Genomic DNA, 57,671 nt, shown 5'->3' on the forward strand with positions numbered 1-57,671 from the left:
CAGCTGATGCAGGAACGGTTTGGGCTGGGTGTGGACGATCCGAAACATGGCTTTACGCTGGCGGAACTGACGGCGGTAATGGCAGGGTTTGACACGCATCCGCAGGCGGGGAAATAGAGAATAGCGGGCCGTGCGGGCTGATGCCCTCACCCCGGCCCTCTCCCACAGGGAGAGGGAGCAAGCATAAAAACGGCAACGCAGGTTGCCGTTCTACTTTTACCTCGCCACCCGACAAAATCAACGGCGCGATCTCACCACCTGATACCGACGGGTAAAATACTCAAACGGCGCGCTCCAGACGTGCACCAGCCGCGTGAACGGGAAGATCAGGAAGATGGTCATCCCCAACACCAGATGTACGCGGAAGATTGGTGCGACGCCGCTCAACATTTCAGATGAACCGCCCTTGAACGTCACGATACCCTGCGCCCAACCGACCAGCTTCATCATCTCGCTTCCGTCGGGGTACTGTGCTGAGAAGGGGATCGTTGAAAGCCCCAGGATGCACTGGATCAGCAGGATACTCATAATAATGATATCCGGCGTGGTGGAGGTGGCGCGTACCCGCTGGTTAAACAGGCGACGGATCAGCAGCATGGAGCCACCGATCAGCGTCAGCACACCGCAAATCCCGCCCGCAATCATCGCCAGCTGCTGTTTGACGGCAACGGGCAAAAACCAGGCGTACATCCAGTGCGGGGTTAACATGCCGAACAGATGGCCGAAGAAGATCCCCAGAATGCCGATATGAAATAGGTTTGAAGCCCAGTTCATCCCGCGTTTGCTGAGCAACTGGCTGGATGAGGCGCGCCAGGTGTATTGCCCATAGTCATAGCGCAACCAGCTCCCGAGGAAAAAAACGGTCGCGCAGATATACGGGTAGATGTCATAGAAAAACACGTTGAGGTAGTGGATCATTTTGTGCCTCCCGCGCCGACGTCAACGTACTGCGGTGCGACGTCCTGGCTAAAGCGTCGTTGATATTGCTGCATCGGCGAGCTGTCGCACGATGTGGCGTTGTCTTCGATAAACTTCACCTGTTCCTCTTCCCACACGGCGTCCAGCGCCTGACGGGTGTCATCCCGTTTTTCGCCAGACACCTGAGTTGCAACACTGTCGCTGGAAAGGCGGGTGCCCGCGAGCGTCAGCAGCGCATCGAATAGCTGGAAATGCGCCACGCCGCGCTGTTTTAACCGCCCACCAATCAGCGCCAGGATCGGCGCAACGTTTTGCAAACCGTCCCGCGCCTCATCATCGGTAACGATGCTGAGATACTCCAGATAGAGCGGCAGGTAGTCCGGCAGCTCGCGGCAGTCCAGCTGCAGCCCGGCTTTCTCGTACTGGCTCATCAAGTCGACCATTGCCTGACCGCGATCGCGGGACTCGGCATGAACGTGCTCGAACAGCAGTAGCGACGTCGCGCGGCCCCGTTCAAACACTTCACACCATTCGGCCTGCTTATCCAGCAGCGGAGCGCTCAGGTGCTGCCGGGCAAACGGCAGCAGCATGGGCGCGTCCTGTTCAATCAGGGAGAGGGCTTCATCGCGGTTTTCCCACAGCATTTCATCGGGGTACTCAATCAGCAGCGCGATGATTTTGAGGATCTGCATTATTCTCCCTCCCCGTGTTCGCGCACCTCGGTGATGTTAATGGCGTCGATGCGGCTGCTGTTGAAGAGGTTGAATTTGGTGTCGGAGCCGTGGCAGCCGTCGCCGAAGGTGAAGCCGCAACCGTTTTTCTCCGGGAAGGCGTCGCGGGCCATCTCGCGGTGGCTGGTCGGGATCACGAAGCGGTCTTCGTAGTTGGCGATCGCCAGATAGCGGTACATCTCCTCAACCTGTGCTTCCGTCAGGCCTACTTCTTCAATAGCGCGGGTGTCGGTTACGCCTTCTACGGTCTGGGAACGTTTGTAGTGACGCATCGCCATCATACGTTTCAGGGCGCGCAGCACCGGGCCGGTATCGCCCGCGCTGAGCATGTTTGCCAGGTATTGCACCGGGATGCGCAGGCTCTCCACCGCAGGCAGCACGCCGTCGCTCTGCGGCAGGCCACCCGCGTCCGCGTAGGACTGGATCGGTGACAGCGGTGGCACGTACCAGACCATCGGCAGGGTGCGGTATTCCGGGTGCAGCGGCAGGGCGAGCTTCCAGTCCATCGCCATTTTATAGACCGGCGAACGCTGGGCGGCGTCAATCACGTTCTGTGGAATCCCTTGTTTCACCGCTTCTTCAATCACAGCCGGATCGTGCGGGTCCAGGAACACGTCGCACTGGCGTTCATAGAGATCGGTTTCATGTTCGGTGCTGGCGGCCTCTTCGATGCGGTCAGCGTCGTAGAGCAGCACGCCGAGATAGCGGATGCGCCCGACGCAGGTTTCGGAGCAGACGGTTGGCTGGCCGGACTCAATGCGTGGGTAGCAGAAGATGCATTTTTCCGACTTGCCGCTTTTCCAGTTGAAGTAGATTTTTTTGTACGGACAACCGCTGATGCACAGACGCCAGCCGCGGCATTTGTCCTGGTCGATGAGGACAATGCCATCCTCTTCACGTTTGTAGATTGCGCCGCTCGGGCAGGTTGCCACACAACTTGGGTTGAGGCAGTGCTCGCACAGGCGCGGGAGGTACATCATGAAGGTGTTTTCAAACTGACCGTACATCTCTTTCTGGATCTTCTGGAAGTTACGGTCGCGGGCGCGTTTTTCGAACTCGCCGCCCAGCAGTTCTTCCCAGTTCGGTCCCCAGACGATTTTATCCATGCGTTTGCCGTCGATCAGTGAGCGAGGGCGTGCGGTAGGGAGATGATCGCCCTCTGGCGCGCGGTGCAGATCCTGATAATCGAAGGTGAACGGCTCATAATAATCGTCAATCTGCGGCATGACGGGGTTGGAGAATATTTTCGACAATACGCCCATTTTACCGCCGAGACGCGGCGTGAGTTTACCGTGAATACCTCTGATCCAGCCGCCTTGCCACTCGTCCTGGTCTTCCCAGTTTTTCGGGTAACCAATGCCCGGTTTGGTCTCAACGTTGTTGAACCACGCATATTCCATGCCTTCACGCCCGGTCCAGACGTTCTTACAGGTGACCGAGCAGGTGTGGCAGCCTATGCATTTATCGAGATTCAGTACCATGCCAACCTGTGAGCGTATTTTCATTTTTTCGCCTCCTGTACCTGATCCCGACCTTCGCCGTCCAGCCAGTTAATGTTTTTCATTTTGCGGATCATGATGAACTCGTCGCGGTTAGAGCCGACGGTACCGTAATAGTTGAAGCTGTAGGCCAGTTGCGCGTAGCCGCCGATCATGTGCGTCGGTTTCGGGCAGACGCGGGTGACGGAGTTGTGAATACCACCGCGTCGTCCGGTCACTTCGGAACCCGGAATATTCAGAATGCGCTCCTGGGCGTGATACATCATGGTCATGCCCGGTGGCACACGCTGGCTGACCACCGCGCGGGCGGTAAGCGCACCGTTGGCGTTAAAGGCTTCGATCCAGTCGTTATCCTCAATGCCCAGCTCACGCGCATCGGTTTCGCTGATCCAGACAATCGGCCCACCGCGCGACAGCGTCTGCATCAGCAGGTTTTCGCTGTAGGTGGAGTGAATGCCCCATTTCTGGTGCGGCGTCAGGAAGTTGAGCGCTTTTTCCGGGAAGCCGTTCGGCGGGATCTCGCGCATGTGGGTCACACTGCGGGTATCAATCGGCGGACGATAGGCCACCAGGCTCTCCCCGAAGGCACGCATCCACGGGTGATCCTGATATAACTGCTGGCGACCAGAAATCGTGCGCCACGGGATCAGCTCGTGAACGTTGGTGTATCCGGCGTTATACGAGACGTGCTCGCTCTCAAGACCGGACCACGTCGGGCTGGAGATGATTTTGCGCGGCTGCGCCTGGATATCGCGGAAGCGGATCTTCTCATCTTCTTTGTTCAGTGCCAGATGGGTGTGATCGCGTCCGGTCAGTTCACCGAGCGCTTCCCAGGCTTTTACCGCCACCTGTCCGTTGGTTTCGGGGGCCAGCGCGAGGATCACCTCGGAGGCGTCAATCGCCGTTTCAATGCGCGGGCGACCTTTCGCCGGGCCGTCGAGCTTGACGTAGTTCAGCTTGCCGAGAAAATCGACTTCATTCTGCGTGTTCCAGGAAATGCCTTTTCCGCCGTTGCCGAGCTTGTCCAGCAGCGGGCCGAGGGAGGTAAAACGCTCATAGGTTTCCGGATAATTACGTTCGACCACCGCAATGTTGGGTGCCGTTTTGCCGGGGATCAGATCGCATTCACCTTTGCGCCAGTCCTGAATATCAAACGGCTGCGACAGTTCGCCGGGAGAGTCATGCTGGAGCGGTTGCAGCACCACGTCGGTTTCGGTCCCCAGATGGCCGACGCACACCTCGGAGAAGACTTTGGCAATACCTTTGTAGATCTCCCAGTCGCTGCGGGATTCCCACGCCGGGTCGACGGCGGCGGAGAGCGGGTGAATAAACGGATGCATATCAGAGGTGTTCATGTCGTCTTTTTCATACCAGGTGGCGGTTGGCAGCACGATATCGGAGAACAGACAGGTGCTGGACATACGGAAATCGAGCGTTACCAGCAGGTCGAGCTTGCCTTCAATAGCTTTGGTCTGCCACTCCACCTCTTCAGGCTTCACGTCATCGGTCGAGCCTAAGTCCTCACCCTGAATGCCGCTCTCGGTACCGAGCAGGTATTTCAGCATGTACTCATGGCCTTTGCCGGACGAGCCGAGCAGATTAGAGCGCCAGACGAACAGGTTGCGCGGGTGATTCTTGCCGTTGTCCGGCTGTTCACAGGCGAAGCGAACGTCGCCCGATTTCAGCCCCTGAACGGTATACTCCTGCGGCGTCATGCCTGCGGCTTCCGCGCGGGCTTTAATGTGCAGCGGATTGAGGTTGAGCTGTGGGGCAGAGGGCAGCCAGCCCATGCGTTCGGCACGCACGTTGAAGTCGATCAGGTGTCCGGTGAATTTCGAGGCATCCGCCAGCGGAGAGAGAAGTTCCTGTGCGGTCAGCTTCTCATAGCGCCACTGGCTGGCGTGGTTGTAGAAGTACGAGGTGCTGTTCATCTGGCGCGGAGGGCGGTTCCAGTCCAGCGCGAAGGCCAGCGGCAGCCAGCCGGTTTGCGGGCGCAGCTTCTCCTGGCCGACATAGTGCGACCAGCCGCCGCCGCTCTGTCCGACGCAGCCGCAGAAGACCAGCATGTTGATCATCCCACGGTAATTCATGTCCATGTGATACCAGTGGTTCACACCAGCACCGAGGATGATCATCGACCGGCCATGCGTTTTGTGCGCCGTGTCGGCAAACTCACGGGCAATTTTTTCAATCAGGTACGCGGGTACGCCGGTGATCTGCTCACCCCAGGCGGGAGTGTAGGCTTTGATTTCGGCGTAACTGTGTGCCGCGTTGCTGTCTTCCAGACCGCGATCGAGGCCGTAGTTTGCCAGCACCAGATCGTACACGCTGACCACGCGTTTCTGGCTGCCATCGGCCAGCGTCAGGGTTTTGCCCGGCACGCGGCGCGTTAGCACCGGCTCCTGTTTCACGCTGCGGAAGTGGGGGTTTTCGTTGCCGCCGAAGTAAGGGAAGGCGACCTCCGCCACGCTGTCGTGGATGTTCAGCAGAGAAAGCGTCAGCTCGGTTTCCTGGCCTGCGGCAAGCGATTCCAGGTTCCATTTGCCTTTTTCGCCCCAGCGGAAGCCAATGGAGCCGTTCGGCACCACCAGATTACCGGCCACGTCGAAGGCGATGGTTTTCCACTCCGGATTATTGGCTTCACCGAGACCATCGGCGAGATCGGACGCGCGCAGCATCCGTCCTGGCACTACGCGACCGTCAGCCTGTTCATCCAGCAGCACCAGCATCGGCATGTCGGTGTAACGGCGACAGTAGTTGAGGAAGTAGTCGCTTGGGTTATCCAGGTGGAACTCTTTCAGGATCACATGGCCCATCGCCATGGCCAGCGCGCTGTCCGTCCCTTGTTTAGGTGCCAGCCACTGGTCGCTCAGCTTGGCGACTTCCGAGAAATCCGGCGTGATGGCGACGGTTTTGGTGCCCTTATAACGGACTTCAGTAAAGAAGTGGGCATCTGGCGTGCGCGTCTGCGGGACGTTCGAGCCCCAGGCGATAATATAACTGGAGTTGTACCAGTCGGCAGATTCCGGCACGTCGGTCTGCTCGCCCCAGGTCATCGGTGACGCAGGCGGTAAATCACAATACCAGTCGTAAAAACTCAGGCAGGTGCCGCCGAGCAGGGAGAGATAACGCGTACCGGCGGCGTAAGAGACCATCGACATTGCCGGAATCGGCGAAAAACCGGCCACGCGATCCGGGCCAAAGTTTTTAATCGTCCAGACGTTCGCGGCGGCAATTAACTGGTTCAGCTCTTTCCAGTTCGAGCGGATGAACCCGCCGCGTCCGCGCGCCTGTTTGTAGCTTTGTGCTTTTTGCGGATCGTTCTGGATGGCATCCCAGGCCAGCACCGGATCGGTGTGCTGCGCCAGGGCGTCGCGCCAGAGTTCTATCAGCTTGCGGCGCACCAGCGGATACTTCAGGCGGTTAGCGCTGTAGAGATACCAGGAATAGCTGGCACCACGCGGGCAACCGCGCGGTTCGTGGTTGGGCAGGTCGGGGCGGGTGCGCGGATAGTCGGTTTGCTGAGTTTCCCAGGTGACCAGACCGTTTTTAACGTAAATTTTCCAGCTACAGGAGCCGGTACAGTTTACGCCGTGGGTGGAGCGCACAATTTTGTCGAACTGCCAGCGCTGACGGTAGCTGTCCTCCCAGTCACGGTTGGTGGCATACACCTGCCCGTGCCCATTGGCGAAGCTGTCGCCTTTTGTTTTGAAGTAACGGAAGCGGTCCAACAGTTTGCTCATGACATTTCTCCTGCTTCGGACGTTTAGTTATTATTTTTTTGCGGATTTGCGGCCATATACCAGCCAAGTAACGAACACACAGACGATGTAAAACACGAGGAACACTTTCATGGCACCCACCGGAGAACCGGTCATTGCCAGCGAGGTGCCAAAGGCTTTCGGAATGAAGAACCCGCCGACGGCTCCAATGGCGGAGATAAAGCCCAGCGCGGCGGCAGTTTCGGTTACCGCTTCATGCTGCGCCTGCTCGTCAGTGCCTCCCTGCTGCTTTACGCGGGCGAGGGTGATCTGGCGAAAGATGATCGCAATCATCTGGAAAGTGGAGCCGCTGCCGAGCCCTGCGGTGAGGAACAGGCCCATAAAGACAAGATAGAAGGCGATAAAGCTGCCTGAGCCAGAGCCGGGCAGCGTCAGGAAGATCAGGGCGCTGAACACGGCCATAAAGATAAAGTTGATCAGCGTGACGCGCACACCGCCAAGCCTGTCTGAGATCATCCCGCCCGCCGAGCGCGCCAGCGCACCTATCAGGGGGCCAAAAAAGGCAAGATGGAGAATATTGACGTCAGGAAACTGGGTTTTCGACAGCATGGCGAAACCGGCCGAGAAACCAATAAACGAGCCGAATGTCGCCAGGTAGAGCAGGCTCAGCAGCCAGAGATGAAAGCGCTTCAGAACGGGAAGCTGGCTGGCAATCGAGGCCTTAGAGCTGGCGATATCATTCATCCCAAAGAACGCCGCGATGGTAGCCAGCAGCAGAAGGGGAGCCCATATCCAGGCGGCATTCGCCAGCCATAACGTTGAGCCGTCATCCTGCGGCACACCGTGCACGCCGAGGAAGGTGAACATCGGCAGGAAAATGACCAGCGGTGCAACGAGCTGCATCACGCTGACGCCCAGGTTCCCCAGCCCGCCGTTAATGCCCAGCGCACTGCCTTGTCTGGATTTTGGAAAGAAAAAGCTGATGTTGCCCATGCTGGAGGCAAAGTTGGCACCTGCAAACCCACACAGCAGCGCAATGATGATAAACACCCAGTATGGCGTGGCCGTGTTCTGAATGGCGATCCCCAGCCAGACGCAGGGAATAATCAGGATCACCGTACTTAATACAGTCCAGTAACGACCGCCAAATATTGGCACCATAAAAGAGTAGGGGACACGTAATATTGCGCCGGAAAGAGAAGGGAGTGCCGTTAACATGAAAAGCTGGTCGGTAGTAAAATTAAATCCAACTTTATTGAGATTGACCGCAATGGCACTAAATAACATCCAGACGCAAAACGCAAGCAGCAGACAAGCAACCGAAATCAAAAGATTTCTTCGTGCAATATGTTTCCCTTTATTTTCCCAAAACTGTTCGTTTTCTGGTTTCCAGTTACTCAACAGATAATGATTATTCTTCTCACTTTGATGTGACATATCGCCCTCTTGCTTATCCAGTTTAAGGAAAAAAAGAAGTTAAAACAGACAGATGCCTGTAAGCGTGTCGCGTAATTTATTGGATGTTTTAGGATGCTTCTGAAAGGATAGATAAAAAAGCGAACCCCTGAGTTTAGAAAGGGAATGAGGGCTCGCTTTATGTGTTACTAATTGTAACTTTTGACGGATTTAATTACTCACAAGGGAGTATTAATACAATTCCAGAGAGATTAATTTGTCGAGATGTTTATTAAACGCAGCGTCATCCATCTCTGGCATATTTAATATGTAAATACCATCGAGCCCGCATACCAGGCCAATCAGCCGCCAGGCAATATTTTCTGCCCGATCGCTGAGGGTAAATGCACCGGCTGCTGTACCGGCGTTAATAATCGCCACCGTCTCCTGATGCCACATTTCCATCGTCAGCACATAGGCCCCCTTAATTTCAGGGTCACGGCTCGCCAGGATTTGCGCTTCCCGCCAGAGGCGGATGTAGGGCTCGAATCCACCGTCATCGCTGCCGAGCATGGCGTGCAGACGTTCACGCCAGCTGGCGTTTTCGCCAGCGACTTCGGCATCAAGCAGCTCGCGGATCAGCCGAACAAAGGCCAATGACTTTAGCTCACCGCCTGAAGCAAAGTGGTGATGAACCTGCCCGGCCGCCACACCGGCTTCCGCGGCAATACGGCGCACTGTCATCGCCGCCAGACCTTCCGCCAGCGCCACGCGCATGGCTGCCTGTAAGATCGCTTCCCGACGCTCGTCCTTGCTCAAATAAGGCATTTTTGCTCACTCTTAATGGTCATGAAACGAGTGTAACAAAGCGCTGGACAAGTGTTCAACTTTACGTAGGATCGCATTCTGGACATGTGTCCAGTTTTAGAATGAAAAGGATATTTATGTTTCGTCAGTGGTTAGCGTTAGTGATTATCGTGCTGGTCTATATTCCGGTGGCGATTGACGCGACGGTGCTGCACGTGGCAGCGCCGACATTGAGCATGACGCTGGGAGCCAGCGGCAATGAATTGCTGTGGATTATAGATATTTACTCGCTGGTGATGGCGGGAATGGTGCTGCCGATGGGCGCACTGGGGGATCGTATTGGCTTTAAACGGCTGCTGATGATCGGCAGTGCTTTATTTGGTCTGTCGTCGCTGGCGGCTGCCCTTGCGCCCTCTGCAGGCTGGCTGATTGCCGCGCGCGCGTCGCTGGCGATTGGGGCGGCGATGATCATTCCTGCCACGCTTGCGGGAATTCGCACGCTGTTTGTTGACGTGCGGGATCGGAATATTGCGCTGGGTGTCTGGGCCGCAGTGGGCTCGGGTGGCGCGGCGTTTGGCCCGCTGATTGGCGGTATGCTACTTGAACATTTCTACTGGGGATCGGTATTTTTGATCAACGTGCCGATCGTGGTGATGGTGGTCTCGCTCGCCGCGCGTTTCGTGCCAGCTCAGCAGGGACGCCCTGAACAGCCGCTCAATATCAGCCATGCGATGATGTTAATTGTCGCGATTTTACTGCTGGTCTACAGCGCGAAAACGGCGCTGAAAGGCGTACTTTCTCCGTGGCTGGTGGCCTCTGCGTTGCTCGCGGGTGCGGTATTGCTGTTTATCTTTGTGCGTATACAGTTGCGCGCGCGCGTGCCGATGATCGATATGCGTCTTTTCTGTCACCGCATTATCTTAAGCGGCGTCGTGATGGCGATGACCGCCATGATTGCGCTGGTCGGTTTTGAACTGCTGATGGCGCAGGAGCTGCAGTTTGTTCACGGCTTCACACCGTTTGACGCGGGAATGTTTATGCTGCCGCTGATGGTGGCGAGCGGGTTCAGTGGCCCGATTGCGGGCGTACTGGTCGGAAAACTGGGGTTGCGCATTGTCGCAGCCGGAGGCATGAGCCTGAGCGCGGTCAGTTTTCTCGGCCTGTCGATGCTCGATTTCAGCACTCAACAGTGGCAGGCGTGGTGCCTGATGGTGCTGCTTGGCTTCAGTGCCGCCAGCGCGCTGCTGGCCTCGACCTCCGCCATTATGGCCGCCGCGCCGAAAGAGAAAGCTGCCGCCGCAGGGGCGATTGAAACCATGTCCTATGAACTGGGTGCCGGACTGGGGATCGCGATTTTCGGCCTGCTGCTAACCCGCAGTTTTTCGGCATCGATCGTGCTGCCGCAGGGGTTAAACGCTTCATTGGTTGATAAAGCCTCGTCGTCCATTGGTGAAGCGGTGAAGGTGGCGCAGGATCTGACGCCGACACTGTCGGAGTCGGTGATCGTGGCGGCGAAAAACGCGTTTATTACCTCGCACAGCGTGGCGCTGGCAAGCGCGGGGGGAATGTTGTTGATTCTTGCGGTCGGGATTTGGTTTAGCCAGGCGAAGGTGCCGAAGCAGTAAAGCCAGCCAATAATGCTGGCTTATGCAGGCCTATTTTCGGGTGGCGTACCAGCAGAGTAGCGATCCGGCACACACCATCAATGCTCCTTGCCAGAAGGAGAATGAGAGCGGGGAGCTAAGAAGGGCAGCTGCCAGTGCTGCAGATAATACCGGCGTGAAATAGGACACGGCGGCAAGTACGGTGACGTTACCGTGAAGGATACCGATATTCCACGAAGCATAGCCAAAGCCAAGCGCCACGCCGCACATGAAGAGTTTCACCACGACAGGAATGCTGAACACCATGTCTGGCTGGTCGCTTACGGCGTATTTCACCCACAGGCTGAGCGCAGTGAGTAAAACAAAAAGGGTAATGCCATTCTGCCCTTTGGCAAATTTGCTGGTCACGGTGCAGTAAGCCGCCCAGATAAAAGCACCGGCTAAAGCCAGCGCATAGCTGAGCGGGCTTGAAACCACATTGCGGATTATTTCATCAACGTGCAATCCATTTTCACCGCCTAATACCCAGCACACGCCTAACAGTGAAATGGCTAATCCGGGGATCACCCACAGGTTTGATTTTTGTCCATTGAACAGAATCGCAAAGACAATCGTCAGGCTAGGCCAAAGGTAATTAACCATCCCGACCTCAATAGCCTGAGCGCGCGTTGCGGCATAGCCCAGCGACAGCGCCAGGCATATTTCATAGCTGACAAACAGCACGCTTCCCGCAATAAGATAGCGGGGGGAGAAGCGTCGAACATCAGGAAAGCCAACCGTCACCAGACACAATAATCCGCTGACGGTGTAGATCATGGCCGCACCGCCAACCGGACCCAGCCCCTCACTCACGCTGCGAATAAGTCCAACCATCGTGCTCCACAAAAGAATTGCCGCCAGTCCAGTGAGCGTTGCTTTCTTTCTGTCCATTACTTTGCCATCGTTTTAAAAATCAAAGGAAAAACTTATAGCACTAATCCGCGCCTTCTCGCGAATAATTCTGTTAAGTCTTTAACCCGTAAGGAGTATTCAAACCAGCCAGCGCTGACTATTAAGGGGGCGAAGGCTGGTGTCCTTGATTTGACGCAAAAAAATCAGGGGCTTTACTGTTAGTTTGCGGCGCGAAGTCTTATCAGATAACGAGGACAGCAATGGACGTCAGCCGCAGACAATTTTTCAAAATCTGCGCGGGCGGTATGGCCGGAACAACAGCCGCGATGCTGGGATTTGCTCCCAAAATGGCGCTGGCTCAGGCACGCAACTATAAACTGCTGCGTGCCAAAGAGATCCGTAACACCTGCACATACTGCTCCGTGGGTTGTGGGCTATTGATGTATAGCCTGGGTGATGGCGCGAAGAACGCCAGAGAAGCGATTTATCATATTGAAGGAGACCCGGATCATCCGGTGAGCCGTGGGGCACTGTGCCCGAAAGGGGCGGGACTGCTGGACTATGTTCACAGCGAAAACCGCCTGCGCTACCCGGAATACCGCGCACCGGGTTCCGACAAATGGCAGCGCATCTCCTGGGACGAGGCTTTCTCTCGCATTGCGAAACTGATGAAAGCCGACCGCGACGCCAACTTTATTGAAAAGAACGAGCAGGGCGTAACGGTCAACCGCTGGCTCTCCACCGGGATGCTGTGCGCCTCGGCGGCAAGTAATGAAACCGGCATGCTGACGCAAAAATTTGTGCGTTCCCTCGGCATGCTGGCGGTAGACAACCAGGCGCGCGTCTGACACGGACCAACGGTAGCAAGTCTTGCTCCAACATTTGGTCGCGGTGCGATGACCAACCACTGGGTTGATATCAAAAACGCTAACGTCGTGGTGGTGATGGGCGGTAACGCCGCTGAAGCCCATCCGGTGGGGTTCCGCTGGGCGATGGAAGCGAAAAACAACAACGATGCGACGCTTATCGTCGTCGATCCGCGCTTTACGCGTACGGCATCGGTGGCCGATATCTATGCGCCGATTCGTTCCGGTACGGACATTACGTTCTTGTCTGGCGTGCTGTTGTACCTGATCGAAAACAACAAAATTAACGCGGAATACGTTAAGCACTACACCAACGCGAATCTGCTGGTGCGGGATGATTTTGCCTTCGATGACGGGCTGTTTAGCGGCTATGACGCCGAAAAACGCCAGTACGATAAGTCCTCCTGGAACTATCAGTTCGATGAAAACGGCTATGCGATGCGTGATGAAACGCTAACGCACCCACGTTGTGTGTGGAATCTGCTGAAACAGCACGTTTCCCGCTATACGCCGGACGTGGTGGAAAACATCTGCGGTACGCCAAAAGCGGACTTCCTGAAGGTGTGTGAAGTGCTGGCCTCGACCAGTGCAGCAAACCGAACCACCACCTTCCTCTATGCGCTGGGCTGGACGCAGCATACCGTCGGTGCGCAGAACATCCGTACCATGGCGATGATCCAGCTGCTGCTTGGCAACATGGGGATGGCCGGTGGCGGCGTGAATGCGCTGCGTGGTCACTCCAACATTCAGGGCTTAACTGACCTCGGTCTGCTGTCGACCAGCCTGCCGGGTTACCTGACGCTGCCGTCGGAAAAACAGACTGATTTCCAGACCTGGCTCACGGCGAATACGCCGAAAGCCACGCTGCCGGATCAGGTGAACTACTGGAGCAATTATCCGAAGTTCGCCGTCAGCCTGATGAAATCCTTCTACGGCGATGCGGCGCAGAAAGAGAACGACTGGGGCTTTGAGTGGCTGCCGAAGTGGGACCAGGCCTACGACGTCATCAAATATTTCAACATGATGGATAAGGGTAACGTCACCGGTTATATCTGCCAGGGCTTTAACCCGGTCGCGTCGTTCCCGGATAAAAACAAGGTTGTTCGCAGCCTGAGCAAGCTGAAATACATGGTCGTCATCGACCCGCTGGTGACGGAAACCTCCACTTTCTGGCAGAACCACGGTGAATCGAACGATGTCGATCCGGCGTCGATTCAGACCGAAGTGTTCCGCCTGCCATCCACCTGCTTTGCGGAAGAAGACGGTTCGATTGCCAACTCTGGTCGCTGGCTGCAGTGGCACTGGAAAGGGCAGGACGCACCGGGTGAAGCGCGCAACGACGGGGAGATCCTGGCCGGGATTTACCATCGCCTGCGTGAGATGTACCGCACTGAAGGCGGTAAAGGCGCTGAGCCGCTGCTGAAGATGAGCTGGAGCTACAAACAGCCGGATCATCCTGAGTCAGAAGAAGTGGCGAAAGAGAATAACGGCGTGGCGCTGGCCGATCTCTATGACGCGAACGGTAACCTCGTGGCGAAAAAAGGCCAGTTGCTGACCAGCTTTGCGCTGCTGCGTGATGACGGTACTACGGCGTCTTCCTGCTGGATCTACACCGGTAGCTGGACAGAGCAGGGTAACCAGATGGCTAACCGCGATAACGCTGATCCGTCAGGACTTGGCAATACGCTGGGTTGGGCATGGGCATGGCCGCTGAACCGTCGCGTGCTCTACAACCGCGCGTCGGCAGATATCAACGGTAAGCCGTGGGACCCGAAACGGATGCTGATCCAGTGGAATGGCTCGAAGTGGACGGGTAACGATATCCCGGACTTCAATACCGCACCGCCGGGAAGTAACACCGGGCCGTTTATCATGCAGCCGGAAGGTCTGGGGCGTCTGTTCGCGCTCGACAAGCTGGCAGAGGGGCCATTCCCGGAACACTACGAGCCGATGGAAACGCCGCTCGGCACCAACCCGCTGCACCCGAACGTGGTCTCCAGCCCGGTTGTGCGTATTTACGAGGACGACGTGCTGCGTTTAGGCAAAAAGGACAAGTTCCCGTATGTGGGAACCACCTACCGCCTGACCGAACATTTCCACACCTGGACCAAGCACGCGCGGCTGAATGCCATCGCGCAGCCGGAACAGTTTGTGGAGATAAGCGAAACACTGGCGAAAGCGAAAGGCATTGCCAACGGCGATCGCGTGAAGGTAAGCAGCAAGCGTGGTTTTATTCGCGCTGTCGCGGTGGTCACCCGTCGTCTGCAGTCGTTGAACGTGCATGGTCAGCAGGTGGAAACCGTCGGTATTCCGCTGCACTGGGGCTTTGAAGGCGTGGCGCAGAAAGGCTACATCGCCAATACCCTGACGCCAAACGTCGGCGATTCCAACTCGCAAACGCCGGAATACAAAGCGTTTCTGGTCAACATCGAGAAAGCGTAAGGAGCGATTAAATGGCGATGGAAACACAAGACATTATTAAGCGCTCCGCGACGAACCCGATTACTCCCGCGCCTCGCGTGCGGGATTACAAGGCCGAAGTTGCCAAACTTATTGATGTCTCTTCCTGCGTGGGTTGTAAAGCCTGCCAGGTGGCCTGCTCGGAGTGGAACGATATCCGCGACGAAGTGGGACACTGTGTCGGGGTTTACGATAACCCGGCCGATCTGAGCGCCAAATCCTGGACGGTGATGCGCTTTAGCGAAACCGACCAGAACGGCAAGCTGGAGTGGCTGATTCGCAAAGACGGCTGTATGCACTGTGAAGATCCGGGCTGCCTGAAGGCATGCCCGTCTGCCGGGGCGATTATTCAGTATGCCAATGGGATCGTCGACTTCCAGCAGGATAACTGCATCGGCTGCGGTTATTGCATCGCGGGATGTCCGTTTAATATCCCGCGCCTCAATAAAGAGGATAATCGGGTCTATAAATGCACTCTGTGCGTGGACCGCGTCAGCGTCGGGCAGGAGCCTGCCTGCGTGAAGACCTGTCCAACCGGCGCGATCCACTTCGGCACGAAGAAAGAGATGCTGGAGGTGGCCCAACAGCGGGTGGACAAGCTGAAAGCGCGCGGCTACGACAATGCGGGCATTTACAACCCGCCGGGTGTGGGCGGTACGCATGTCATGTATGTGCTGCACCACAACGACCAGCCGGAGCTGTACCACAATCTGCCGAAAGATCCGGCGATCGATACCTCGATCAATCTGTGGAAAGGTGCATTGAAACCGCTCTCTGCGGCGGGCTTTATCGCCACCTTTGCCGGGCTGATTTATCACTATATCGGTATCGGGCCAAACAAAGAGGTGGATGAGGACGAGGAGGAACATCATGAGTAAGTCGAAAATGATAGTGCGCACGAAGTTTATTGACCGCGCCTGTCACTGGACGGTGGTGATCTGCTTCTTCCTGGTCGCGGTGTCGGGGATTTCGTTTTTCTTCCCGACCCTGCAATGGCTGACCGAAACCTTCGGGACACCGCAGATGGGGCGCATTCTGCACCCGTTCTTCGGCGTACTGATTTTCGTGGTGCTGATGTTTATGTTTGTGCGCTTCGTACACCACAACATCCCGGACAAGCAGGATATTCCGTGGGTGAAAGGGATTGTCGAAGTTCTGAAAGGGAACGAGCATAAAGTCGCGAAAGTAGGCAAATACAATGCCGGACAGAAGATGATGTTCTGGACCATCATGAGCATGATATTCGTGCTACTGGTGACCGGCGTTATCATCTGGCGTCCATATTTTGCGCACTATTTCCCGATTCAGGTGATTCGTTACGCGCTACTGATCCACGCGACCTCGGCCATCATTTTGATCCACGCCATCCTGATCCACATGTATATGGCGTTCTGGGTGAAAGGGTCGATCAAAGGAATGATTGAAGGGAAGGTGAGTCGCCGCTGGGCGCAGAAACATCATCCGCGCTGGTATCGTGACGTTGAGCGTCTGGAAGCGAAAAATGAGAGTACGGAAGGTATGAAGTAAGTTCTCCTGCGCCGTCGGCTTTGTCTGGCGGCGCGTCGCTTGCGCGGGTCTATCTGGGTGGTCTTAAGTCATGTGTTAGTCAATAAACGATCTACTGCAGCTATAACATCATGACGAGCATTGCGTAAATTACAAACAAAGTCTTTATTGTTAATTTTCTGATTATTAATATTACTTATCATTGGCGAATAAATTAGAAAGGTTTCAAAATCTATATTTATTCTCGGTGCCAGATGGCTTTGCCATAAGGGTAATTGACTTTTTCTCATTAATGGCACAATAACGCGTGTGGCAAGATCATCATAACAATCATCCTGGATGAGCATATAGTAAGGAAGACAATCCCTGGTTGCTGCTGAAGGATTACGATAGACATTAAATTGTTTAAGCATCAAAGCACCCTGAAAAAATCATCGTCAGTAATCGTTCCATGTTTTTCCACAAATTCATTCATTGATCGTATATATGCGAGGCGTCTTCCAGTAATATCACAATCGCTCAGCAACATCCCTGAAAGGATATTTACGACATCAACAGTTGCTCTTACTCACCATGATTGTCATCCTCAGGTTGTCCGGCACGATAAAGAGCGAGGCCGCAACAGGCGTGTGATCCACCTGAATTAATGGATTAATGTGTCAGTAAACTGATTTGAACTGGCTCACCATACAAGATTGGTCAATAATGCCCGCTATAAACTTTTAACGCCTGGTTGTGTTATGAAAAAGACAATTTTCTCGCTGGCGCTTGGTACGTTTGGCCTCGGAATGGCTGAGTTTGGCATTATGGGTGTGTTGACGGAGCTGGCGCATGACACCGGCATTTCGATTCCCTCCGCCGGGAATATGATCTCCTTTTACGCCTTCGGCGTGGTGATCGGCGCGCCGATCGTGGCGCTATTTTCCAGCAGGTTCTCATTAAAATCGACGCTGCTTTTCCTGGTGACGATGTGCGTCATCGGGAATGCCCTCTTCAGCGTGTCTGGCTCGTATCTGGGGCTGGCGGCGGGGCGTTTGATCTCAGGTTTCCCTCATGGTGCCATTTTCGGTGTCGGGGCGATTATTCTTTCGAAAATCGCGCCTCCGGGTAAGGTCACGGTGGCGGTGGCCGGGATGGTGGCGGGAATGACGGTGGCCAACCTGGTCGGTGTTCCCCTCGGCACCTGGCTGGGCCATGAATATCACTGGCGTTACACTTTCTTCCTGATCGCTGCGTTCGACGCGCTGGTCATCCTTTCCGTGCTGCTGTGGGTGCCGAAACTTTACGATAAAACGGAAACCAGGCTCACCGAGCAGTTTCACTTTCTGAAAAAACCGGAACCGTGGCTGATTTTTGCCGCCACCATGTTTGGCAATGCCGGGGTGTTCGCCTGGTTCAGCTTTGTTAAGCCGTTTATGGTCAATGTGTCTGGCTTCTCCGAAGGGGGGATGACCATCATTATGATGCTGATGGGGCTGGGCATGGTGCTCGGTAATCTTATGAGCGGGAAACTATCCGGCCGTTATAGCCCGCTGCGCATCGCCGCGACGACCGATCTGGTGATTGTCGCTTCACTGCTGCTGCTCTTTGCTTTCGGTGAACAGAAAACGGCCTCGCTGGTGATGGGCTTCATCTGTTGCGCCGGGCTTTTCGCGCTCTCTGCACCGCTGCAAATTCTGCTGCTGCAAAATGCAAAAGGGGGCGAACTGTTAGGCGCTGCCGGAGGGCAGGTGGCGTTTAATCTGGGAAGTGCGATCGGTGCGTATTTTGGCGGGATGATGATCACCCTCGGTTTTAGCTGGAGCTATGTCACGTTACCCGCGGCTATCCTGTCGTTTTCCGCGATGACCTCACTGCTGCTTTATGCCCATCTGAAAGTAAAAACTCGTCACGCGAGTGAACGCACGGCATGAGCCTTAAAAACCGCTCCCGTTAAGGAGCGGTAGCAGGAGACTAGACAAATTTTGCCAGCGGATCGGCAGCGGCAAACGCGAGGGTGCGATCGGCTGCTGGTGGGTAAATCAACTCATTGGTAATGGCGATTTTGATCTTCTTCGCGTCGTCACGAACCGATTTCACCACCTGTTCCCACCCTTCGGTATACACCGCGCCCCAGGCACCTAAATCCAGGCAGGTGACGTAGTTCACCTGACGATAAGGATAGGGTTCGACGTTTAACAGACTGGCTGCAGCGTTGTGACCGGCAAACTTACCCAACTGGATTGCGTGCTGGCAGGTCATCAGCGCGGTATTGCCCTTGTCGTCTGTTTTGGCGTGCGCCATGTCGCCGGTGGCGTAAACGTCAGGATGTGCTGGCACCTGCAGATACTCAGTAACGATGAGACGGCCCTGCGTGTCACGTTCGCCCGCGATCTGCTGGCTGAGGGGATTCGCCTCAACGCCCGCCGTCCAGACAACCGTCGAAGATGCAATTCGCTCACCGTTTTTCAGCGTCACGCCTGTTGCGTCAATAGCCTCGATTTCACTGTTCAGACGCCATTCAATGCCCAGTTCGTTGCTGGCATCTTCTATGGTTTTGCGCAACGCTTCGCTATAGCGACCGCCAATGACTGCACCTCTTTCAACTACGATAACATTAGTCTTTGTTTCATCACCAAAACGTGCGCGAAGGCGGGCAGGGAGTTCGGTTGCCAGTTCAATACCGGTAAAACCACCACCGCAGACCACAACGGTATTGCGCTCAGGAGTGGACGGGCGATCGACCAGTGAATCAAGGTGCTGTTCGAACCGCCGGGCTGATTCCAGCTGGTCAATATCAAACGCGTATTCGGCCAGTCCGGCAACCGGAGGGCGTCTGGTCTGGCTGCCTGTCGCCAGCACTAAGCGTTCGCAGGACACCGTTGCCTTAGCGCCGTTTGCATCGCGGTATGATACAGTTTTCTCTTTTGCATCAATGTGTTCAGCGCTGCCGGCGATAAATTCAATATTCAGTTCGGTAAACAGGTCGGTGAGCGGGGCGACCAGCGATGAAACTTTCTCTTCATAGAAGCGTGGGCGAACGCGCAGTTCCGGGGCAGGAGCCAGCACGGCAATCTTGAGGCCGTTATTGCCTTCCTGTTCTGCCAGTCGCGCGGCACTCACCGCAGCCCACATTCCGGAAAAACCACTACCCACAATTAAAATTTGCTTCTTCATGTTCGATCCTTTTTAACCGTCAGGCTGTATGTCTGACATAACTGCCACTATACTTGTCGGAGTTAACTGCGACAACTTCTTTCTGAGTTAAAAATCGTTATAATGGCCGCAACAGTAACTTCGGAGTTAACCATGGCTTTTTACAGTTCCGGTGTGGAATACGGCATCCATAGTCTGATGTGTATGGTGGATGCCAGAGGCAACGAACGTGAGATGAGCGTCCGGGAAATGGCGGCCCTGCAGGGTGTGCCATATGACTACCTGGGAAAGATCTTCACCCGTTTGTCGCGTGCCGGGCTGGTGATCAGTACCGAAGGCAAGGGCGGTGGTTTTAAGCTGGCGCGTCCGGCGGAGTTGATCTCCGTACTGGATGTGGCGCATGCCATTGACGGAGAGAAGAATATGTTTGAGTGTCGGGAAGTGCGTCAGCGGCTGGCCGTATTTGACGACGCTCCTCCGGCATGGGTGTGTGACGGCCCGTGTGGTGTGCGCTCGGTTATGGACAGCGCACAGCAGCGGATGGAAGAGGAGTTAGCGCGCCATACTATTCTCGATCTGGCTCGCAAAATGTACCGCAAAGCGCCGGATACCTTTCAGATTGAAGTACAGGAGTGGATTGCAGACAGACGCAGCGCGTCCTGATTGCTTGCCCTCTCCCTGGAGAGAGGGCATTTTTAACGGTTTACGAGCGTAAATCAATCACCATACGGCCACGGATTTGGCCCTGTTCCATCTCTTTAAAGATGGCGTTAATGTCCTCTAATGGACGCATTGTGACTTTCGGTACAACCTTGCCTTCCGCAGCAAACTGGAACGCTTCCAGCAGATCCTGACGAGTGCCGACCAGCGACCCTACGACCTGAATACCGTCCAGGACCAGACGTGGAATATCAAGGCTCATCGCTTCCGGCGGCAGGCCGACGGCCACCACACGTCCTCCGGCACGCACGGCGTCTACCGCGGAGTTAAATGCCGCTTTCGCGACAGCCGTGACGATTGCAGCGTGTGCGCCGCCGGTTTTCTCCTGAATGACTTTCGCGGCATCTTCACTGCGGGAGTTCACGATCAAATCCGCACCCATGCTGGCCGCCAGCTTCAGCTGTTCATCATTCACGTCGATAGCAATGACCCTGGCGTTAAAGACATTTTTAGCGTATTGCAGGGCAAGGTTACCCAGCCCACCCAGACCATAAATCGCAATCCACTGGCCTGGTTTAATATCGGAAACTTTCACCGCTTTGTAGGTGGTGACCCCGGCACAGGTGATGCTGCTGGCAGCGGCAGAATCGAGACCATCCGGTACTTTTACCGAGTAATCGGCAGTAACAATGCACTCTTCAGCCATGCCGCCGTCAACGGAATATCCTGCGTTTTTCACGGCGCGACACAGGGTTTCGTTGCCGGTATTACAATATTCACAGTGTCCACAACCTTCGAAGAACCATGCCACGCTTGCGCGATCGCCCACTTTCAGTGACGTGACGCCAGGACCAATCTCTTTCACGATACCAATCCCTTCATGGCCCAGGATCACGCCAGTCTTGTCGCCAAAATCGCCATTTTTTACGTGAAGATCGGTATGGCAAACGCCACAGCATTCCATCTTCAGCAGCGCTTCTCCATGCTTAAGAGGGCGTAAGTTTTTTTCGGCAACATTGACCTGATGATCCTGAGTAACAACAGCAGCCTTCATGTGTATCTCCTTGTTCATGATAAGAATCTGCATAGCAGGTGTAATACCTCTTAAGGATTAATACTTTGGCGCTGTAATGCAAGGCGACAGCAACATAATGTCATCATTTGATTCGATTTCGGATAAAGAATACAGCGTTCTACTAACAATAAAGGGTGGAAAATTCTGCCAGAAACCGCAGAAATTAACTGGCCCGGCGGGGGACCGCCGGGCGCAGACTTACAGTTGTGTTTCAATCCGCTCAATTTCTTTACGCCATTGCGCCTGTAAATGCGGCTTTTGGTGCTTCGGCTTACGCGCCAAATCGTCTTCCAGCAGCGTTTCCAGCGCAACAAGACGTTCCAGCAGATCGTCAACGTTCGAAGAGTGAGCGTCTGCCGCCGCTGGCGAAGCCGTCGGTAATGTCTGGCCCGCGCGTTCACGCAGCCGTTCAAATACCGCTTCAGAGTCGTGCCATTCGCTCAACATTCCGTCTTCAATCAGCCAGAAACGGTTACAGCTCTGGCTAATTAACTGACGATCGTGGCTGACCAGCAGCACGCCGCCCTCGAACTGTTGCAGGGTTTCTGCCAGAGCCTCTTTGCCTTCCATGTCCAGATGGTTAGTGGGCTCATCGAGCATCAGCAGGCTATAGCGGGCGAGCGTCAGGCCGACAAACAGCAGGCGAGAGCGTTCACCGCCGCTCAGTTTGCTGACTTTTTGCCCGTGACGCGCCCACGGGAAACCAGCGCTAATGAGTGCCATCTTGCGATTTTGCGGATCGGGTGCAAACGGCTCCAGCGCATCCAGCAGCGAAGCATCATCCGGCAACTGGTGCAGTGCCTGGTCGTAATAGCCTGGCGATACGCGTGGATGGATTTTCAGCCCAGCTTCCGCCTGTTCGCCAGTAAAATGCCGCCAGATCAGTTTCATCAGCGACGATTTTCCGCAGCCATTACGGCCGACAATCGCGACGCGATCGCCGCTTTTGAGGCGAGCAATGTCGATGTTGAACAGGTCAGGTAATCCTGGCGCGGGTGGCACGCCGAGGCTTTCCATCTCCAGCAGACGGTCAGCCCGTAGCGCGTCGCCGCGCAGGGTGAGTGTCCACGGGCTACCTGTCGTGACCTCCGTCTGGCTTTCCTTCAGCCGTTCGACCTGTTTTTCCATCTGTTTCGCTTTGCGGGCCAGATCTTCGTTGTCGTAGACCTTGCCCCAGGTCGCCAGCCTTTTGGCGCTGGCGGCGACGCGGTCGATCTCCTTTTGCTCCGCTTTGTGGCGCAGCGCATCGCTTTCGTCTTTTGCAACCAGCGCCTTGCGTGCGGCCGTGCAGGGAAGCGCAAAATAGTGCAGTGTCTTATCCCGCATGATCCAGCTTCCGTTGGTGACGGCATCCAGCAGTTGCCTGTCATGCGAAACCAGGACAAAGCTGCCGGACCAGCTCTGTAAGAATTGCTCCAGCCAGAGCATAGTGGGGAGATCGAGATGGTTGCTCGGTTCATCCAGTAACAGCAGATCCGGTTCGCTAATCAACGCGCGCGCCAGCAGCAGGCGGGTGTGCTGGCCACCGCTCAGCGTGGCCGCTTGCAGCGCCATGTCCTGTGACGTGAAACCCATGCCCGCCAGCAGCGTTTCGGCTTTCCAGCGCAGGCTGTCACGTTCGCCGGGTGATAATTGCGCCAGTACCGCATCCCGCAAAGTGAGCGGATAAACCGCCTCCGGCAAATGTTGCTCAACGCGCGCCAGCAGGCAGTGTCCGGCCAGTGCTACCGTTCCGGCTACGGGGGAGACGGTGCCGTCCAGTACCTTCAATAGCGTACTTTTGCCGCAGCCGTTATCGCCCAGCAAACCAATGCGGTCGCCTTTTTTCAGCGTAAAGGAGAGGGAATTGAAGAGCGTGCCAAACGCCGTATCAACACGTAAAGATTGTGCAGTGAGTAAAGTGCTCATTGTTGCTTACCCAGGAGTTACAGGCATGTTTATGCCTCGCCAAACATCGCTGACGATAACTCAGTAAGCCCGAGGGAAGGGATTTCAGGGGTTGGTGTCTTCGCTCAAGCAGAAGTTATCGCAGCACGATATCGATAACGCCTGAGCAGGTGCGATCACCAAATGTATGTGAAACATTGAAAATTTCACAGTACAGCATAATTGGCCTCCTTATATATTCAGTAGGTTAATGGATGAGGTGAGTGTAGCGGGGGAAACGGCGTTTGGCTAGTCATTGAGTTGGTTTTGGGACCATTATCAATTACTCATGTTTATTGTCGAAGATGCCTTTGGCGCTGTTGATACGCAACATTTGGTCACGTGGATACTTTGTAGATACTGTCGGTGTGAACGAGGAAATTATCAGACGATATGTGCGGCATCAGGAGAAAACGGAACAAACGCATGAACAGCAGATGGAATTTCTAGAGTAGTAAGGGGGAAGTGATAATAGCCCCCCTTACAGGGGGCATTCTCAAAAGCCACCTTCTAAGAAGGTGGTCTTTTACATTCAAAGTTCTGTAGTTCTAATTATATATTTTAGAATGCCGTTGAATTCATTGAATGATTCTAGAACCCCAGGGGCTATCTTATCTCGGACTTCAAATATTTTACATTCCATATTGTATAGGAAGTATGACATACTATCTTCTCCAATAACGATGTTATCTTTTAAATCCGGGTCTATGAATATTTCATTATCTCTATTATAAAAGTTCATCGTGTAAATATTTGACCACAACAGTTCCCCATCAGCAACCTGACTGAACCCATATATCGTCGCTGCGTTAAATTCTAAACCATCAATTTTTGCATAAAAATATTTTAAATCTTGCCTCTCGTCAAATATTGTTTTTATGTCTTTGTGTATATTTTTCTTTATTTCATTCCAGTCTTCGGGAGGTACATCGCTTTGAATAAAATCTTGTATTTCCTGAGAGAGTGGCGTTGCGATAGTATAATGATATTTAGCCATATTACTTTTTAATACTTCAATTGATCTATCAATATCTTGATAGTTTATGCTTTCCATTTTTAACTCCTATTTATTGAAAATTGTTCCATTTGGCATAGGCCATAATGTATCAATGCTTTCACCAGGCATCAGATCTTTAGTTACGGATTTTTGCACCCCAGTTAATGCATTATGATATGGTTTTGATTGTATTAGAATCAAATTTTCAAAGCTATTATCTCCCCCATCATCAAGAGGTAATTTATGATGAACCTGCCAGGTTTCAGGAACACTACCACGCGCCATTAATTCAATTTGAGTAGCATTAAAGTAATTATCAATTCCAGGTTCTACAGATAAGCTCTTCAAAAATTTTTTTCTGACTGAATTATCAAATTCTTTCCTAAGTATTAAATATTCATCGCGTGGTCTGCGTAAGTAATTAATTTCTTCAATTTTAACGTCCTGCAAGAAAACTTTTGAATTTTTTATTTCCCCCAAAAATCCTGTTAACTCTTCAGTCATCGTAGGATTCTTTACCAAAAGAATAGATGCAGCCGCTATAACCAATCCTATATTAGTATCGGTCATAACTCCTTTATAACCTTCTAAAACTTCTCCCCCGAGTTGTTCAGCCGTCTTTCTAAATCCTTCAATGTTACCATTATATACGCCGCCAGCCGCTAACAGACGTCCAACATTTCTACTATTCAATGTCTTGGTTGATTGAGCATGTTGTATCGGTTCAACATAACCGGACGCACCATACTGTATTTTCTGTGTTGGACGTGGTTTTATTCCTTGATTTCTTTCTAATACTTCCTGATATGCGGCCATCACTTCATCACGGAATGAACTTTCCCAATGATCTGGCATAAAAGGTTCGTAAACAATATTCCCTTCTTCATTAAAATAAAAAGGGTTATTATACCAGGTCCAATGCTCATCTCTATCTAAAGCAATAAACCATCCTAGTTGTAAATTTGTCTTTACATCATCATATATTGGATCATAATAACCTAAACTTCTTCTTTCATATTTTTTTCCGAAGATTCTATCTCCGTTCCATTTTCTTTCTGGCAAATGAAAATGCATTCCGTGTTTATAATAATTATAGTCTAATTCATAATAGCTACATGCCAATTCCATTCCTCTCCTGGGACTTACTATCTTTTCGAAGTCTGTAATATTGGCTACCTGTCTAAAATCATATAGTTCATAAATTTCAAATCCAGGCATTTTGTTTCCTCTATCGAATTAAATGGTAGAAACATTCACTATACATGCATGGAAACAATATCTTTCGCTTTGTTAATAAGGAAGCAAATGTCCATAAACAAAATCCGAATTGCATTTATATGCAACTCGGATCTAAATTTTGATGCTTGTAAAATTATTTATGCAAAAATCACATTACAAAACCATATCATTTTCCATAATTTTATGGATAATTCCCATACCATCATCTTCTAACAAAAGACTTAACACCTTTTCCCATTTTAAAGTAGTTTCGCGCTTTTCAATGAAATAATCATATTTATCATAGTGCTTTTTACTGATTGTTTTGTTTACATGCTGATTAACTATGTCGCGTTCATTTTCTGTAAAATATAACATTCCTGCGAGTGTTTTAAATGTACGGCGAATATCACGCATAGAGAATGGCTGATCAAAGTGTTTTTTTGTAAATTCGTACATATGCTTTTTCCATGCATCACTATTAAGTCCTATTGTGGGTTTTTCCATTTTTGTAATCGGATTGGCTTTTAATTCCTTTTTGTATTTTTTTAATTGTTCTTCATAGTTAACATTTGGGAAAAAGAAATCGCTATCTGGATAACGCACTGCTTGCTCATTTAGAATATCTTTTGCTTTATCGCTTAAGCGGTGCATACAATTTGCATAACAGTGGGTGTTGTTGCGGGTGCTGTTACACTGAAATCGTATGCATCCGTATAGGATTGCACAACTATTAAATAGAATTGTTAATCAGTTAGTTACCACAAGTCTGCGATTAAATTATAGCCAATGATTTTGAACGTCCCTCTCCCTGTGGGAGAGGGGCCATCTGTGCTTACAATTATATTGATGTGCGTCGATAACTCCGGTATTCCGGCATCCAGAAGTTATCGTCGATCGCTTGCTGCAGCGCATCGGCAGAGGTTTTTACTGCGACACCCTGCTGTTGCGCCATTTTGCCGACCGCGAAAGCGATAGCACGTGACACCTTATGGATATCTTTGAGTTCCGGCAGCACCAGTCCTTCACCGTTATTCACCAGCGGTGAATGTTTAGCCAGCGTTTCGCTCGCAGACATCAACATTTCGTCGGTGATCCGTGACGCGCCAGAGGCGATAACGCCCAGACCAATACCGGGGAAGATATAGGAGTTGTTGCACTGGGCGACAGGATAAAGTTTGTCTTTCCACAGAACCGGATCGAACGGGCTGCCGGTGGCGACCAGCGCATTGCCTTCGGTCCAGGCGATGATGTCCTGCGGCGTCGCTTCAACGCGGGAAGTCGGGTTAGACAGTGGCATCACGATAGGGCGGGCACAGTGTTTGTGCATCTCGCGGATGATCTCTTCGGTGAAAAGACCCGTCTGCCCGGAAACGCCAATCAAAATATCCGGCTTCACGTTGCGCACCACGTCCAGCAGGGAGAGCACCTCGTTGTCGGTATCCCAGTTTTTCAGGTTGTCACGCTTTTGTACCAGTTTGGTCTGGAACGGCAGCAGGTTTGGCATGCCGTCGGTCAGCAGGCCGAAGCGGTCAACCATAAAGACGCGTGAACGGGCCAGTTCTTCGCTTAAGCCTTCGCGCTGCGTCTGGGCGATAATCTGCTCGGCGATACCACACCCGGCCGATCCTGCGCCGAGGAAGACAATTTTCTGATAGCTCAGTTGGCTTCCTGCCGCGCGGCTGGCGGCGATCAAAGTGCCGACGGTTACGGCCGCAGTGCCCTGAATGTCGTCGTTAAACGAGCAGATCTCGTCGCGATAGCGGTTCAGCAGCGGCATGGCGTTTTTCTGTGCGAAATCTTCGAACTGGAGGAGAACGTCCGGCCAGCGATGCTTCACGGCCTGAATGAAATCATCGACAAACTGATAGTATTCATCATCAGTAATACGCGGATGACGCCAGCCCATGTACAGCGGGTCGTTGAGCAACTGCTGGTTGTTGGTGCCGACATCTAGCACCACCGGCAGGGTATATGCCGGGCTGATACCGCCGCAGGCGGTGTACAGGGAGAGCTTCCCGATTGGGATCCCCATCCCGCCAATGCCCTGATCGCCTAGCCCCAGAATACGTTCGCCATCGGTCACCACAATCACTTTGATGTTGTGGTTTGGCACGTTCTGCAGAATATCGTCCATGTTGTGACGGTTCTGGTACGAGATGAACACGCCACGGGAGCGACGGTAGATCTCAGAGAAGCGTTCACAGGCTGCGCCAACCGTAGGGGTGTAGATCACCGGCATCATCTCTTCGAGATGGTTTTGCACAAGGCGGTAGAAGAGGGTTTCGTTGGTATCCTGGATGTTACGCAGGTAGATGTGTTTGTCGATTTCGGTTTTGAAGCCCTGATACTGTATCCAGGCGCGCTCTGCTTGTTCTTCGATGGTTTCAACCACCTCCGGCAGCAGGCCAAGCAGGTTAAAGCTGCTGCGCTCTTCCATGCTGAAGGCACTGCCTTTGTTCAGCAGGGGGAATTCAAGTAAAACCGGTCCGGCATACGGGATATATAAGGAACGATGTTTTTTCAGTTTGTTGTCCATGTCACTCACTCTTTTTTTGAAGATCCGTCCCTGACACTGCTGTTTGTCATCTTTCTGGCCTGTTCTGCGGGGGGGCGGTCGGGCGGTATTATAAAGGAGCTAAATGTTAATTACCGCAACCCATAAAAAAAACACCATCGGGATTACCGATGGTGTCGTGGATTTCTTACCGGAACTTACTTGCCTGCGTGGCGTTTCCTGCCGGTGGCGTGGGTGACTTGCGTTTCGCTGTCGCCCTCAATCACCACTTTACGCTGATTAGAGAGCTTGTAGTTCAGTCCCAGAATATGGCGTGCCTGACGGTTCGATTTCATGTTAACTCCTCAATCCTGTTGATAGTTTTAAGGACAAGTTTGCTTTCGCAAACGAAATGTAACCCCTTAGGTTGCAGATCCAGCATAGCAGGTTTTTACAAAGGGGCATTTTGCCCGCTGACAACATAGTTGATGGTCTGCTGATAGATGTCACTGAGGATGTCATTGTCTGTGGCTTCCACCCACTTCGTCAGTTCCATCAAAATGTCATCTTCAGTCACAGCTCCATGCTCAGCGTGGAGACCCTGTGCAATCGCATTAACGAGTTCGGGTTGTGCTGCTGTGGTATTTGCCGGGTAATAAGTAAACATGCTGCCTCCGTGTCGTTGTCTGTTTAATGGTACGGCTCGCAAAAACGTAATTCACAAACAGAGTGACAAATATTTCTGCTGATGTGGTTCAGATTCATCCTGGAAATATTAATAACACTTTGTGTAGCACAAAATTAAATTTTTGGTGTCCAGTGACGTAAATTTATCTTTTTTTGTAAGGGGCGGGAGAAGTCAGGAGAACACTGCCAGTTCAGGGTGCAGCGGGCTTGTAGCTGGCACGGGCGTTGGGACTCGTGGGCCGTATCATTATTTTTTGAGTTTAGAAAAATAGAATAGGGGTAATATTGCTTGCCGTTGATTCTCGTTTTTTTCTCCTGCTATAAAAATATAGCAGGAGAAGTTTACGCGATTACCACTTCATCTCGCCAGTATTTACTTTGGCGCTTAACGCCAGAGAGCTCTCTTCCGCCAGATCGGGATTTTCTTTTTTCATGGTGTTGATTACGCCAGCCGAATCTTTATTTTTAGCCAGAGCAGCGCCAAATTGCTGCAAATACTGGCGCGTAAAATCGATGGCCCCGGTTCCCGCTGGAGGCGTGCCGAGATAATGGCCTGGGATCACGCGCTCTGGTTTATGGGCCGCCATTGCGTCCAGCGTGCGCTGCCACTGCTGGCGACTCGCTTTTGTCTGCGTGTCCGCCGTCCATACGTGAATGCCCCAGGATACACCCGTACCCCCTAAAATGGTTTTGGCCGAAGGGACCCACACAAAAGCCGCATAGCTGTCAGCATGTTCGATATCCACTTTCTCACCATCGATCAAAAACGTGGTGGAGGCGATGACCTGCGGCACCACAATCGTCGTCGGCGCGCCGTCTTTCATCTGTGGCCCCCAGAAGGCGAGTTTGGCGTCTTTTGTGGCGTTGATATGATCAACGACCTGCTGTGTCGCGACCACTTTGGCATTGGGGAAGGCTTTAACCAGCGGCTGCAGACCAAAGTAAAAATCCGGATCGCCGGAAGTGATCACAATCTTGTTGAGCATTTTGCCGCTGCGGCGGATTTTTTCGACCAGCGCTTCGCCATCTTTCACGCTGAATTGAGCATCAAACAGCACGGCCTCTTCAGGCCCGTAAACCAGCGTGGAGGAGACCGCAAAAATGCCTTTCTCCTGCGGGTTGTAAGTTTCAATGGTGAGCGGTGCGGCAAAAACGGCTGGCGTAAAAAGGGTACACAGTGCGGCAAGGTGAGTGAACTTCATTGGAATGTCTCTGTTTTTCAGGGGAGGCTCTATTGTACGGATATCAGCATTTGCCAGAATTCCTGAAACACGACATGCTTAGTTTCATAAATCGAGCAGATGGAGCACAACATGGATCGCGTTATCGCCGCCCAGGTCTATAACCGCATATGCGAACTGGGGAGCCTGAGCGCTGCGGCGCGGGCGCTGGGTATTTCTCGCCCGATGGTCAGCCGGTATCTGGAGCAGATGGAAAAATGGGCTGGCACCCGGCTGGTGAATCGCTCAACGCGTAAGCTCACGCTGACCGTAGCAGGGGAAAAAGTGCTGCAAAAAACGCGCACGCTCTCGCAGATTTCTCAGGAAATAGAAGATCAGTCAGCGAAAGATCTCCCTGCGGGGACGCTGCGCGTGGCCTGCGCGCATTTTACCGCCATGCACATGATTGCGCCGGTGTTGCCCGAACTGCTGACGCGTTATCCACAGTTACGGATTGAGCTGGACGTGAATAACCATCCGGTGAGCCTGGTTGGAGAACGTATTGATGTGGCGATACGTATCACCGATAACCCGGAGCCGGGCATGATCGCCCGCCGGCTGGGGGAGTGCCGTTCGGTACTCTGCGCGTCGCCGCAGTATCTTGCCGCGAACGGTACACCTCAGCGGCTGGAGGAGCTGGAACAGCATAACTGTCTGCATTACAGCTTCTTTGCCGGGCAATCATGGAATTTTGTTACCGCTGAGGGAGAAGTTGTGTCAGCCGCCGTCAGCGGCAATCTGAGTGCGAGCATTTCGTCTCTACTGATGGAGGCGGCAATTCACCACTGCGGGATTGCAATGCTGCCGGAAAACGAGGCACAAACCGCGCTCAGTCAGGGCTTTCTTGTCCCCGTACTGAGCGCATTTACGCCCAAATCAATTGGCATTTATGGGATTTATCAGTCGCGAGATTATCAGCCTGCGGCTCAACGCGTCTTTCTGGATGCGCTGGCCCGATACCTGACAATCCGCTAAGACTCGTCTGTCTTAACTGCAGAATACGATCGGCGTTCTATACTTAACCCTTTGTAAGCCAAAAGGAGAGCAAGAATGACGATTCATAAGCACGGTTCAGCACACTGGTCTGGCGACATTAAGCGCGGAAAAGGGACGGTCTCGACCGAAAGCGGCGTCCTCAACCAACAACCTTACGGCTTTAATACCCGTTTTGAAGGCGAAAAAGGCACCAACCCGGAAGAGCTGATTGGTGCAGCCCACGCCGCCTGTTTCTCGATGGCGCTGTCGCTGATGCTGGGTGAGGCGGGTTATACGGCAGATTCCATTGATACCACAGCAGATGTGTCCCTGGATAAAACCGATGGCGGTTTTGCGATCACCAAAATTGCGTTGCAAAGCAAGGTGACGGTGCCGGGTATTGATCCGCAGCAGTTCGACGGCATTATCCAGAAAGCGAAAGCGGGATGCCCCGTTTCACAGCTGCTGAAAGCGGAAATCACGCTGGATTATAAGCTGAACTAAGTCAGAGCCGGGCGTATGCCCGGCTAGCCCTCCAGATTACGCCAGCAGCGTACAGTCCGTCCTTCCGTTGACGCCTGTAACGGTTGCGGTCTTTCACATCCCTCCGTCGCCTGCGGACAGCGGTCGCGGAAATAGCAGCCTGTGGGCAGATGGCGATTTCCGGGAAGTTCCGTTTTACGCAATGCCAGGGTTTCGTCCAGCGGTTCGCCGGTACGCGGTACAGAATCAAGCAGCAGGCGCGTATAAGGGTGCCGCGGCTGGCCCAGTACCTGAGCGGCAGTGCCCAGCTCGACAATTTGCCCGAGGTACATCACCGCCACACGGTCACTCATATGCCTGACCACCGAGACGTTATGTGAAATCAGCACATAGGTCAGATTACGCTGCTGTTGCAGCGTCACCAGCAAATTCAGGATTTGCGCCTGTACGGAAATATCCAGCGCGCTGGTCGGTTCATCCAGCACAATAATATCCGGGTCTGAAGAGAGCGCACGTGCAATGGCAATACGCTGACGCTGACCACCGGAAAAAGCATGCGGCAGCCGATCCAGATACTCCGGGCGAATGCCAACCTGCTGCGCCAGGTTTTCCGCCAGCTGGCGGCGCTCGCGTTCGCTGCTACGCTTTTGCACCCACACCGGCTCCGTGATAATCCGCCAGACGGGCAGACGCGGATCGAGTGACGAGAGCGGGTCCTGAAACACCATTTGCATGCCGCCTGCGCTGCGGGTCCGCAGACAGGCACCGGTGCTCGGCCTGAGCATCCCCATCAGCAGTTGCGCCAGCGTGCTTTTGCCACAGCCGGATTCACCAACAATACCCAGCGTTTCACCGCGATTGATCTGCAGATCAAGACCGTTGAGGGCATGCACCTGTTCGGTGACGCGGCCGAGCCAGTTTTTCCGCGCAGTAAAGTTCACATGCACGCGATCCAGTTCCAGTAACACATCAGACATGACACTCTCCCCGTTGCGGATACCAGCAGGCGGCGTGTTGCCCCTCAGCACCATGAGGTTTCAGGCGCGGCGTTTCGCCACATTTTGCTCCGGCAGCAAAACAGCGCTCGCGAAACGCACAGCCGCGCGGGAGCTGGCTGAGGTTGGGCACCGTACCGGGAATGGCCGGCAGCATTTCGCGAGGTTCACCGTTTTCCGGGGCACACTGCAGCAGGCCGATGGAATAGGGGTGGACGGGATGCCGGATCAGTGTCTGCGTATCACCACTTTCAATGACGCTGCCCGCATACATCACGTACATCCGATCACAGAGCTGAGAGACGACGGCCATATCATGACTGATAAACAGCACCGAGGTTCCGCTGGCCCGCGCCTTATGTTTCAGCAAACGCAGCACCTGCAACTGCACGGTCACATCCAGTGCGGTGGTCGGTTCGTCAGCGATGATAAGTTCAGGCTCGCAGGAGAAGGCCAGGGCGATCATCACCCGCTGGCGCATCCCGCCGGAAAGCTCAAACGGATAGCGGGCCATCACTTCAGCCGCATCCGGAATTTGCATCTCTTCCAGAAGCGTTATCGCCTTGTGTTGCGCTTCGCGGCGTGAAAGGGGCTGGTGCTGGCGGATCACCTCCACCATCTGCTTACCAATGCGTCGCGTCGGGTTCAGCGCCGTCATTGGCTCCTGGAAAATCATCGCCACTTTTGCGCCACGCCACTGGCGAAGCTGCTTCTCCGGGGCGTTCAGCACATCTTCACCCAGCAGTTTTACCTGTCCGTGGTGAACGTAGTAGCTGCCTTCCGGCAGCAGGCGCATCGCCAGCATCGCCGTAACCGATTTGCCCGAACCGGATTCGCCCACCACGCCGACAATTTCTCCGCGCTGGATCTCCAGCGAGACGTGATTGAGCGCATGGACTTCACCACGGTAGATCGGAAAGCTCAGGTGCAAATCTTCTATCGATAAAACAGGTTGACTCATCACTGTTTTCCTCCCGATTTCGGGTCAAGCAGATCGCGGATGCCATCACCAAACAGATTGAAACCCACTGCGGTGATCAGAATGGCCGCGCCCGGAAATGCACAGTACCACCACTGGTCAAGCACGTAGTTACGGCCCACGGCCACCATCGCCCCCCATTCAGCCGTGGGCTGTTGCGCACCCAGCCCAATAAAGCCGAGCGTTGCCGCCATAAGTATTGCGCTGCCGATATCCAGCGACGCCTGCACAATCAGCGGCGGCAGGGCGTTGCGCAGGATATGCCAGCTGATCAGATGCCAGCGCGAGGCCCCAAAAGTTCGGGCGGCCTGAACATAGGTAAACTGGCGCACCACCAGCGTCTGCCCGCGTGCCAGACGCACATAAAACGGAATGCGCACAATGGCGATCGCCAGCATGGCGTTAAACAGGCTGGGACCGAGCGCGGCCGCCAGCGCCATGGTCAGTACCAGAGAGGGAATGGAGAGCATAATGTCCATCACCCGCATAATAATGGCGTCGCCGCGTCCACCGAGCACGCCGGACAAACAGCCGAGCAGCGAGCCAATTCCTCCGGCGATGGCGACCACCGCCAGCCCGGCAGCGATGGACTGCTGGCTGCCCACCAGCACGCGGCTGAACAGATCGCGCCCGACTTCGTCGGTGCCAAACCAGTGTTGTGCAGACGGGGCCTGCAAACGAGCGGTCAGATCCAGCGCGTTCGGGTCGTGCGGAACGATCCACGGCGACAGCACCATCAGCAACAGCATCAGGATCATGATCACGCCGCCAGCCAGCGTGAGCGGGCTTTTACGCAGCATCCAGAACAGTTTTGCCCAGTCGATGCGCTGTTTCGCGGTTTTGACGGGGACGGGCGTTTCCTGAGTCAGCATCATTCGGCACCTCCGCGTCCGATTCGTGGATCAATCCACAGATAAAGCAGATCAACCACCAGGTTGACCAACACATAGGCCAGCGAAACCACCACCGCGAACCCCATCACGGCGGGGAAATCGAGCGCCTGAATGGAGGTCACCACCCAGGCTCCCATTCCCGGCCAGGCAAAGACGGTTTCGGTGAGCACTGCGCCATACAGAAGATCGCCCAGCGCCAGCCCAAGCACGGTAATGGACGGGATCATTGCGTTAGGTAAGGCATAGCGCAGCACGATGTACCAGCCCGGCAACCCGCTGGCGCGGGCGGTGCGAATGTAATCTTCGCTAAGCTGTTCCAGCATGGCGGAACGAACCTGACGCGCCACAATGCCCAGATGAACAAACGCCAGCGTCAGCGAAGGTAAAATCAGATGCTGAAGGGCGTTAAAGAACACTTCACCGTTGCCCTCCAGCAGCGCATCCAGCAGATAAAACCCGGTAACGTGCGCAGGCGGATCGAGCCAGTCGTCCAGCCTGCCGCCGCCAGGCAGGATTTGCAGTTGGCCATAGAACAGCACAATGACACCCAGCCCCAGCCAGAAAGCTGGCGTCGAGATCCCGGTCATCGCCATCAGCCGGACCAGGTGATCCAGCCAGCGGTTGCGATAAACTGCGGATAAAATTCCCAGCGGCACGCCGATGACCAGCGCCAGCAGCAGGGAACAGAACGCCAGCTCCAGCGTGGCGGGGAAAAAGGCTTTCAAATCATCCACCACAGGGCGGCCGGTACGAATGGAGGTGCCCAAATCACCGTGCGCAAGGGCATCTACATAGCGGCCAAACTGGATATACAGCGGCTGGTCCAGCCCCAGTTGCTGGCGGATACTTTGCACAATGTCGTCGCTGGCGCGGTCTCCGGCCAGCAGGCGGGCCGGATCGCCGGGGATCATGTGTGAAATAATAAAGGTGATAATACAGACACCGGCCACCACCAGGATTAACCCCCAGCAGCGCTGGCGCACAATGCTCCAGAACGTCATACACTTTCCCCCGGCGCGGACCGTTACTTGCTCATGGTGGCGATGTTGAACACCTGTTCGAGCATCGGATTAAAGGTGAAGCCTTTGACCTCTTTGTTCATCGCCAGCTGGTAGTTCTTCTGGAACAGATAAACGTAGGCCGCCTCGTCGATCACGATTTTCTGCGCCTGCTGGTAGTCTTTGGTGCGCTCAGCCTGGTCGGTGGTTTTCAGCGCGGCCTGCAGCAGGGCGTCGACCTCTTTGTTCTCATAGAACGAACGGTTTCCTGGCAGCCCTTTTTTGTCCGATTCAAACCAGTAATTCATGAACATGTACGGGTCGGCAAAGTCCGGGCTCCAGTTCCCGATAGCAATGTCGTAATCGCCTTTGCCCACGCGATCGCGCATGGTGGCGTTCGCCAGTTTCTCCAGCTTGACGTTAATGCCAAGTTTGCCGAGGCTCGCCTGGGTGGAGAGGGCGATCGGCTCCCAGTTCGGGTCGTTATCGGAGTAAAGGAAGGTCAGGCTGGCGGGTTTATCTTTCACTTTCTCCAGCGCGGCTTTGGCTTTAGCCTCATCAAAGCTGTACTGCATGGCGTTGGCGTCAAAGCCCCACATGCCGTCCGGGATCGGGCCGCGCATCTGTTTGCCGTTGCCGCTCAGAATCCCTTTCACCATCCCCTGATAATCTGTCGCCCAGGAGACCGCCCGACGCAAATCCACCTGATTCATCGGCGCTTTACTGTTGTTGAGATACAGATAAGTGACGCGCAGGGACGGGTACTCCGCCACGGCTACTTTGCCTTCCTGTTTCAGGGCCGCAAGCTGATCCACTGGCAGGGAATCGGCAATGTCCAGGTCACCACGGGAAAGCTGCAGGCGACGCGACGCACTTTCACCAATGATTTTCACCGCAACGCGCTTAAAGTGCGGCTTGTCACCCGCCCAGTGCGGGTTCGGCACCAGCACCAGCTGTTGACCTTTCTGCCAGCTTTTCAGCATAAACGGGCCGGAGCCAGCCGTGTTTTGCGCCAGAAAACCACGCGCATCATCGGCAGCATTGGCCTTCAGCACCGCCGGGTTAATAATGGAGGCTCCGTCGTTCGCCAGCGTATAGAGGAACGGCGCGAACGGCTGACTTAAGGTGAACTTCACCGTATGTTCGTCTACAGCATCAATTTTGAGATCTTTCGGGAAGGCTTCCGAAGGACCCTGGCTGATTTTCAGCAGGCGCTCAAACGACAGTTTCACTGCGTCGGCGGTGACGGGCGTGCCATCGGAAAATTTTGCCTTGTCCGTCAGAGTGAAGGTCCACTCCTTCTGGTCATCGGATGCCTTCCAGCCCGTCGACAGATCGCCCTCAACCTCGGTGGTGCCTGGCTTGTACTTTACAAGACGCTGGTAAGACGGATAGGTGACGGTCCAGTCGTTGTTGTCGATGGTCACCGCCGGGTCGAGCGTTTGCGGGTCGGCCGCTTTACCAATGACCAGCATATCTTTCGGGACGGCAGCCAGCGCAACAGGCGCGCTCAGTGCCAGCGTAGCGGCGATCAAGGTTGTGAGAAGCGTTGTTTTCATGGCAGTGCTCCGGGTTTAAAGGGATGTGTGCGTCAACGGAAAACAGTCAAAACGATCGTCAAGAAGGGGATAGCTGGCGGCCTCGGGCAGCTCAAAGTGCCACCATTCGCTGCCGATCCCCACAAAACCGCCGCCAAACATAATGGCGTTGAGCAGCAGACGATTACGCTGCGCATGCGGCGGAACGGACGGGTGGTACGGATGCGAACGGTCATGCATCTCGTCAAACCCGGCCCCCATATCCAGCACATTGTCGTGCTCATCCATCAGCGTCACGTCAATAGCGGTGCCACGACTGTGGTTAGAGCCAATCGCGACGTCCACTACGTATTCCGGGTTCGGACAGGCATCCCACAGTTGTGCCTGCGCCTGCTGTGGGCGGTAGGCGTCATAGACCACCAGTTTCAGCCCGGCGAGCGTGGCAATACTGACGGCTTTCGCCAGCGCGGTGGCGGCATCGGCATGAAGCAAACACAGCGCCTCCTGATAAATCGGGCGGCCTGTGATGTTGTCGGCGGTCGCGTATTTCAGATCGATATGCAGCGTGGGAAAGGTCTTCGCCACGTCAATCAGTGGGCTCTCTTCGGGCATAGCTCCGCTCCTTTAGCGTTCGAATTGACCAAACTCTTGTTGTAATTGTCGGTTTACCGCCAGGCGGTCCGGCAGCGCATCACCGAGCGCCTCCACCACGCCCGACAGCAACAGGTTGAACAGACAACTCACGGGTGCCAGCGAATCCCAGAAATGGCCGGTATCGGTTTTCACCTGGAGTAAATCAATGGGGTAATCCCGCGCCCACGGACACCAGATATCGGTGATGAGCGCCATCGGGATCGCCTTCTCACTCGCCACACGGCAATACTGGCGGGCGATAGCGGAGTAGGCGCGGGTGTCGGTCAGTACAATGTAGGGACGCGCAAAACCGGAGTTCAGCGATTCCACCCAACTGCCGGACAACCCTTCGGAGTAGCTCACACGAGGACGCAGATATTCCAGATGGCTGAAGAACGCGTTAGCGATCCCGCGAGTGGACTGAATGCCCAGTACGAACACGGCGTCTGCATGCGTAAGGCGATGGACAATCTGCTTAAATGCGTCACTTTGCGCCAGTTGGTAAACATGGGTAATGGCGTCCACCTCCAGCGACAACGAGTGCTGCATGCGGTCGGACAGCGGGCGCTGCTGCTGCCAGGAGTCGAGGCGATCGTTCATTCCCCAGGGTTGATACGGATCGCGCAGGCTTTTTTTGGCATCGTCCAGGTTGCGATAGCCCAGCTTACGCAGAAATCGTCCAACGGTGATCCCGCTGGTTCCGGTCATCAGCGCGACGCTTTCCGCCGTTTCAAACGGGATCTGTGCCGCATGGGCCAGCATCCAGCTCGCCACCCGCTTTTCGCTGGGCGTGAGCTGGCTGAAGGTTGTTTCGATACGGTTCAGCACTTCGGGTTTTGTCGTCATACCGCCTCGCTGTTAACAGGCTGTCAAACGCCGGTTTTTTGTTACCCGATTAACAATGCATGACGCGTGCCATGTTCACAGGGCGCATAAAACCGCCTGTGCTGCAAAGTTAATGCAATATATGTTTAACGAATGATCAACATTTGTGCAGCGTAGTTCACTTTTGGTGCAATGTCGGATCGGGAAAGGGGGAATTTGGCGAATACGTCAGTGCCTTCACATTTTTGATAAGATATAGCCTCTGTGAATATGAAAGGAATAGCGGCATGGCGAATCTGCCCTGGCGGATCAGCGTGCGCCTGATGGCGCTCATAAAGAAAATGGCACTGGTGCTGGGGATCGTGGTGGTTGTGCTGCTCGCGGTGCGCGTGTACCTTTCGCAGCAAGGGCCTGACCTTCATCTGTGGCACACCTGGAGCGCACATGAAATGTCCGTCCGGGCGATGGATAACGCGCGCTTTACGCAGTATGTCGCCAGAGAAAACGCTATTTTTGCTGATTTAGACGCGAACGTGACGGCGAAAACGAAAGGTGAGGAGCGTACAGCGCTGAACCGCTATTACCGCCAGAGCCTGGTGTGGCCCGGTCAGTTTTCGCCCGATGCCAACCGTTCGTTTGTGCTGATGCCAGCCGGAAAACCGCGTGGTTCGGTTGTGCTGCTGCACGGGCTGACGGACTCCCCCTACAGCGTAAGACACCTGGCCCTTAATTATCAGCAGCAAGGGTTTGTGGCGGTCGTTCCCCGCCTGCCAGGACACGGGACTGCTCCCGGTGCGCTGACGGACGTTGACTGGGAGAGGTGGCTGGCAGCGACACGCCTTGCCGTGCGTGAAGCAACGCGCCTGGCGGGTGAAGATGTGCCGCTGCATCTGGTGGGGTATTCCAACGGCGGGGCGCTGGCGATGAAATATGCTCTCGATGCGCAGGAAACGCCGGTGCTTCGCAAGCCTCAGCAGCTGGTCTTACTTTCACCCATGATTGGCGTGACCGCGTTTGCTCGCTTTGCCGGAATGGCCGGCTTGCCAGCGATGCTGCCCGCGTTTGCGAAAGCAGCGTGGCTTAATATCGCGCCGGAATATAACCCATACAAATATAACTCCTTTCCGGTTAACGCGGCGCGCCAGTCGTGGTTGCTGACGCAGGCATTACAGCAGCAGCTCAGCCGCGATGTGCGGGAGCATAAACTTGCCGGGTTCCCTCCGGTTCTGGCGTTTCAGTCGGTGATGGACTCAACGGTCAGCACGCGTGCCGTCGTCACCGGGCTGTTTGATCAGCTCCCGGAAAACGGCAGTGAACTGGTGATGTTTGATATTAACCAGGCAGCAAGTTTCCGTCCGCTGTTTAAACCGTCGTCATGGACAGCGCTATCCGGGTTATTGCCTGTTGCTCTGCGGCGTTACAGTGTCACGCTTGTGACAAACGTTAACGCAAACAGTTTCGATACGGTGGCGAAAACCACGCCCGCAGGCAGTACGCGTGAAACGGTCGTACCGCTATCGCTTCGGTATCCACAAGAGGTCTACTCGTTGTCGCATGTGGCCGTGCCATTTCCACCGGATGACGACCTGTATGGCCGCCATCCTGAGGTTAAAAACCGTTATGGCATCAGTCTCGGGACAATTGCACTGTGGGGAGAAACGTCTGTACTAAGCGTCGGAAAGGATGCGCTTATGCGCGTGACGTCGAATCCGTTCTATGACTATATGCAGGCGCGGATCAACAGGCATACCGAGCCGCAGAAAAAGTGATGAATCATTTGTACGGCTTATATATTAGTGAGCACTGTTGAAGTATGCTAAACAATAGCTTATAGGCGCATATCTCACATTGGGACCCGTTACTGTGCTGACTACACTCATTTATCGAAGCCAGTTACATCCATCCTGCAAATCCGCTCAGCTGGTTTCGCTGGTTGAACAGGCCCGGAGCCGTAATACCGGGTTGAATATCACCGGTATTTTGCTTTCTGACGGCCGCGAAATTTTGCAAATCCTGGAAGGATCGGAAGAGAGCGTGGTTAACCTCTTTCATAAAATTCGCGATGATAAGCGGCATTGTAATGTGGTTGAACTGATGCGGGACTATGGGCCGCGCCGACGCTTCGAAAATGTCGGCATGCTGCTGTTTGATCTGCAGGTCAAATCGGCCAAAGACGTTCTTCAGTCAGTGTTGCATTACAGCAAACTCGAAAGTTATCTGGCTTCTGATGACCGGGTGTTTAAATTTATCCAGACGTTCATTACCGGGAAAATGCCGCCTCAGTCTGGTGCAATGTTCGACGCGGATAAATGGACGCTTTCACGGGAAAATCTGCCGTTTGGAGAGGGTATTGGGCTTATCGCCAATCAATCATGCCAGTTTGCCCTGCAGCCGATTGTCGAACCTACCGAAGGGAAAATCAGCTCACTCGAAGCCCTGATCCGCGGCAATGACGGCGGTAGCCCGGAGCATTTCTTCAGTACGCTCGATCAGGACAAAATTTACGAAGTCGATTTGCAGACCAAAGCCTACGCCTTTGCCCTGGCGGAAAAACTGGGTATCGGCGGCCATAAACTGGCGGTGAACCTTCTGCCGATGTCACTGGTGAATGTGCCGGGGGCCGTGGAATTTTTGGTTCACCAGATCAAGATACATGGCCTTCAGCCGGAGCAGGTGATCATAGAAGTCACCGAAAACGAGATGATTTCCGGCTTTAACAAATTTAATAGCGCCATTAAACAACTGCGTGCGGAAGGGATCGGCCTGGCGATAGACGACTTTGGTTCGGGCTATGCCGGGCTTTCGCTGCTCACACGATTTCAGCCGGATAAAATTAAGATCGACCGGGAGATTGTCTGCGACATCCACCTTAGCGGGCCGAAACAGGCGATTGTGAAATCAATCGTCAGTTGCTGTACCGATCTCGAAATCACGCTGGTGGCGGAAGGCATTGAGAAGATAGAAGAGTGGTGCTGGCTTGAATCCGCCGGTATTCGACGCTTCCAGGGTTTTTTGTTTGCGCGTCCGCAGCTTAACGGCGTCGGTGATATTAACTGGCCCCATTTTTCACGCTAGCCTGGTGGTTATTTCAACACTTCAATAACTTTAATTAATAAAAGATCTGAACTGGCCGATAACCAAAGGGAAATTTTATCCCTGAGGTGTTTATGTCGTTGAAAAAATCGTCCCTGATTATTTTGTTCTCTCTGTTATTTTTCTTTGTTGCCAGCACCATCACCAGCGTTGGACTCATCATCAAAAGCAATAATTCACTGGATAACGTGAATAAAGAAATTCAGGTTGTGTTGTCAATTATTGATCCCATCAACCATAGCCGCACCCTGCGCGTGAGGGTGATGGAGTATGTGAAAATGGTGGAAGCGGGGGACACTACGGATGCGTCTGCGAAGCTGGAGGCTGTCAAAGAAGCCCTGGTGAAAGCGGACAATGCGTTTGCCGCCTTTATGGACTCGCCGCGTCTGACGGATGAAGCTCCACTGGTAAGCGCTTATCAGGATGCCTGGCGAAACTATCGTAATCAGGGGCTTGAGCCGCTGATTAATGCCGCCGCCGCGCATGATATTGCGAAATTTAACGCGTTAATCCCTGAAGTTTCCCGGCTTGATCGGCAGTATGAGATTGTGCTCGACCAGGTGCTGTCGGTACACCAGAAATATGCCAAAAGCCTGAATGAAGATGCGAGCAGCAATTTTGTTTCCGGTCTGGTGATTATTGCTGCGATTGCGCTACTGTTTGTGCTGGTTATTATCGCGGTTAGCCTGCTGATGAAACGCTTTGTCTTTACGCCGGTCAACCTTGCGCGCGAACACTGTAGCCAGATTGCAGCCGGTAAGCTGAACATTCCTGTTCCCGTGAAAGCCCATTCCGGCAACGAGATCGACCACCTGATGGGCTCAATGGAGCAGATGCGTCTGGCGCTGCTCACCACCATTTCGCAGGTGCGTGATGCCAGCCATACGGTGACTCACGCGGCACAGGAGATTGCATCCGGGAATATCGACCTGGCTTCCCGTACTGAGCAGCAGGCGTCTGCGCTGACGCAAACTGCCGCCAGCATGGAAGAACTGAGTGCTACCGTAGCGAACAACACCGAGAATGTCTGTCAGGCGGGTAAACTGGTTCAGGACGCGGTGAAAAATGCCCACACCGGGGAAGCCGTGACCCGTGAAGTCATTGAAACGATGAATACCATTGCCGCAAACTCAAAGCGCATTGAGGACATTACTAACGTCATTAACAGCATTGCGTTCCAGACCAACATCCTGGCGCTCAACGCGGCCGTTGAAGCGGCACGAGCCGGAACCCAGGGGCGTGGATTTGCAGTGGTGGCCAGCGAAGTGCGCACCCTGGCCCAGAAGAGTGCGGTAGCCGCGAAAGATATCGAGAACCTGATTGCGCAGTCTGTCGCCAGCGTCAAAGATGGCGCGCAACTGGTGAATCGATCTGGAGAGGTTATCAATTCAATCATTGATTCTGTCAATAAAGTGAATACCCTGATGGAGCAGATTTCCGTTGCCTCTGAAGAGCAGAGCCGTGGTATTGGCCAGGTTGGTCAGGCGGTGACGGAGATGGACGGTGTCACGCAGCAGAACGCCGCGCTGGTACAAGAGTCCGCCGCCGCTGCCGCGTCTCTGGAAGAGCAGGCGCAGCATTTAACGCAGAGCATTTCGAGCTTCAGTTTGCCCGCTCACGCCTGAACGTCATGAGAGAGTGATTTCTGCACATCGCAAGAGGCTAAATGAGTTATGAAAAAATTACTGTTACTTTCACTGCTGATGGCGTCAGGGCTAACCCAGGCCGCTGATGATATACCGGATGCAGTGAAGAACTTCAGCGAGCAGCAAGATATCACGATCATTAAAAAGATTGACGCTCCCGGCGGTGCCCCTGCCTGGCTGGGGAAATATCAGGACATGGGCGTTACCCTTTTTCTGACACCTGACGGAAAACATGTTGTTTCCGGCTATCTGTACGATGAAAAAGGGAAAAACCTCAGTGAGGCGTATTTTCAGAAAGAGATTTACGCCCCGTTGGGACGCGAGATGTGGAAGAAACTTAATGCAGCACACCCATTGAAAGAGGGGGCAGATAACGCGCCACGCAGAGTCTTCGTCTTTGCCGATCCGTTCTGTCCGTACTGCAAAGCCTTCTGGTCCGAGGCTCAGCCGTGGGTGAAGGCAGGGAAGGTTCAACTGAATACGCTACTGGTGGCTTTTCTTAATCCTGATAGCGGGCGATATGCTTCTGCAATTTTGACGGCGAAAGATCCGGTTGCGGCCTGGCGAGAGTACGAGCTTTCTGGCGGTAAAACATTGCCAAAACCGGAGGGCAGTGCGTCCCGTGAAACCGTTGAGACACTGCAAAAACACCAGACATTAATGGACAGTCTGGGAGCCAGTGCCACGCCGGCCATTTACTATATGAATGGGCAAAATGAGCTTCAGCAGGTGGTAGGGATGCCGGACGAAAAGCAATTGCTGGACATGTTTGGACCGAAGCCGTAGTTAAATCGGGCAGAAGTGTGCTGTTTCTGCCCGATTTTTAACGCTTAGCTTCCCCAACGGCCTTTGAGATAGCTGACAGCGTCCTGCGTTTGCGGCTGGTTAAGATAGTCTTCACGGAACAGGATCGTGCCGTTGACGTTCGGCAGTGAGTCATTCAAATCAAGCTGTTTTTTCAGTTCCGGTACGCCACCGTTCACCGTCCAGTCCGGCTCATTTCTGGAAGGTGCGCCCACTTTATAGAATGCGATACCGATATAAAGGCGGGTATGGGTTGGCTTCACCACCTCTGCCCACCATTTTGTCAGCACGTCATACCGCGCAGCGTCTCGTGAGAAAGGCCAGTAGATCTGTGGCGCGATGTAATCCAGCAGACCTTGCTGTACCCACTTACGCGTGTCGGCGTAGGACTCATCATACGCGGCCGCACCGCGCGTGTCAGAACCCGCCGGGTCGAAGGAGCGATTGCGCCAGACGCCTGCCGGACTCACGCCAAATTCGATATCGGGTTTCAACTGCTTAACGGCTCTGGAAACCTGCACAATAAGCTCTTGTGTATTGTGACGACGCCAGTCCGCTTTTGAGGTAAATCCCTGGCCGTAGCGCCTGTAGGTCTGCGAGTCGTTCAGGGTTGAACCGGGCGATTCTGCGTAGAAGTAGTCATCAAACTGCACGCCGTCTATCGCATAGTGAGACACGACTTCGGCCACCACCTGGGTGATCCAGTCCCGAACGTCCGGGATGCCCGGATCAAGCACAAAGCGATTGCCCGCTGTGCGAACCCACTCCGGATGCTGCACGAAAACACTGGAAGGGTGTAATGACGAGGTTCGGTTTAGCTCGGCGATGGTTGAGGGCCTGGTGTTCGTCGATACGCGATACGGATTAAACCAGGCGTGGACTTTGATGCCGCGCTTGTGCGCTTCGTCGAGCATAAATTGCAGGGGGTCATACCCTGGGTATTCGCCAATTTTGCCTGTCAGCATATCGGACCAGGGCAGTATTTTAGACGACCAGAGCGCGGTGCTGTCTGGCTTCACCTGAAAAAAAACGGTATTGATACCGAGGCTTTTCAGTTTATCGAGCTTATCTTTCAGCGCCTGTTGCTGCTGTTGAATACGTTGATCGGCGCTGATGGCGTTCACCGACGAGACCGGTGGCCAGTCAAGACGCGAAACCGTCGTCAGCCAGACGCCACGGACAGGCACATTTGCCTGCTGAGCCGGTTTATTCACGGACGGCAGCGGCGTAACGAGAGATTTCGGCGGCGTTGAGGAGCAACTAACAAGTAAAAGTGCGCAGCCAGCCAGCGCACCAATCCGTTTTACATGTCGCGACATGGATGTTTTAGTTCCTGGTCAATCTGTTGTTGGTCCACGGGTTAAAGGCCGGGACATCCGCTTCAACGTCTGTGTTATCACTCAGGGAATCCAGATACAGCGCTTCAACTTCTGCACGCGCCCACGGGGTGCGACGCAAAAATTTCAAACTCGATTTGACGCTGGGGTCTTTTCTGAAACAGTTGATTTTGATTCGGTTGCCCAGTTCGCTCCAGCCATATCGCGCAACCAGCGCGTTTACCTGCATTTCCAGCGTTACGCCATGCAAAGGATCTTTAGAAATGTGTGCAGTCATGTGGCCCGGTTGTCTCAGTTTTTATGGGGGGATAAACGATGAAAGGGTACAAGAAAGGCGGGTAAGCGGCAATTTTACTTATTAACATTCCTGCGCGGTCAGGCCTGTCCATGACGGACAGGCCTGAGATAGCGGATTACGCGACACCCGTTCCGCCGTCGGAACACCATACCTGCCCGGACGCAAACGAGCAGGTATCGGATGCGAACAGGACATAAAGCGGAGCGATTTCAACCGGCTGGCCCGGCCTGCCCAGCGGCGTATCTTCACCAAACTTCTGCACTTTTGACTGTGGCTGGCCGCCACTCGACTGAAGCGGTGTCCAGTACGGCCCTGGCGCAACAGCGTTAACCCGAATCCCGCGCGGTCCAAGCTGTTTCGCCAGTGATTTGGTGAATGCAACGTTACAGGCTTTGGTCTGGGCATAGTCCACCAGAATTCCACTGGGTTTAAACGCCTGGACGGATGAGGTATTGATGATAACGGCACCGGCGGAAAGATGACGGAGGGCGGCCTTCGTTATCCAGAAAGGGGCATAGACGTTGGTTTTAAATGTCGCGTCGAAGTCCGCCGTGGTGAGATTGTCGATAGATTCGCAGTATTGCTGGCGTCCGGCGTTATTGACCAGGATATCCAGCCCGCCCAGTTCAGCGACCGCTTTTTCCACCAGGGTATCGCAGAAAGACTCAACCCGGATATCGCCGGGGATCGCTATGGCTTTACGGCCCTCAGCCCGGATTAGGGCAATCACCGACGCTGCGTCGGCCTCTTCCTCCGGCAGGTAACCAATGGCGACGTCTGCACCTTCACGCGCATAGGCGATGGCAACGGCCCGGCCAATACCGGAATCTCCGCCGGTGATTAAGGCTTTTTTCCCTGAAAGTTTCCCTGAGCCGATATAGCTTGTTTCGCCATGATCCGGTAAGGGTTTCATTTCTGATGCCAGCCCTGGGGCCTGTTGCGGTTGTTCCACAAACGGTGGGCGAGGATAATGAAGTGTGGGGTTATTTCCTGCAGACATACCGGCCTCCTTAACGAGTGAATTTCAAGATTAGCCGCTAAATGTGCGTGAGCGGGCAAAAATAACACATTCAGACAAATCTGGTGATTAAACCGCAGCCATAACACTCTTTTCATCCTGGACTAAACTTGTACTTCGTTGCGCGTAAAGCGTGGCTCATTCGAGGACAATGAATGGAATCCAGAATGTTTCAAAAACACTGGGGTGCTGAGTTTATTTCCGATGACGTTGTACGTTTTCGCGTCTGGGCTGAAGGGCAAAAAACGCTTACGTTGCGGCTTGCGGAAAAGGATATTCCGATGGTGGCTGCAGGCGACGGTTGGTTTCAGGTTGACGTTACAGGCGTTAATCACGGCGCGGAGTATCAGTTCGTTTTACAGGACGGCATGACGATACCCGATCCTGCCTCGCGGGCGCAGAAAGGTGATGTGAACGGGCCTTCTGTGGTTATTGACTCGCGCGTTTCGCATCACGTAAGCCAGGCCTGGAAAGGGCGTCCGTGGGAAGAGACGGTCATTTATGAACTGCACGTGGGGACGTTTACTCAGGAAGGGACGTTCAGGGCCGCTATCGATAAACTCCCCTGGCTGGCAGAACTGGGTATTACGCAACTGGAAGTGATGCCCATTTCTCAGTCTGGCGGGACACGGGGATGGGGTTACGACGGCGTGTTGCTCTATGCGCCACATTCAGCGTATGGCACGCCGGATGATTTTCATGCCTTTATCGACGCCGCCCACGGGCTCGGGCTTTCGGTGGTTCTGGATATCGTTCTGAATCACTTCGGCCCTGAAGGTAACTATCTGCCACTGCTGTCACCGGCTTTTTTTCACCAGGATCGCATGACGCCGTGGGGCAATGGCATTGCCTATGACGTGGAACCCGTCAGGCAATATATCACTGAAGCACCGTTATTCTGGTTAACGGAATATCATCTGGACGGGTTACGGTTCGATGCCATTGATCAGATTATTGATTCTTCAGAAACACATATCTTACAGGCGATCGCTGAACGTATTCGTGAGGCGATCCCTGAGCGTCATATCCATCTCACCACGGAGGATAGCCGCAACGTCATTTTCCTGCATCCACGGGATGAACAGGGCAAGACGCCGCTCTTTACCGCCGAGTGGAATGATGACTTTCACAACGCCGCACATGTATTTGCCACTGGCGAGACACACGCTTATTACCAGGACTTTGCGTTTGAGCCTGAGAAAAAATTCGCGCGGGCGCTTACAGAAGGGTTTGTATACCAGGGCGAAATTTCGCTTCAGACGGGGAAATCGCGCGGCGTGGAATGCCATACTCAGCCGCCAACATTCTTTGTCGATTTTATTCAAAACCACGACCAGATCGGTAATCGCGCGCAGGGAGACAGGCTCATCACGCTTGCTGGTCCTGATAAAACACGCGTTTTACTTGCCGCACTGCTTCTTTCGCCCCACATTCCTTTGCTGTTTATGGGGGAAGAGTATGGTGAAACCCATCCGTTTCTCTTTTTCACCGATTTCCACGGCGATCTCGCTAACGCCGTGCGGGAAGGGCGCGCAAAAGAGTTTACGGGCCATGCCGGTCACGATGAATCCGTCCCGGACCCGAATGCGATAAGCACCTTCTTACGTTCAAAACTCGACTGGAATAAGGCGACAACCGACGAAGGAAAAGCATGGCTGCGTTTGACGAGAAACCTGCTTTTATTGCGTCATCGCTATATTGTGCCACTACTTCGACAAACCGGTGCCGTGGAGGGAAGCGTTCTGCAGGCGGTGCCTGGCATGGTTGCGGTGAGCTGGCAATTCCCGTCCGGTACGCTGTCGCTGGCGCTCAATATCGGTAAAAAAAGCGTTGAATTACCCGAACTGCCGGGAGAAACCCTCTTTACCTGGCCGGAGGCAGACGACGTTTTGCTTCCGAACAGCGTCGTTGTTCGCTTTGCTGCCGGAGACGCCTCGTTATGATCCCTTCCGCCACGTACCGTATTCAGTTTCGCAATGGAATGACCTTTGATCGCGTTGTTGAACTGGTGCCGTATCTGAAAGATCTCGGCATTAGTCACCTTTATGCATCACCCGTGTTTACGGCCACCCACGATTCCACGCATGGCTATGATGTGGTCGACCCGAATGAGATAGAGCCCGCTATAGGCGGGCGCGCGGGTTTTGATCGGATGGCAAGCGCGCTCCGTCAGGCAGGGATGGGGCTGATCCTGGATATTGTCCCTAACCATATGTCGACATCCCTTGAAAACCGCTGGTGGCGGGACGTTATTGAGTATGGTCAGCAGAGCCGCTATGCGCGCTATTTTGATATCGACTGGTCGCGCCCGCTGACGTTACCGTTTCTCGGCGATACTTTTGAGGCGGAGCTGGAGAAGGGGGCAATCACGTTAAAACGTGACACTGTCACCGGAAAGGCAGCACTGGTCTATTATGACACCGCCTATCCTCTTAACCCGGCAACCGTTGCGGATGATAAAACCCTTGCAGAGCTGCACGAGGCGCAAAGCTGGCGGCTGATGTCCTGGCGCGAGGCATCGAAGCAGCTCTCCTGGCGGCGCTTCTTCGAGATCACAGGCCTTGTGGGTGTCAGAGTTGAAGATGAAGCAGTTTTTAACGATACGCACCGTTTGATCCTGGATCTTGTCCACGCTGGCGTTGTTGATGGCTTGAGGATTGATCACGTTGATGGGCTTGCCGATCCATTAGGTTACCTGCAGCGTCTGCGCCAGGCCACCGGCCCGGCGTGTTACATCACGGTTGAGAAAATCCTGGCGAAGGGGGAGCAGCTCCCCGCCGAATGGCCGGTATCGGGCACGACCGGGTATGAATTTATCGCCTCGCTTGCCGAAGTGCTGGTGGACGATAACAACCTGGAGCGCCTCGAAAATATTCATGACCAGACGGTGGGCGGAACGGTTGATCGTCATGATGCGCTGCGTGACGCCAAAGGGCTGATGACCGATCGCAACTTTGAGGGTGAATTCACGACGTTACTGACCATCGCCACGGATCTGGCCCGGCAAAACGGACTTGCGCTCCACAGTGACGACATCCGGCACACATTGCGGGAACTGCTTATCGCGTTTCCGGTTTACCGTACCTACGGCACGGCTGAAGGGTTAACGCCGTCCGATGTTGCGCTGCTTAATCGCGTTGTCGCCCGCATTACCACGCCTGAACCCGCACTTAGCCTGATCATGCGTATCCTGACCGGCGACGTGCAGCCGCACAGCCGAGACGCGGCTGCACTTTTCAGAACCCGCTTTCAACAGCTGACCGGGCCACTGATGGCGAAATCGGTAGAAGATACGCTGTTCTTTCGCCATAACCTAGAGCTTGCGTTGAATGAAGTGGGGGCCGACCCGACTCCGCAGGCTTTCTCTTTGGCGCGTTTTCACCAGGAGATGCGCATCCGTCTTGCCCGTCAGCCTGACGCGCTGCTGGGGACGTCAACACATGATACCAAGCGCGGCGAGGATGCGCGTGCGCGCCTTTACACGCTGACTGAAGCACCGGAGCAGTGGGGCGAAAACCTGGCGCGCTGGCGGCAAATGAACCAGACGCAGGTGCGTTTTCTTAATGACGGCACCGCGCCGAACGCGGCCGATACCTGGATGATCTATCAGGCACTTGCTGGCGTCTGGCCTGCAACGTTATCGCCGGACGATCGCGACGGGCTGAAATCACTCGAAGATCGTTTTCTCGGCTTCATTGAAAAAGCACTGCGCGAGGCCAAGCAACGTACCGACTGGATCGACAGCAACGAAAGCTATGAAAACGTGGTGCTGGATTATGTGCGGCATCTGCTTTCTTCGGATAACACGCTGTTCCTGCATGATTTTTGTGAATCTCTGCAACCGTTCATCCGCGCCGGGCTCATGAACAGCCTGAGCCAGACGGTCATCAAGCTGACCGCGCCGGGTGTGCCGGATATCTATCAGGGAAGTGAAGCGCTCAATTTTAGCCTGGTCGATCCGGATAACCGCCGCGAGCCGGATTTTGCGGTGCTCAGGGCTAACCTCAGTACCGGCGATTCGGGTTTGTTTCATCACGAACAGCGCTGGCGAGACGGAAGTGTGAAGCAGTACGTCACGGCGATGCTGTTACGGCTCCGGCCGCATTATCCGGCGCTTTTCCGCTACGGTGACTGGCTGCCGTTAAAAGTGAGCGGCGAGCGCGAAAATAACCTGATTGTCTATGCTCGCGTCAAAGACGACTCTGCATTGATTGTCGCCGTGCCGCGTCTGGTTTTTGATGTAACAACCCCCGACACGCTGTGGGCCAATACCACGGTCGCCATACCCGAAGAACTGACCGGGAAGCGCTACCGGGATCTGTTTACCGGTGAAAGCAGGATGCTGGAGGAAACGCTGGATTTGACCTCTGAATCGGGATACCTGCTGGTTCTGCTTACTTGCGAATAAACACGGAGAATAACAATGCTAAAGGATCAAACGTTTGAAATCCGGGCCGGTCATGGCCAGCAGCCAGGCGCTAATTATGATGGCAAGGGCGTTAACTTCGCTCTCTTTTCCGCTCACGCCGAGCGCGTGGAACTGTGCCTGTTCGATCCCACGGGTAAAACGGAAATCGCCCGTCTGGAGCTGCCGGAATATACCCATGAAGTCTGGCACGGCTACGTGCCCGATCTGAAGCCGGGCGCGCTTTATGGGTATCGTGTTTACGGGCCTTACGACCCGGAGAACGGCCACCGATTCAACCCGCATAAACTGCTTGTTGACCCGTATGCACGCGAACTGGTGGGTGATATCGAGTGGAACGAGGCCCATTTCGGCTATGAACTGGGGCATGAAGACAAGGACCTGAGTTTTGATACGCGTGACAGCGCGCCCTTCACGCCAAAATGCAAGGTCATCGACCCGGATGCTTTTGACTGGCAGGATAACAACCGGCCGAACGTTCCCTGGCCGAATACCGTCGTTTATGAGAGCCACGTGAAGGGGTTCACCCAGCTTAATCCGGCCATTCCGCCTGAACTGCGCGGCACGTTCGAGGGGATGGGGCATAAAGCCTCAGTTGATTACATCAAAAGTCTGGGCATTACGTCCGTTGAGCTGCTTCCCGTTCACTGGTTCCCGGACGATCAGCACCTGCTCGACCGAGGGTTAAAGAACTTCTGGGGCTATAACACGCTGGGCTTTTTTGCCCCGGCGTCTCGCTATTACGGACCTGCGGGTATTCAGGGGTTTCGCGACATGGTGCGTGCATACCACGACGCGGGCATCGAGGTCATTCTTGACGTGGTGTATAACCACACGGCGGAAGGGAATGAACTGGGGCCGACGCTTTCATTTAAGGGCATTGATAACTTCTGTTACTACCGCACGTTGCCGGATCAGCACCGGTACTACATCAATGATACCGGTACGGGAAATACCGTAAACACATCGCACCCGCGCGTGTTGCAGATGGTTATGGATTCGCTGCGTTATTGGGCTGAATCCATGCATATTGACGGTTTTCGCTTCGATCTGGGGACCATCCTTGGGCGTGAACCTGAAGGTTTTGATCCGCGCGGCGGCTTTTTCGATGCCATCAGTCAGGACCCTGTTTTATCCAGACTCAAGCTCATCGGTGAGCCCTGGGACATAGGTCCTGGGGGTTATCAGGTGGGCGGTTTTCCGCCAGGCTGGGGGGAGTGGAACGATAAATATCGTGATACCGTGCGGGAATACTGGAAGGGCAATAATGTCTCCACCGATTTTGCCGCACGACTGCTCGGCTCCGGTGATTTGTACGATTTGCGCGGCCGTCGCCCCTGGGCCAGCGTCAATTTTATTACCGCCCATGACGGCTTTACGCTAAACGATCTGGTTTCCTTTAACGAGAAGCATAATGCCGATAATGGCGAAGAGAATAACGACGGACATAACGAAAACCTCTCCTGCAACTATGGCGAGGAAGGGCCGACAGAAAATCCGGATATTATCGCTACCCGTGAGCGACAAAAACGTAATTTCCTGACGACGCTCTTTTTCTCCCACGGTACGCCAATGCTGCTGGCGGGGGATGAATTTGGCCGGACGCAAAAGGGCAACAATAATGGCTATTGCCAGGACAGCGAGATCTCGTGGATTAACTGGAAAGGGCTGTCTGAAAACGACACTGCGCTTCGCGACTTTACCCGGCGTGTGATTGCACTGCGTGCAGAACAGCCGCTGTTACGTCGTGAAAGCTGGCGTGACGGGCTTGAGATCCGCTGGTTCAATGCCGGTGGCGGCCCGCAGCAGTCTGAACAGTGGGATGAAGGCTCGACGCTCGGTGTCTCCATCAGTCGGCCGGATCTTAAACAGGAAGAGGGCATCTGGCACGATGTGCTGATGCTCTTTAACCCCTTTGAAGGCAGCGTCCCGTTCCAGATCCCGCAGTTTGGTGAAGGGGGCTGGGTGCTGGAACTGTCAACGGCTGCGGATGCGACTCCCGGAGAGGTCTTCACCAGCACCGTGGATTACGAGCTGCCCGGACGAAGTATTACCCTCTTCAGGCGTCCTTAATATCACAGTGATGCCGCCGCCCGCGCGGCGGTGTCATACAGTGACGATATCGTTCTGAGCAACTGCGCGGTTTCCCCGATAGAGGTGCCCGAAATACCACTTTCTGCATGAATGTTGATCAGACAGGCTTCACGCACGTCCCGATATTTCATGCACAGCGCTTTTCCTTCATCTGTTGTCGAGAAATAGAGTTCTTTACCTGCTTTCTCACTTGTCACATAGCCTGCTTTTACCAGCTTTTTCAGCGCATACGTCACCACGTGGGTATCTTCCACGTTTAAAACGAAACAGATATCGGCCAGCTTTTTCTTGCGGTCGCGGTGATTAACATGGTGCAGAAGCGAAACATCGAAAGCGCCCATATCCGGCTCACCGGCTGCCGTCATGCAGCGAACCATCCATTTGTTGAAGGCATTGCTGGTCATGATCAGCGCGTACTCCAGCTCCGATAGCTCAGCGCAACGCTCAGACACCAGATGGCGAGAGGAAACGATACGGCCGTCAGTAATATCGTCGTGATTAATTGGGGTAGCACTCTTTTTTGCGGTCATAACGTTCCTTTCGCGAATGTGACTGTCACCTAAAAATGTAAATGGGAAACGATAAAATAAGAACATTTTATTGATAAATTGTTTACATGTTTTTGTGGTTCAGATATAGCTTTTTAGTGCAGGTTCTCCTGAGCCTGGCGCAAAACACAACATCGCTCGCCGCAATGCACCCGCTTCGCCCTGATGCGAAGTATTAAAAAAATAGCCGTCGGCGCGCAACGCTCACTTTGGATAGGGTAAACGTTTATGGACGGTTCTACGCTGTTGCCACTTATCGGGATACCGGTGGTGGTTATTGGTTTTGCACTGCGCTTCAACCCGCTGCTGGTTGTCGTGGTGGCGGGGCTGGCGACGGGTCTGTTAGTCGGCATGGATTTCGGAATGTTGCTGGAAACCTTTGGCGAGAAGTTCGTCAACAGTCGTTCGCTGGCCACCTTCATTTTGATCCTGCCGGTGATTGGTCTGCTGGAATATTACGGGCTGAAAGAGCGTGCCCAGGCCTGGGTGGCGAAGATTGCCAGTGCGACCTCGGCACGTATTCTGATGCTCTATTTTGTCGCGCGCGAGGGGACGGCCGCGCTGGGGCTGATGTCGCTTGGCGGGCATGCACAGACGGTGCGTCCGCTGCTTGCGCCAATGGCCGAAGGGGCGGCGCTCAATGAATACGGCGAGTTACCGCAACACATCCGCGATAAAATCAAAGCCCATGCTGCCGCGTGCGACAATATCGCGGTCTTCTTTGGTGAAGATATTTTTATCGCCTTTGGCGCGGTACTACTGATCGACGCGTTCCTCAAAGAGAATGGCATTCAGGGCATCGAACCGCTGCACATCGGTTTATGGGCCATTCCGACTGCCATTGCGGCATTGATTATTCATATGACGCGTTTGCTGCGCCTTGACGCCAGCATTCGTCGCGATGTCATGGCCTGGAAAGCAGAGCAGGGTACGCAGGAGATCGCATCATGATGACACTGATCACCATTAACCGCGTTTACTACCTGATTGGCTTTGTCGTGATGTTGCTGGTCGTTATGACCCTGCGCGATCGTGGTAATCCTAAGCGCTTTACGACCGCACTGTTCTGGTTTTTATTCGGCGGGATCTTTCTGTTTGGCGACCTTATGGTGCAGGAGCTGGGCAGGTCGCTGGCGTACCGGATTATTGGCGGCTGCGTGATCGTTATTGCCTTGCTGGCAGGTTTCGGGCTGGTCGGGAAGGGGCATTACAAAATGTCTACGGAGCCTGAACGCGTCGCCTCGTCTGAGCGCCTGAAAAACTGGCTCTTTTTACCGGCGTTGATGATCCCGGTAGTGACGGTGATCGGCACGCTGTTCCTCAAAGGCGTCTCGATTGGCGGTGTCTACCTGCTTGACCAGAAACAGCTTACGCTGGCGGCGCTGTGCGTGGCGTGTGTCGCCGCGATCCTGACGGGATGGTGGCTGACGCGGGGTACGCCACTGCATGCAATTCGTCAATCCCGGCGACTGGTGGATACCATTGGCTGGGCGATCATTCTGCCACAGATGCTCGCCATGCTGGGCGGTGTGTTTGTGGTCGCCAACACGGGCGATTCTGTTCAGAAAGTGGTGAGCCTGTTTGTTAATCCTGATAGCCGCTTCATGTTGGTGGTGATTTATTGTGTCGGCATGGCGCTTTTCACCATGATTATGGGCAATGCCTTTGCAGCATTCCCGGTATTGAGCGCGGGCATTGCCTTACCCTTTTTGATTAACGTCCATCATGGTAATCCGGCTCCGCTACTGGCAATTGGCATGTATGCGGGCTATTGCGGCACGTTGATGACGCCGATGGCCGCGAATTTCAATATCGTTCCCGCAGCGTTACTGGAGCTGAAAGATAAATATCAGGTGATCAAAATCCAGATCCCGACCGCGTTAACGCTGTTGGTGGTGAATGTCTTTTTAATGTATTTCCTCGTGTTTCGCTGAGAGCGGCAACGACTTAAGGAGCTGATATGGAATTAACGCAACATCAGGCTGACGCTTTTGCCCGGATGCCTTTGACCTATTTGCGACAGGAATACCCGAACCACATTATGCATTTGCTTAATGACGATGGTGATGTGTTGCCACCGCGGGAACTGCATCCTGTTTTTTATGGCTGTTTTGACTGGCACTCGGCGGTACACGGTTACTGGCTGCTGTTGCGCTGCGTTCGTCTTTATCCTGAACTGCCGTGCCGGGAAGAGATAATCACACTGTTTAATGAACACATGACGGAAGAGAAGGTTGCGCGGGAGCTGGCGTATTTTAACGCGCCGTTCCGCGCCTCCTTTGAGCGTCCGTATGGGTACGGCTGGCTGCTGGCGCTGGCTCAGGAGCTGAAGCAGTCATCGTTGCCGCAGGCTGAGCGCTGGTATCAGACGCTGCAGCCCTTAACGCAGGATATTCGTAACCGGCTGGTTGATTATCTCAGCAAGCTGACTTATCCAATTCGGGTCGGTACGCATTACAACACCGCATTCGCGCTGGCGTTGGGGCTGGATTATGCCCGCGAGGTAAATGACAACACTCTGGAGCAATCCATTCTGGCAGCAGCGAACCGGTTTTATCTCGCGGACACTCATTATCCTGCACATTATGAACCCGGTGGAGATGAGTACATTTCCGGTGCGCTCACCGAAGCGTTGTTGATGAGTAAGGTGGCGGAAGATTTCCCGGCATGGTTTGATCAGTTCCTTCCTGAGGTAGGGGCAGTGAACGCTCTTATGAATCCGGCGGAAGTGAGCGATCGGACAGACCCGAAAATTGCACACCTGGACGGATTAAACCTGAGTCGCGCCTGGTGTATGAAGCATATTGCTCAGGCGCTGCCTGCGAACCATGCACAGCAAAGGGCGCTGAAGGATTCTGTAGCGCGGCATCTGTCTGCAAGCGTGGATCACGTGGTGGGAAGCCATTACAGCGGCGGGCACTGGCTGGCCAGTTTTGCGTTGCTGGCGCTGGAGTGATGGAAGGAGGGTGCAGTATTTACGATGCTGCACCTGCTATAATTCCTTTCTAACAACTTAAAGGTTGTTAAGCAACAAATACAACCTTTAAGCTGTAATGTTGATAAAACAGCCTATAGGGTGTATTTTATGAAAACAGCCTATAAGTTGTATGAGAGTCCATTACAGCGGCCATCTTATTATGAATAATGTTTACCCATTGAAAACGCTCAACCAGCTGCGTCCATTACTCCTTGGTTTTCGCAAGGCGAATGGTCTGACGCAAAAAGACGTGTCCGAAAGGTTAGGTGTTACTCAGCAGAATTACGCTCGTCTGGAGGCCAATCCTGCCAGTGCGAGCATTGAGCGCCTGTTTAAGGTGTTTTCCGTCCTTGGTGTCGAAATCAGCTTTTCCTCTTCGACCATCACATCAGAGAAGACGCAGACGGAAGAAAACCCAGAGTTAAATTCACCTGCGCGCCTGGAGAAATGGTAATGATATGAGCCGGAAACAGCAGCGTTTAGCAATATGGATGAACGGCATCAGGGTCGGACACTGGGAAAAGAATAAAGGGGTAGGACGGCATAGCATGCTCGAACAGACAATGGTGGACAATCAGGCTGTTCAAAAGAGTTTCGTTGAGAAGATGCAGCAGTCCTTATTGCAGGAACAGCAGTTGTCCCATCAGCATCTGCTCGGCGAGCTTGAGCGAAACCGGCTGGATTTAATTAATTCGGTCAAATCAACCGTAAACCAGTGTGATGCGCTCCAGCATGAAATATCCGTTGTTGTGGCGCAACAAGCTGATAGGCAAACAGGCATTGATCATGCTATTGCTGAGTTACAGGTGAATTTTCTCAAATCCCGGTTTCGTCACCGCTTTGTACTGACGGTTATGGGTTGTATTGTTGGGCTTTCTGTCGGTTGGCAAATTGCGCAGTACTTTATGATCTTCTGATTATATTAAACCGCATCTGCATAAGGGATGCGGTTTGTACTAACCCCACACAGAAAACATACCGCAAGAAGAAGATGGGGGATAGGTAAGGTAAGTGTGTGGTTGGCCGATTATGAACTAAATGTACGACTAATTGAATTTAACATAATATACATTATGCGCACTAACGTATATGTACGAGAAAACCAGCCTTTACCCTGTATCATTTCCCTAACGTTCATAACTGTCGTTCTTGTCATCAGTGATGGCCGCGGCATTCACCTTGACGTCGTTAAACATCAATCCGTCAACGCCGGAAATTTTGCCGAACTCACAGGCGTCGATCTCAATGGATGTCAGCGATAACTCAGAAATCGGCCGCTCAGGATACCCTTCAATAA

General features: G+C 53.9%; 51 protein-coding genes and 1 pseudogene (2 of these 52 only partly in view). 22 read left to right on the forward strand and 30 right to left on the reverse strand.

Annotated features, from left to right (window positions below; all coding sequences use genetic code 11):
• A protein-coding gene (gene nhoA, locus ABGB15_RS10400; RefSeq protein WP_152081161.1) for an N-hydroxyarylamine O-acetyltransferase crosses the window boundary here: on the forward strand, positions 1–117 show its 3' end. It extends 729 nt beyond the left edge of the window; the window shows 117 of its 846 coding nt (coding positions 730–846); its start codon lies beyond the left edge, outside the window; it ends in the stop codon at positions 115–117.
• A gap of 120 nt (positions 118–237) precedes the next feature.
• Here nhoA and narI read toward each other — a convergent pair whose 3' ends face one another.
• The 6 genes from narI to ABGB15_RS10430 form a co-directional block, all read right to left on the reverse strand.
• Positions 238–918, reverse strand: coding sequence for a respiratory nitrate reductase subunit gamma (gene narI / locus ABGB15_RS10405; RefSeq protein WP_152081160.1), 681 nt, complete (start codon positions 916–918; stop codon positions 238–240).
• Complete coding sequence (gene narW / locus ABGB15_RS10410; RefSeq protein ID WP_215722099.1) at positions 915–1,610, reverse strand: nitrate reductase molybdenum cofactor assembly chaperone; 696 nt, start codon at positions 1,608–1,610, stop codon at positions 915–917. The genes narI and narW overlap by 4 nt, the downstream gene beginning before the upstream one ends.
• The gene (gene narH / locus ABGB15_RS10415) at positions 1,610–3,154 is read right to left on the reverse strand and encodes a nitrate reductase subunit beta (RefSeq protein ID WP_215722098.1); all 1,545 of its coding nucleotides are present in this window, start codon (positions 3,152–3,154) and stop codon (positions 1,610–1,612) included. The genes narW and narH overlap by 1 nt, the downstream gene beginning before the upstream one ends.
• Positions 3,151–6,891 (reverse strand): nitrate reductase subunit alpha, encoded by a 3,741-nt coding sequence (locus ABGB15_RS10420; protein WP_215722097.1) that lies wholly within the window; start codon positions 6,889–6,891, stop codon positions 3,151–3,153. Before ABGB15_RS10420 ends, narH begins: the two co-directional genes overlap by 4 nt.
• A gap of 30 nt (positions 6,892–6,921) precedes the next feature.
• Positions 6,922–8,307, reverse strand: coding sequence for a NarK family nitrate/nitrite MFS transporter (locus ABGB15_RS10425; protein WP_215722096.1), 1,386 nt, complete (start codon positions 8,305–8,307; stop codon positions 6,922–6,924).
• Between the two features lie 210 nt (positions 8,308–8,517).
• Positions 8,518–9,093 (reverse strand): TetR family transcriptional regulator, encoded by a 576-nt coding sequence (locus ABGB15_RS10430; RefSeq protein ID WP_152081155.1) that lies wholly within the window; start codon positions 9,091–9,093, stop codon positions 8,518–8,520.
• Positions 9,094–9,209: 116 nt separating this feature from the next.
• Between ABGB15_RS10430 and ABGB15_RS10435 the strand changes: the two genes are divergently transcribed.
• Complete coding sequence (locus ABGB15_RS10435; protein WP_215722095.1) at positions 9,210–10,697, forward strand: MFS transporter; 1,488 nt, start codon at positions 9,210–9,212, stop codon at positions 10,695–10,697.
• 30 nt (positions 10,698–10,727) lie between these two features.
• On the opposite strand, the gene yddG is transcribed toward ABGB15_RS10435, so the two are convergent.
• Positions 10,728–11,606, reverse strand: coding sequence for an aromatic amino acid DMT transporter YddG (yddG, locus tag ABGB15_RS10440; protein WP_215722094.1), 879 nt, complete (start codon positions 11,604–11,606; stop codon positions 10,728–10,730).
• 221 nt (positions 11,607–11,827) lie between these two features.
• Between yddG and fdnG the strand changes: the two genes are divergently transcribed.
• From fdnG to fdnI, 3 genes are read left to right on the forward strand one after another with little or no spacing between them, the layout of a single operon-like run.
• On the forward strand, positions 11,828–14,875 hold the full coding sequence (gene fdnG / locus ABGB15_RS10445; protein WP_152081152.1) for a formate dehydrogenase-N subunit alpha: 3,048 nt from the start codon (positions 11,828–11,830) through the stop codon (positions 14,873–14,875).
• 11 nt (positions 14,876–14,886) lie between these two features.
• Positions 14,887–15,771, forward strand: coding sequence for a formate dehydrogenase subunit beta (gene fdxH / locus ABGB15_RS10450; protein ID WP_152081151.1), 885 nt, complete (start codon positions 14,887–14,889; stop codon positions 15,769–15,771).
• Positions 15,764–16,420, forward strand: a complete 657-nt coding sequence (gene fdnI, locus ABGB15_RS10455; protein ID WP_152081150.1) for a formate dehydrogenase-N subunit gamma — start codon at positions 15,764–15,766, stop codon at positions 16,418–16,420. The genes fdxH and fdnI overlap by 8 nt, the downstream gene beginning before the upstream one ends.
• 68 nt (positions 16,421–16,488) lie before the next feature.
• Here the strand turns inward: fdnI and ABGB15_RS10460 are convergent, their stop codons facing one another.
• Positions 16,489–16,812, reverse strand: a complete 324-nt coding sequence (locus tag ABGB15_RS10460) for a CcdB family protein (RefSeq protein WP_215722093.1) — start codon at positions 16,810–16,812, stop codon at positions 16,489–16,491.
• A 327-nt stretch (positions 16,813–17,139) separates the two neighbouring features.
• On the opposite strand from ABGB15_RS10460, the gene araJ reads away from it, so the two are divergent.
• Positions 17,140–18,312 carry an MFS transporter AraJ gene (gene araJ / locus ABGB15_RS10465; RefSeq protein WP_152081147.1) on the forward strand — a complete coding sequence of 391 codons (1,173 nt, stop codon included), beginning with the start codon at positions 17,140–17,142 and terminating at the stop codon, positions 18,310–18,312.
• 40 nt (positions 18,313–18,352) lie between these two features.
• Here the strand turns inward: araJ and ABGB15_RS10470 are convergent, their stop codons facing one another.
• On the reverse strand, positions 18,353–19,555 hold the full coding sequence (locus tag ABGB15_RS10470) for an NAD(P)/FAD-dependent oxidoreductase (protein ID WP_215722092.1): 1,203 nt from the start codon (positions 19,553–19,555) through the stop codon (positions 18,353–18,355).
• 132 nt (positions 19,556–19,687) lie between these two features.
• On the opposite strand from ABGB15_RS10470, the gene ABGB15_RS10475 reads away from it, so the two are divergent.
• A complete protein-coding gene (locus ABGB15_RS10475; RefSeq protein ID WP_152081145.1) occupies positions 19,688–20,197 on the forward strand; it encodes an Rrf2 family transcriptional regulator in 510 nt (169 codons plus the stop codon).
• Positions 20,198–20,237: 40 nt separating this feature from the next.
• On the opposite strand, the gene adhP is transcribed toward ABGB15_RS10475, so the two are convergent.
• Together adhP and ABGB15_RS10485 are read right to left on the reverse strand one after the other, a co-directional pair.
• Positions 20,238–21,248: an alcohol dehydrogenase AdhP gene (gene adhP / locus ABGB15_RS10480; RefSeq protein WP_215722091.1), complete on the reverse strand. Its 1,011-nt coding sequence runs from the start codon at positions 21,246–21,248 to the stop codon at positions 20,238–20,240.
• A 219-nt stretch (positions 21,249–21,467) separates the two neighbouring features.
• A complete protein-coding gene (locus tag ABGB15_RS10485) occupies positions 21,468–23,177 on the reverse strand; it encodes an ABC-F family ATP-binding cassette domain-containing protein (protein ID WP_215722090.1) in 1,710 nt (569 codons plus the stop codon).
• A gap of 347 nt (positions 23,178–23,524) precedes the next feature.
• On the opposite strand from ABGB15_RS10485, the pseudogene ABGB15_RS10490 reads away from it, so the two are divergent.
• Positions 23,525–23,650 (forward strand): annotated as a pseudogene (locus ABGB15_RS10490) (IS200/IS605 family transposase); the annotation flags it as partial.
• 77 nt (positions 23,651–23,727) lie between these two features.
• Here ABGB15_RS10490 and ABGB15_RS10495 read toward each other — a convergent pair.
• The 7 genes from ABGB15_RS10495 to ABGB15_RS10525 all read right to left on the reverse strand — a co-directional run bounded on the left by ABGB15_RS10495 (position 23,728) and on the right by ABGB15_RS10525 (position 29,796).
• Positions 23,728–24,249, reverse strand: a complete 522-nt coding sequence (locus ABGB15_RS10495; RefSeq protein ID WP_215722089.1) for a YrhA family protein — start codon at positions 24,247–24,249, stop codon at positions 23,728–23,730.
• 9 nt (positions 24,250–24,258) lie between these two features.
• Entirely contained in the window at positions 24,259–25,410 is a 1,152-nt protein-coding gene (locus ABGB15_RS10500) for an HNH endonuclease signature motif containing protein (protein WP_215722088.1), read from the reverse strand.
• Between the two features lie 174 nt (positions 25,411–25,584).
• On the reverse strand, positions 25,585–26,064 hold the full coding sequence (locus ABGB15_RS10505; RefSeq protein WP_215722087.1) for a hypothetical protein: 480 nt from the start codon (positions 26,062–26,064) through the stop codon (positions 25,585–25,587).
• Between the two features lie 187 nt (positions 26,065–26,251).
• Positions 26,252–27,949 (reverse strand): NAD-dependent malic enzyme, encoded by a 1,698-nt coding sequence (locus ABGB15_RS10510; protein ID WP_215722086.1) that lies wholly within the window; start codon positions 27,947–27,949, stop codon positions 26,252–26,254.
• A 176-nt stretch (positions 27,950–28,125) separates the two neighbouring features.
• The gene (sra, locus tag ABGB15_RS10515) at positions 28,126–28,263 is read right to left on the reverse strand and encodes a stationary-phase-induced ribosome-associated protein (protein ID WP_013096533.1); all 138 of its coding nucleotides are present in this window, start codon (positions 28,261–28,263) and stop codon (positions 28,126–28,128) included.
• A 95-nt stretch (positions 28,264–28,358) separates the two neighbouring features.
• The gene (bdm, locus tag ABGB15_RS10520; RefSeq protein WP_152081141.1) at positions 28,359–28,574 is read right to left on the reverse strand and encodes a biofilm-dependent modulation protein; all 216 of its coding nucleotides are present in this window, start codon (positions 28,572–28,574) and stop codon (positions 28,359–28,361) included.
• A 370-nt stretch (positions 28,575–28,944) separates the two neighbouring features.
• A complete protein-coding gene (locus tag ABGB15_RS10525; RefSeq protein ID WP_215722085.1) occupies positions 28,945–29,796 on the reverse strand; it encodes a Vmh family MBL fold metallo-hydrolase in 852 nt (283 codons plus the stop codon).
• A gap of 111 nt (positions 29,797–29,907) precedes the next feature.
• Here ABGB15_RS10525 and ABGB15_RS10530 point away from each other — a divergent pair, with 111 nt between their 5' ends.
• On the forward strand, positions 29,908–30,789 hold the full coding sequence (locus ABGB15_RS10530; protein ID WP_263974460.1) for a LysR family transcriptional regulator: 882 nt from the start codon (positions 29,908–29,910) through the stop codon (positions 30,787–30,789).
• Positions 30,790–30,864: 75 nt separating this feature from the next.
• A complete protein-coding gene (locus ABGB15_RS10535) occupies positions 30,865–31,293 on the forward strand; it encodes an OsmC family protein (RefSeq protein ID WP_152081138.1) in 429 nt (142 codons plus the stop codon).
• 23 nt (positions 31,294–31,316) lie between these two features.
• Here ABGB15_RS10535 and ABGB15_RS10540 read toward each other — a convergent pair whose 3' ends face one another.
• The 7 genes from ABGB15_RS10540 to ABGB15_RS10570 are packed head-to-tail and all read right to left on the reverse strand — an operon-like array spanning position 31,317 to position 38,154.
• Positions 31,317–32,249: an ABC transporter ATP-binding protein gene (locus tag ABGB15_RS10540; protein WP_215722083.1), complete on the reverse strand. Its 933-nt coding sequence runs from the start codon at positions 32,247–32,249 to the stop codon at positions 31,317–31,319.
• Positions 32,242–33,228, reverse strand: coding sequence for an ABC transporter ATP-binding protein (locus ABGB15_RS10545; protein ID WP_215722082.1), 987 nt, complete (start codon positions 33,226–33,228; stop codon positions 32,242–32,244). The genes ABGB15_RS10540 and ABGB15_RS10545 overlap by 8 nt, the downstream gene beginning before the upstream one ends.
• Positions 33,228–34,121, reverse strand: coding sequence for a D,D-dipeptide ABC transporter permease (ddpC, locus tag ABGB15_RS10550; protein ID WP_215722081.1), 894 nt, complete (start codon positions 34,119–34,121; stop codon positions 33,228–33,230). Before ddpC ends, ABGB15_RS10545 begins: the two co-directional genes overlap by 1 nt.
• Positions 34,118–35,140, reverse strand: coding sequence for an ABC transporter permease (locus ABGB15_RS10555; protein WP_215722080.1), 1,023 nt, complete (start codon positions 35,138–35,140; stop codon positions 34,118–34,120). Before ABGB15_RS10555 ends, ddpC begins: the two co-directional genes overlap by 4 nt.
• A 23-nt stretch (positions 35,141–35,163) precedes the next feature.
• Complete coding sequence (locus ABGB15_RS10560; RefSeq protein WP_152081133.1) at positions 35,164–36,696, reverse strand: ABC transporter substrate-binding protein; 1,533 nt, start codon at positions 36,694–36,696, stop codon at positions 35,164–35,166.
• 15 nt (positions 36,697–36,711) lie between these two features.
• Positions 36,712–37,287, reverse strand: a complete 576-nt coding sequence (gene ddpX, locus ABGB15_RS10565) for a D-alanyl-D-alanine dipeptidase (protein WP_215722079.1) — start codon at positions 37,285–37,287, stop codon at positions 36,712–36,714.
• 12 nt (positions 37,288–37,299) lie between these two features.
• Positions 37,300–38,154, reverse strand: a complete 855-nt coding sequence (locus tag ABGB15_RS10570) for a MurR/RpiR family transcriptional regulator (RefSeq protein WP_215722078.1) — start codon at positions 38,152–38,154, stop codon at positions 37,300–37,302.
• A gap of 266 nt (positions 38,155–38,420) precedes the next feature.
• Here ABGB15_RS10570 and ABGB15_RS10575 point away from each other — a divergent pair, with 266 nt between their 5' ends.
• The 4 genes from ABGB15_RS10575 (at position 38,421) to dsbG (ending at position 43,658) form a co-directional block, all read left to right on the forward strand.
• Positions 38,421–39,902 carry an alpha/beta hydrolase gene (locus tag ABGB15_RS10575; RefSeq protein ID WP_369064175.1) on the forward strand — a complete coding sequence of 494 codons (1,482 nt, stop codon included), beginning with the start codon at positions 38,421–38,423 and terminating at the stop codon, positions 39,900–39,902.
• Between the two features lie 94 nt (positions 39,903–39,996).
• Positions 39,997–41,208, forward strand: coding sequence for a diguanylate phosphodiesterase (locus tag ABGB15_RS10580; protein WP_313326175.1), 1,212 nt, complete (start codon positions 39,997–39,999; stop codon positions 41,206–41,208).
• Between the two features lie 92 nt (positions 41,209–41,300).
• Positions 41,301–42,851: a methyl-accepting chemotaxis protein gene (locus ABGB15_RS10585; protein WP_215722075.1), complete on the forward strand. Its 1,551-nt coding sequence runs from the start codon at positions 41,301–41,303 to the stop codon at positions 42,849–42,851.
• A 48-nt stretch (positions 42,852–42,899) separates the two neighbouring features.
• The gene (gene dsbG, locus ABGB15_RS10590; protein ID WP_215722074.1) at positions 42,900–43,658 is read left to right on the forward strand and encodes a thiol:disulfide interchange protein DsbG; all 759 of its coding nucleotides are present in this window, start codon (positions 42,900–42,902) and stop codon (positions 43,656–43,658) included.
• 44 nt (positions 43,659–43,702) lie between these two features.
• Here the strand turns inward: dsbG and ABGB15_RS10595 are convergent, their stop codons facing one another.
• The 3 genes from ABGB15_RS10595 to ABGB15_RS10605 form a co-directional block, all read right to left on the reverse strand.
• Entirely contained in the window at positions 43,703–44,995 is a 1,293-nt protein-coding gene (locus ABGB15_RS10595; protein WP_215722073.1) for a glycoside hydrolase family 10 protein, read from the reverse strand.
• Positions 44,996–45,002: 7 nt separating this feature from the next.
• Positions 45,003–45,290: a VF530 family DNA-binding protein gene (locus ABGB15_RS10600; protein ID WP_152081125.1), complete on the reverse strand. Its 288-nt coding sequence runs from the start codon at positions 45,288–45,290 to the stop codon at positions 45,003–45,005.
• Between the two features lie 136 nt (positions 45,291–45,426).
• Positions 45,427–46,311, reverse strand: a complete 885-nt coding sequence (locus ABGB15_RS10605; protein WP_152081124.1) for an SDR family oxidoreductase — start codon at positions 46,309–46,311, stop codon at positions 45,427–45,429.
• 173 nt (positions 46,312–46,484) lie between these two features.
• On the opposite strand from ABGB15_RS10605, the gene treZ reads away from it, so the two are divergent.
• Genes treZ through glgX form a run of 3 tightly spaced genes read left to right on the forward strand, consistent with a single transcriptional unit; the run spans position 46,485 to position 52,828 of the window.
• The gene (gene treZ / locus ABGB15_RS10610; protein WP_215722072.1) at positions 46,485–48,272 is read left to right on the forward strand and encodes a malto-oligosyltrehalose trehalohydrolase; all 1,788 of its coding nucleotides are present in this window, start codon (positions 46,485–46,487) and stop codon (positions 48,270–48,272) included.
• Positions 48,269–50,737 carry a malto-oligosyltrehalose synthase gene (treY, locus tag ABGB15_RS10615; protein ID WP_215722071.1) on the forward strand — a complete coding sequence of 823 codons (2,469 nt, stop codon included), beginning with the start codon at positions 48,269–48,271 and terminating at the stop codon, positions 50,735–50,737. Before treZ ends, treY begins: the two co-directional genes overlap by 4 nt.
• A gap of 15 nt (positions 50,738–50,752) precedes the next feature.
• Positions 50,753–52,828, forward strand: coding sequence for a glycogen debranching protein GlgX (gene glgX / locus ABGB15_RS10620; RefSeq protein ID WP_215722070.1), 2,076 nt, complete (start codon positions 50,753–50,755; stop codon positions 52,826–52,828).
• 2 nt (positions 52,829–52,830) lie between these two features.
• On the opposite strand, the gene ABGB15_RS10625 is transcribed toward glgX, so the two are convergent.
• Positions 52,831–53,379, reverse strand: coding sequence for a winged helix DNA-binding protein (locus tag ABGB15_RS10625; protein WP_152081120.1), 549 nt, complete (start codon positions 53,377–53,379; stop codon positions 52,831–52,833).
• 246 nt (positions 53,380–53,625) lie between these two features.
• Between ABGB15_RS10625 and ABGB15_RS10630 the strand changes: the two genes are divergently transcribed.
• From ABGB15_RS10630 to ABGB15_RS10650, 5 genes are all read left to right on the forward strand, one after another.
• Positions 53,626–54,348, forward strand: coding sequence for a DUF969 domain-containing protein (locus ABGB15_RS10630; RefSeq protein WP_152081119.1), 723 nt, complete (start codon positions 53,626–53,628; stop codon positions 54,346–54,348).
• A complete protein-coding gene (locus ABGB15_RS10635; protein ID WP_152081118.1) occupies positions 54,345–55,331 on the forward strand; it encodes a DUF979 domain-containing protein in 987 nt (328 codons plus the stop codon). Before ABGB15_RS10630 ends, ABGB15_RS10635 begins: the two co-directional genes overlap by 4 nt.
• A gap of 26 nt (positions 55,332–55,357) precedes the next feature.
• Positions 55,358–56,353, forward strand: coding sequence for a DUF2891 domain-containing protein (locus ABGB15_RS10640; protein WP_215722069.1), 996 nt, complete (start codon positions 55,358–55,360; stop codon positions 56,351–56,353).
• 181 nt (positions 56,354–56,534) lie between these two features.
• On the forward strand, positions 56,535–56,828 hold the full coding sequence (locus ABGB15_RS10645) for a helix-turn-helix domain-containing protein (protein ID WP_152081116.1): 294 nt from the start codon (positions 56,535–56,537) through the stop codon (positions 56,826–56,828).
• A gap of 4 nt (positions 56,829–56,832) precedes the next feature.
• On the forward strand, positions 56,833–57,291 hold the full coding sequence (locus ABGB15_RS10650) for a hypothetical protein (RefSeq protein ID WP_215722413.1): 459 nt from the start codon (positions 56,833–56,835) through the stop codon (positions 57,289–57,291).
• 210 nt (positions 57,292–57,501) lie between these two features.
• Here the strand turns inward: ABGB15_RS10650 and ABGB15_RS10655 are convergent, their stop codons facing one another.
• On the reverse strand, positions 57,502–57,671 hold the 3' end of the coding sequence (locus ABGB15_RS10655; RefSeq protein ID WP_215722068.1) for a glycoside hydrolase family 28 protein. Its footprint extends 1,123 nt past the window's final position; the window shows 170 of its 1,293 coding nt (coding positions 1,124–1,293); the start codon falls outside the window, past its right edge; it ends in the stop codon at positions 57,502–57,504.

It is taken from the genome of Enterobacter sp. MALB-1, assembly GCF_041021625.1.
Taxonomy (GTDB): domain Bacteria; phylum Pseudomonadota; class Gammaproteobacteria; order Enterobacterales; family Enterobacteriaceae; genus Enterobacter; species Enterobacter oligotrophicus.

Excerpts from the sequence above, each read along its gene's own strand:
- ABGB15_RS10560 (WP_152081133.1), bottom strand. The coding sequence starts at position 36,696 with ATGAAAACAACGCTTCTCACAACCTTGATCGCCGCTACGCTGGCACTG.
- ABGB15_RS10575 (WP_369064175.1), top strand. The coding sequence starts at position 38,421 with ATGGCGAATCTGCCCTGGCGGATCAGCGTGCGCCTGATGGCGCTCATA.
- ddpC (WP_215722081.1), bottom strand. The coding sequence starts at position 34,121 with ATGATGCTGACTCAGGAAACGCCCGTCCCCGTCAAAACCGCGAAACAG.
- ABGB15_RS10505 (WP_215722087.1), bottom strand. The coding sequence starts at position 26,064 with ATGCACCGCTTAAGCGATAAAGCAAAAGATATTCTAAATGAGCAAGCA.
- ABGB15_RS10605 (WP_152081124.1), bottom strand. The coding sequence starts at position 46,311 with ATGTCTGCAGGAAATAACCCCACACTTCATTATCCTCGCCCACCGTTT.
- ABGB15_RS10630 (WP_152081119.1), top strand. The coding sequence starts at position 53,626 with ATGGACGGTTCTACGCTGTTGCCACTTATCGGGATACCGGTGGTGGTT.
- treZ (WP_215722072.1), top strand. The coding sequence starts at position 46,485 with ATGGAATCCAGAATGTTTCAAAAACACTGGGGTGCTGAGTTTATTTCC.
- ABGB15_RS10530 (WP_263974460.1), top strand. The coding sequence starts at position 29,908 with ATGGATCGCGTTATCGCCGCCCAGGTCTATAACCGCATATGCGAACTG.
- adhP (WP_215722091.1), bottom strand. The coding sequence starts at position 21,248 with ATGAAGGCTGCTGTTGTTACTCAGGATCATCAGGTCAATGTTGCCGAA.
- ABGB15_RS10510 (WP_215722086.1), bottom strand. The coding sequence starts at position 27,949 with ATGGACAACAAACTGAAAAAACATCGTTCCTTATATATCCCGTATGCC.
- narI (WP_152081160.1), bottom strand. The coding sequence starts at position 918 with ATGATCCACTACCTCAACGTGTTTTTCTATGACATCTACCCGTATATC.
- ABGB15_RS10435 (WP_215722095.1), top strand. The coding sequence starts at position 9,210 with ATGTTTCGTCAGTGGTTAGCGTTAGTGATTATCGTGCTGGTCTATATT.
- sra (WP_013096533.1), bottom strand. The coding sequence starts at position 28,263 with ATGAAATCGAACCGTCAGGCACGCCATATTCTGGGACTGAACTACAAG.
- ABGB15_RS10555 (WP_215722080.1), bottom strand. The coding sequence starts at position 35,140 with ATGACGTTCTGGAGCATTGTGCGCCAGCGCTGCTGGGGGTTAATCCTG.
- ABGB15_RS10540 (WP_215722083.1), bottom strand. The coding sequence starts at position 32,249 with ATGTCTGATGTGTTACTGGAACTGGATCGCGTGCATGTGAACTTTACT.
- ABGB15_RS10650 (WP_215722413.1), top strand. The coding sequence starts at position 56,833 with ATGAGCCGGAAACAGCAGCGTTTAGCAATATGGATGAACGGCATCAGG.
- araJ (WP_152081147.1), top strand. The coding sequence starts at position 17,140 with ATGAAAAAGACAATTTTCTCGCTGGCGCTTGGTACGTTTGGCCTCGGA.
- treY (WP_215722071.1), top strand. The coding sequence starts at position 48,269 with ATGATCCCTTCCGCCACGTACCGTATTCAGTTTCGCAATGGAATGACC.
- ABGB15_RS10545 (WP_215722082.1), bottom strand. The coding sequence starts at position 33,228 with ATGAGTCAACCTGTTTTATCGATAGAAGATTTGCACCTGAGCTTTCCG.
- fdxH (WP_152081151.1), top strand. The coding sequence starts at position 14,887 with ATGGCGATGGAAACACAAGACATTATTAAGCGCTCCGCGACGAACCCG.
- yddG (WP_215722094.1), bottom strand. The coding sequence starts at position 11,606 with ATGGACAGAAAGAAAGCAACGCTCACTGGACTGGCGGCAATTCTTTTG.
- ABGB15_RS10600 (WP_152081125.1), bottom strand. The coding sequence starts at position 45,290 with ATGACTGCACACATTTCTAAAGATCCTTTGCATGGCGTAACGCTGGAA.
- ABGB15_RS10495 (WP_215722089.1), bottom strand. The coding sequence starts at position 24,249 with ATGGAAAGCATAAACTATCAAGATATTGATAGATCAATTGAAGTATTA.
- ABGB15_RS10430 (WP_152081155.1), bottom strand. The coding sequence starts at position 9,093 with ATGCCTTATTTGAGCAAGGACGAGCGTCGGGAAGCGATCTTACAGGCA.
- ABGB15_RS10475 (WP_152081145.1), top strand. The coding sequence starts at position 19,688 with ATGGCTTTTTACAGTTCCGGTGTGGAATACGGCATCCATAGTCTGATG.
- ABGB15_RS10635 (WP_152081118.1), top strand. The coding sequence starts at position 54,345 with ATGATGACACTGATCACCATTAACCGCGTTTACTACCTGATTGGCTTT.
- ABGB15_RS10525 (WP_215722085.1), bottom strand. The coding sequence starts at position 29,796 with ATGAAGTTCACTCACCTTGCCGCACTGTGTACCCTTTTTACGCCAGCC.
- ABGB15_RS10500 (WP_215722088.1), bottom strand. The coding sequence starts at position 25,410 with ATGCCTGGATTTGAAATTTATGAACTATATGATTTTAGACAGGTAGCC.
- glgX (WP_215722070.1), top strand. The coding sequence starts at position 50,753 with ATGCTAAAGGATCAAACGTTTGAAATCCGGGCCGGTCATGGCCAGCAG.
- ABGB15_RS10595 (WP_215722073.1), bottom strand. The coding sequence starts at position 44,995 with ATGTCGCGACATGTAAAACGGATTGGTGCGCTGGCTGGCTGCGCACTT.
- ABGB15_RS10420 (WP_215722097.1), bottom strand. The coding sequence starts at position 6,891 with ATGAGCAAACTGTTGGACCGCTTCCGTTACTTCAAAACAAAAGGCGAC.
- ABGB15_RS10625 (WP_152081120.1), bottom strand. The coding sequence starts at position 53,379 with ATGACCGCAAAAAAGAGTGCTACCCCAATTAATCACGACGATATTACT.
- ABGB15_RS10640 (WP_215722069.1), top strand. The coding sequence starts at position 55,358 with ATGGAATTAACGCAACATCAGGCTGACGCTTTTGCCCGGATGCCTTTG.
- ABGB15_RS10470 (WP_215722092.1), bottom strand. The coding sequence starts at position 19,555 with ATGAAGAAGCAAATTTTAATTGTGGGTAGTGGTTTTTCCGGAATGTGG.
- ddpX (WP_215722079.1), bottom strand. The coding sequence starts at position 37,287 with ATGCCCGAAGAGAGCCCACTGATTGACGTGGCGAAGACCTTTCCCACG.
- ABGB15_RS10570 (WP_215722078.1), bottom strand. The coding sequence starts at position 38,154 with ATGACGACAAAACCCGAAGTGCTGAACCGTATCGAAACAACCTTCAGC.
- ABGB15_RS10535 (WP_152081138.1), top strand. The coding sequence starts at position 30,865 with ATGACGATTCATAAGCACGGTTCAGCACACTGGTCTGGCGACATTAAG.
- ABGB15_RS10460 (WP_215722093.1), bottom strand. The coding sequence starts at position 16,812 with ATGCTTAAACAATTTAATGTCTATCGTAATCCTTCAGCAGCAACCAGG.
- narW (WP_215722099.1), bottom strand. The coding sequence starts at position 1,610 with ATGCAGATCCTCAAAATCATCGCGCTGCTGATTGAGTACCCCGATGAA.
- ABGB15_RS10485 (WP_215722090.1), bottom strand. The coding sequence starts at position 23,177 with ATGAGCACTTTACTCACTGCACAATCTTTACGTGTTGATACGGCGTTT.
- bdm (WP_152081141.1), bottom strand. The coding sequence starts at position 28,574 with ATGTTTACTTATTACCCGGCAAATACCACAGCAGCACAACCCGAACTC.
- ABGB15_RS10425 (WP_215722096.1), bottom strand. The coding sequence starts at position 8,307 with ATGTCACATCAAAGTGAGAAGAATAATCATTATCTGTTGAGTAACTGG.
- ABGB15_RS10645 (WP_152081116.1), top strand. The coding sequence starts at position 56,535 with ATGAATAATGTTTACCCATTGAAAACGCTCAACCAGCTGCGTCCATTA.
- ABGB15_RS10585 (WP_215722075.1), top strand. The coding sequence starts at position 41,301 with ATGTCGTTGAAAAAATCGTCCCTGATTATTTTGTTCTCTCTGTTATTT.
- dsbG (WP_215722074.1), top strand. The coding sequence starts at position 42,900 with ATGAAAAAATTACTGTTACTTTCACTGCTGATGGCGTCAGGGCTAACC.
- narH (WP_215722098.1), bottom strand. The coding sequence starts at position 3,154 with ATGAAAATACGCTCACAGGTTGGCATGGTACTGAATCTCGATAAATGC.
- fdnI (WP_152081150.1), top strand. The coding sequence starts at position 15,764 with ATGAGTAAGTCGAAAATGATAGTGCGCACGAAGTTTATTGACCGCGCC.